Genomic DNA, 54965 nt, shown 5'->3' with positions numbered 1-54965 from the left:
GGTCCTCCCGGGTGACGGCACCGGGCCGGCGGCGTGGCCACGGCAGGCGCAGGGCGTTGATCCGGGGGCCGAGCACCGCCAGCACGGCGGGCAGCACCACGAGCGCGGCGAGGAGGTCGAACAGGACGACCGCGATGCCGCCGAAGCCGAACGAACGGGAGATCGGCTGCGGGAAGAACATCAGCCCGCACAGCCCGATGACGACGGTCAGGCCGGAGAACGCGACCGTGTGCCCGGCCGTGTTCATCGTCACCACCAGCGACTGCCGTACGTCGCCGCCCCGGCCCGCGAGTTCCTCGCGGAACCGGCTGACCATGAAGAGCCCGTAGTCGATGGCCAGGCCGAGACCGAGCAGTGTGGAGATCTCCATCGCGAAGATCGAGATGTCCGTGACGTACGTCAGGCCGCGCAGCACCACCAGCGAGCCGAGGATGGCCACGATCCCCAGGGCGAGAGGGATGGCGGCGGCCACCACGCCCCGGAAGACGACCAGTAGCAGGATCAGCAGGATCGGCAGCGAGATCATGTTGGCGGTGGCCAGGTTCTCGGTGGCGAGCCGCTGGAGGTGGAACACGCTGGTGGAGCCGCCGGCGATGTGGGTCTCCAGGCCCGCGGCGCGTACCTGCTGCTCGATCCCGCCGTACGACTCAAGGCGCTCCTGGTCGTCGGCGCCGCGCAGGATGATCGTCGCCAGCGTGGCGCGGCCGTCCTTCGAGACGTACCCGGCGCGCTGTTCCTCGGTGAGCCCCGGGCTCCAGTAGCTGGTCCAGGAGACGACCTCGGACTCCGGCAGGCCGCTGAGCGCCGCCGTCACCGCCTCCTCGAAGGCCGGGTCGTCCACCGACTGCCTGCCGGTGGGGTCGCTGTAGATCGCCACCGCGTCCGCCTGGGCCGGCCGGTGCCCGAAGTGGCGCTCCAGGAGCTCGTCGGCCCGGTACGACTCCGCCTGGGGAGACTCCAGCCCGCCGGTGTCCAGGGCGCTGAAGACCCCGCTGCCCCAGACGCCGGCGACCACTACGAACAGGGTGGCCGCGATCAGTGACGCGCGCCTGCGCACGTAGGTGAAATGCCCTAGCCACGAGAACATGGCGACGCCTCCCGAGCAGTCCCGAACCGGCCGTTCGCCCTGCTCAACCCAGGCCGCCGTCCACCCGCAGCACTGCCCCGGTCACGTAGGAGGAGCGGTCGCTGAGCAGCCAGGCGGCGGCCTCGGCGACCTCCTCGGGCTCGGCCGCGCGCCGCAGCGCGGTCCGCGCGTTGAGCTGCTCGACGATCCCGGGCGAGGCGGCCTCCCAGGCGTGGACCATGTCGGTCAGCGTGGTGCCGGGGGCGATCCCGTTGACCCGGATGCCCTCCGGGCCGTAGGTGGCGGCGGCCGACTCGGTGAGGCTGTTGAGCGCCCGCTTCATGGCGCCGTAGGCGGGCACAGCATGGGGTTCGGCCCCCAGCTGCCGACGGTGGAGGTGTTGACGATCGCCCCGGTCCCGGCGGTGGCGCGGATGGCGCTCACCTCGGCGGACATGGCGACCCACTGTCCCTTGAGGTTCACGGTGTACATCAGGTCGAAGTCGGCCTCCGGCATGCGGTCCATCGGTGCCGGCGGCACCGCCGTCGCGCCGTTGTTGAAGGCGACGTCGAGCCGGCCGTACAGGTCCACGGCCCGGCTCACCGCGGCGCGCACGCCACCCGCGTCGGCCAGGTCGCACACGACGTGGCCGGCGATGCCGCCCGCCGCCCGGATCTCCTCGGTCACCGCCTTGAGCTGGTCCTCGCTCCGGGCGGTGAGCAGGACCGTGGCGCCCTCCCGGGCGAACAGCCGCGCCGCGGCGGCGCCGATGCCGCGCCCGGCACCGGTGACGAAGGCGACCTTGCCGGCCAGCAGGCCCGTGTTCGTGTCGTGAGTCATGGCGTCGAGCCTGGTCCCGGGGTACGGAGCTCAGCCAGGCCCCGGCTGTACCTGGCTGGGCGCGGCGCGGGCCACGCATAGTGGAAGCGTGGACAGACAGGAACTGGCTGCCTTCCTGCGCAGCAGGCGGGAGCGGATCGACGCCGCCGACGTGGGTCTCCCGGCCGGGCGGCGGCGCCGTACCCCCGGGCTGCGCCGCGAGGAGGTGGCCCAGCTCGCGTACATCTCGACGGAGTACTACACGCGCCTCGAACAGGCCCGTGCCGCGCGCCCGTCCCGCGAGGTGCTGGCCGGGCTGACCCGGGCGCTGCGCCTGTCGGACGCCGAGCGCGACCACCTGCACCACCTGGCCGGCGCCCCGCCGGCCCCGCCGCCCGGCCCGTGCCGCGAGGTGCACCGCGGCATCCTGGACCTGCTGGACCGGCTGCCGCAGGCCGCCGCGTTCGTGCTGTCCGCGACGTTCGAGGTGATCGCCTGGAACGACCTGGCGGCCGCCCTGATGACGGACTTCTCCGCGCTGCCCCGGCGCGACCGCAACCTGATCCGGCACGCCTTCCTCGGGCCGCCCCCGGACAGCTCCCGCCTGCCCGTCCTGGCGGAGGCCGACCGGGTCGCGTTCGCCCACGACGCGGCCCGGCGGCTGCGGGCCGCCGCCGCCCGCTACCCCGACGCCGCCGAGGTGGCCGAGCTGGTGGCCGAGCTCCGGGCCGGCAGCGCGGAGTTCGCCCGGCTGTGGGCCTCGCACGACGTCTCCCCCGGGCCGAGCCTGCGCAAGACCCTGCACCACCCGCTGGTGGGCCCGATCACCCTCAACTGCAACGGGTTGGACGTCTCCGACCGGGACCAGCACGTGGTGATCTACACGGCCGACCCGGGCTCCCCGGCCGAGGAGGCGCTGCGGCTGCTCTCGGTGATCGGCACCCAGCGCATGAACGTGCCCGGCTGACCTGGTTACGACAACATGACCACGCCGAGCTCAGGTCCCTTCGCTTCAGGCGCGGCGTCGGATCGCCAGGTAGGCGACCCCGGTCAGGATCAGTGTGAGGACGAGGTAGGAGGCCGTTTCGATCCACTGTGCGGGCCAATAGGGCAGCTCAAGGTGGCCACGCAACGCCCGGCCGGCGAGCTGGCTGATGCCGGCCAGCAGGACGGACAGCGGCATGGCGACACGGGTGTGCCTGGTCACGGCGCCGAGCGCCACGCCGAGCGTCAGGGCGAACAGCACACGGGCGAACGGCACCGGGCCGTGGCTCTCGTAGTACGGCCAGGCCATCGGATCGCCCCCGGCGGAGGGCAGTGCCCAGGCCAGCAGCGCGGCGAGCACCGCCGCCGCGGCCAGAGCGCCGGTGGCCGCGGTGGCCAGGACCGCGGCCAGCCAGCGACCGCGCGTCAGGCTCTGGGTCCAGGCGAGCCTGTGCGTGCCCGTCTCGATCTCGCGGGCGATCAGTGGTGCGCCCCACACCAGGCAGATCGCCCCGGGCAGGAAGCCGGCCAGCTGCTGGGTGAGCCCGGACAGGTCGGGCTCCAAGCGCTCCACGGCAACGGTCGCGCCGTACATCAGCACCACGCCGGCGACGGCGGCGGCCTGGGCGCGCTGCCCGCGCCAGGCCGCCCACAGCGGCCCCGCGACAGGCCCGGTCATCGGGCCGGCTCGGGGTTGCGCAGGTGATCCAGGACGAGGTCCTCCATGGTGGTGGCCGGGTGGGCGGCCAGCAGATCGGTGAAGCCGCCGCACAGCCGGACCTGGCCGGCACCGAGCAGGATCAGGTGATCGCACACCCCGGCCAGGTCGGCCAGGATGTGCGACGACAGCAGGACGGTGATCTCCAGCTCCCGCACCGCGTCCATCGCCCGGACGCGGGCCAGCGGATCCAGCTCGGCCAGCGGCTCGTCCAGCACCAGCAGGTCGGCCCGCTTGCCGACCGCCAGGGCGAGGGCCACCAGGGTGCGTTGCCCACCGGACAGGCGGTCTGCCCGCTGCTGGACGGGGATGTCGTGGGCGAGCAGGAACGAGGTGGCGGCGTGCCGGTCCCAGCGGGGGTTGGTCGCGGCGCCGAAACGCAGCAGATCCGCCACGCTCCACCGCCGGTAGAGCGGCTTGTCCTGCGCCACGAAGGCCACCCTGGACACCTCCAGCGGCCTGCCGAAGACGCGCACCCGCCCGGTGGTGGGCGCCAGCAGCCCGGTCACCAGGTTCAGCAGCGTGGTCTTGCCCGCCCCGTTCGGCCCCACCAGCGCGCACCGGGCCCCGGCGGGCAGCTCGAAGGCGGCCTCCCGGAGCGCCCAGCGCTTGCCGTACCGTTTGCCCAGCCCGTCGGCCTCCAGCGCGTTCACGCCTGCTCCCCGCCGCTCAGCTCGCGCCTGCGGCGCAGCAGCTCGGCCCGGCGCGCGTGCGCCCGCACGACCAGCACCAGCGACGCCGCGACGAACCCGCCCCCCACCGCCAGCGCGACACCCAGGCCGGTGCCGCGCTGCACGGCGATGCCCGCCACACCCACGGTCGTGACCAGCGACGCGATCAGCGCGATCCAGGCGGCGATCACCCGGTCGGTGGCGAACAGCACCACCCTGCGCGTCAGCAGCCAGCCGCCGTAGCCGGCCCAGGCCAGGCAGAACACGGTGAACAGCGCGAACGCCAGATGGGTACGGCCCGGCAGCGGACCCGGCTCGCTCCACCACAGCGCGGCCACGAACACCACACCGGCCAGCCCGGCCAGCAGCGCCGCCACGGCGCGCACCCGCCGCCACGGTGACAGCGACGGCTCGAGCCGTTCGATCATCTCCTGCGCCGACAGGCGCGGCTCCTCCTCGATCATGCCCGGTATCCCCTTTCCTCCAGGTGCTCCCGCAGCATCCGGCGAGCCCGATTGAGCCTGGACTTGACCGTGCCGACCGGGACGAGGCAGATCTGCGCGCACTCCCCCACCGACAGGTCCTCCAGGTAGAACAGGACGAGAATCTCCCGCTCCAGAACCGGGAGCCCGGCCAGGGCGGCGATGAGCTCGGCGCGATCCACCATGGCCTCGACAGGGTCCTCGGTCGGCAGCTCGCCGGCCGCCACGTGCTCGTCGGCCCGGGCGTACTCGCCGCGCAGGCGGTCGGTCACCGAGCGGCGGGCGATCGTGAACAGCCAGGGCGCGAACCGGCCGGGCTCCCGCAGCCGGGGCAGGCCGCGGACCACGGACAACCAGATCTCCTGGGTCACGTCGTCGGCCCGCTCGGCATCCAGCATCCGCCGCACATAAGTCCACACCGGCACCCGCCATCGGGCGACCAGCTCCGCCCAGGCGGCCCGCTCACCCAGCTGGGCACGGACCACCAGCAGCTCATCGGTCATCTCATCCCTTCCGTCACCCTGCACAGTCGGGCGAGAGGCCACTCGGGTTCACGGGCACCCACATCATCGTGCGGGCCGGTCCTGGCGTCCGCCGCCTCGCGGCGTCCGGACCGGTCCCTGTGGCAGAAAGAGGTGCCGCTGTGCCGGTCGCTGTCCGATCCTGGGCGACGGCTCCGACGTCCCGGGAAAGTCGGGTATCCGGAAGGGAGCCACCGGCCATGGGCAAGGTCATCGCGAGCGCGACGGTCTCGTTGGACGGATTCATCGCCGACGAGTCGGACCGGGTAGGTCCGCTCTTCGACTGGTACGGCAACGGGGACGTCCCCTTCAACGGCGGCGACCCGGAGCGGGTCTTCCACGTCTCGGCCGCCAGCGCCGCCTACCTGGAGGCCACCTGGTCGCGGATCGGGGCGGCGGTGATCGGCCGTCGCCTGTTCGACCTCACCAACGGCTGGAACGGCCGCCCCGCCGCCGGCGACGCCGTCTTCGTGGTGACGCACGAACCGCCGACGGACTGGCCCTACCCCGACGCGCCGTTCACGTTCGTCACCGACGGCCTGGCCGGCGCGATCGCCCGGGCCGAGGCCGCCGCCGGGGACAAGGACGTGTCTCTGACCGGCGGTGACCTGCTGGGTCAGGCCCTGACCGCCGGCCTGGTGGACGAACTGCAGGTCGACCTGGTCCCGGTGGTGTTCGGCAAGGGCATCCGGTTCTTCGGCGGGTACGACGGCCCGCCCGCGCTCCTCGGCAACCCGGAGATCGTCCAGGGCGACCGCGTCACCCATCTGCGCTACCACGTCCACCGTGACGCCGATCGCGTCGCAGGTGGCTTCAACCACCGGCCTTCGACACCGCGAACGCGAGCAGGAACCCGGCCAGCGTGATGAGGCCGGTCATCTGGTGCGCGTCCTCGAACGCCTCGGGAATCATGGTGTCGGCGATCATGGCGAGGATCGCGCCGCCGGCCAGCGCGATGATGCCCGCCAGCACGGCCGCCGGCGCCTGCCCGAGGAGTGCGTACCCCGCCAGCGACGACAGACCGCTGATCACGGCGATCCCGCTCCACAGCCCGAACACGTACGCCTTGGACCGCCCGGCTCCGCGCATGCCGGCCGCGCTGGACAGGCCCTCGGGCACGTTGCTGATGAACACCGCCGCCACCGTCACCGTGCTCACCACGCCACCGCCGAGCAGGCTCGCCCCGATCACCAGCGACTCCGGCACTCCGTCCAGCACCGCGCCCAGCGCGATCGCCGAGCCGGACCCCTCCTGCTCCCGCTCCGACGGCTGCCGATCACCGGAGCGCTTGCGATGCCTGGCTCCATGGCGGGCCAGCAGGAGGTTGCAGACGGTGTAGAGGACCGCGCCGGACACGGCCCCGGCCACCGTAGGCACCAGTCCCGCCCGTTGGTGCGCCTCGTCGATCAGCTCGAAGGACACGGCGGACAGCAGCACCCCGGCACCGAACGCCATCACCGACGCGATCAGCCGCTGCGGCATCCGCACCGCGTACCCGGCCAGCGCGCCGAGCACCAGCGCGAACCCGGCCAGCAGCCCCCACCCACCCGCCTGCAACCATTCCGGCATGATCAAGCGGTTGCCCTCGCGCCACCCACTTCAAACCGGGTGATCTCTCGTCTCCTGGCGTCACCTATCTCCCTATTAACATTCATCTGTACGCCTGTATCGCTCCGTGAGGGTCGATGCCCAGATCTGCCGACCATCTGCACCTTTACGGAGACCCTCCGCATGGACCTCGCCACGCGCCGTCGCCGGCAGGCACTGTTCCTGTTCTTCTTCCTTCCGGGCATCGCGATGTCGTCGTGGGTGACCCGCACCCCCGACATCCGCGACCGCCTGGAGGCCTCCACCGGCCAGATGGGGTGGATCCTGTTCGGCCTGTCGCTCGGCTCCATGATCGGCATTCTCTGCTCCGGACGTCTCACCTCGCGGTACGGGACCAGACCCGTCATCGGCGGCGGCACCGCGCTGGTCGTGGCGAGCCTGGCCGTCATCAGCGCCGGCGCTCTCGTGTCGTCCGTGCCGCTGGTCATGGCGGGTCTGTGCGCGTTCGGCGCGGGCATGGGAGCCGGTGACGTCGCCGTCAACGTCGATGCCACCGACGTCGAGCGGATCACCGGCAGGACGACGCTGCCCACCTTGCACGGCTGCTTCAGCCTGGGCACCGTGGTGGGCGCCGGCACCGGCATCGCGGCCACCACCGCCGGCCTGCCGGTGCACTGGCATCTGGCCGCGATCACCCTGATCTCAGCCGGGATCTTCCTGTACGCCGTCCGCTTCGTCCCCGCGGGCACCGGCGCCCTCGCTCCCGGCCCGGCCGGGCCGGGCACCGGCCACTCGAGGCCGAAGGTCTGGAAGGACACCAGGCTCCTCCTGATCGGCGCGATCGTCCTGGCGATGGCCCTGGCCGAGGGGGCCGCCAACGACTGGCTGCCGCTGCTCATGGTGGACGGTCACGGCCTGACCACCGCGTCCGGTTCCCTCGTCTACACCGGCTTCGCCGCCGCCATGACCCTGGGTCGTTTCGGCGGGACGTTCTTCCTCGACCGCTTCGGCCGCACCCTCGTCGTACGCGCCAGCGCCGTGTCGGGGGCGCTCGGCCTGCTCCTGGTGATCTTCTCGGACAACGCCGTGCTGGCCGGGGCGGCCGTGCTGTTCTGGGGGCTCGGCGCGTCGCTGGGCTTCCCCGTCGCGCTGTCGGCCGCGGGAGAGACCGGACCGGACGAGACCGCCCGGGTCAGCCTGGTGGCCACGATCGGCTACGTCGCCTTCCTCGTCGGCCCGCCCGGCCTCGGCTTCCTCGGCGACCACTGGGGCCTGCGCCCGGCCATGCTCGTCGTGCTCGCCTTCGTCGCCTCCGCCGCCTTCCTGGCCTCCGCCGTCGACACCCGGAGCCGCGTCCAGGCCGCCGGTCAGCGTGCGTAGGCGCAGGCGGGCACGCGGCGGAGGCCGGGCGGGGCGGCCGGGCGGGGCGGCCGGGCGGGCCACGGCGCCCGGCCGCCGCGACGCGGGCGGCCCGATGCGCGTCAGCGCACGTAGACGTTGGGCCGGGGTGGCGTGCCCATGCCGTTGCCGATGAAGAAGCTCGGGTGCGGCGGCTGGTTGTAGGCGGTGTTCTGCCAGGCCAGGGCCACGCGGTACTGCGGGTCGTGCAGCAGGGTGTGGATCTTGGTGGTGGTCGCGTGGGGGGTGGCGTAGATGCGCAGGGCGCGGTTGTCGGTGGTGGGCCAGACGACCTCCTCGCGCCAGTCGCCCAGGAGGTCGCCCGACAGGGACGGGGTGGCCTTGGTGCCGTTGTTGCTGTGCACGCCGGAGGCCGTGAGCAGGCGGGTCTCGCCGCTCGTGCCGTACTTGTCGATCCGGGTCTGGTCCAGCAGTTCCCGTACGGGGTCGCCGTCCCACCAGGACAGGAAGTTGGCCGAGGAGGGCTGGCGGCCGACGACCGTGCCGGAGGTGTTGCGCAGGCCGTTCTGACCCGCGCCGGCGGCCCAGGACTCGGCGCCGGGGCTGCCGGCGTGGATGTCGGCGGACACGCCGCGGGCCGGGCCCTCGCCGTCGGAGCCCGAGCCGGTGCCGGTCTGCCACAGCACCTGGCCGGTGCGGGCGTCGACCATGTACAGGCCGGGCCGGTTGGCCGACTCGGAGATCTTCACGTACTCCTGGCCCGCGCGGCCCGGGTTGAGGTCGCCCAGGTGGGCGGCGTCGCCGTGGCCCCAGCCGACGTTCCACAGGCGGCCGCCGTCGTCGTCGACGGCGGCGGCGCCGTACAGGATCTCGTCGCGACCGTCGGCGTCCACGTCGCCGACGGTGAGGCTGTGGTTGCCCTGGCCGGCGTAGGAGCCGTTGCCCGATGCGTTGCTGTCGAACGTCCAGCGCTTGACCAGCCGGCCGTCGCGGAAGTCCCAGGCGGCGATCACGGCGCGGGTGTAGTAGCCGCGGGCCATGATCAGGCTGGGCCGCTGCCCGTCCAGGTAGGCGGTGCCGGCCAGGAAGCGGTCCACCCTGTTGCCGTAGCTGTCGCCCCAGGAGGAGACGTTGCCGCGGGGCGGGTCGTAGCTCACCGTGGACATCGCGGCGCCGGTCTGGCCGTTGAACATGGTCAGGTATTCCGGGCCGGTCAGGATGTAGCCGCCGGAGTTGCGGTGGTCGGCGCTCGCGTTCCCGATCGCGGTGCCGCGGCCGTCGATGGTGCCGTCGGCGGTCTTCATCGCGACCTCGGCCTTGCCGTCGCCGTCGTAGTCGTAGACCTGGAACTGGGTGTAGTGGGCGCCGGCGCGGATGTTGCGGCCCAGGTTGACCCGCCACAGGCGGGTGCCGTCCAGCTTGATGCCGTCGATGTACACCACGTCGGTGGTGCCGGACTGGGAGTTGTCCTTGGAGTTGTCGGCCTCCCACTTCAGCACCAGGTCCAGGGCGCCGTCGCCGTCCAGGTCGCCGGCGCTCGCGTCGTTGGCGTGGTGGCCTCCGCTGGGCGGGGAGATGGGCACGTCGAGGTAGCCGCCGCCGAAGCGCAGCGAGGTCTCCGAGGCGGGGCCCTCGGTGCCGCCGCTGACCGGGCGGACCGTGTAGGAGGCGTCCGGCGCCGCTCCGGAGTCCAGGTAGTTGGTGGAGTCGGTGACGGTCGCGATGCGCGTGCCGCCCCGGTAGAGGGTGAAGGACGTCTCCCGTGGCTCGGTGCCGAGCAGCCGCCAGGAGACCAGGTTGCCGCTGCCGGAGCGGACGCTGATCAGGCCGCGGTTCAGGTCTTCGGCCTGCTTGGCGTTGTCGGGGACGGAGGTCGGGGTGACCGTCGGCGTGACCGTGGGGGTCGGCTCGCCGGAGTCGCCGGTGCAGGTGACGCCGTTGAGCGCGAAGGAGGCGGGCGCCGGGTTGGCGGAGCCGTTCCAGGAGGCGTTGAAGCCGAACGTCGCGGTGCCGCCCTGCGGGATCGCGGCGTTGTGGCCCGCGTCCTCCGCCCTGACGGCGGGGCCGCTCTGCGTGGCCGTGGCGTTCCACGCCTGGGTGATCTGCTGCCCGGCGGTGAACGACCAGTCCAGGTGCCAGCCGTTGACCGCCTCCCCCACGTTCCTGATGGTCACGTTGCCGGTGAAGCCGCCGGGCCACTCGGTGGCGACGGTGTAGTCGACCTCGCAGGCCACCGCCGCCGCGGCGGGCGACTGCAGGCCGACGGCGCCCGCGAGCACCAGGCACACGGTGCTGCCGAGCGCCGTGAGGAGCAGCGTTGGACGGGATAAACGTTTCATTGATCGTCCAATCAACGTACGGGTATCGACGAGATGCCGAGCGCCCACACGGTAGAAATGTGCTGTTCAGAGTGTCAACGACACACCAATGACGACCTGGCCGTGGATTGTTACCTTTCAGGTCAGCGGCGGGAAGCGGGCACCACGGCTCTGAAACTTTCGGAGCCGAGCCCGGTCAGCGGCAGGGTGCCGCGGTGGACTCGCGGACGACCAGCCGCGGCCGGTAGACCAGCTTCTGATGGCGGTGACCCGGCCGGCTCTCGTCGAGGAGCAGCTCCGCCGCGACCCGGCCCAGCTCGCGTTTCGGCTGCCACACGGTGGTCAGCGGCGGGGCCAGCTGCGCGGCGAACGCCACGTCGTCGTACCCCACCACCGACATCTCCCCAGGCACCGAGATCCCCCGCTCCCGCAGCCCGCCGATCACCCCGAGCGCCGCCGTGTCGTTCAGGCAGAGGATCGCGGTGGGCGGATCGGCCGCCCCCAGCACGTCCTCCAGGGCCGCCGCGGCGGTCACCGTGATGTCGGGCGACGGCACCCGGACGTCCAGCACCCCCTCGTCGGGGTCCAGGCCGGCCTTCAGGAACGCCTTGCGCACCCCGGCGTGGCGCTCGGCGGTCTGCTGCACCTCGATGGCGGCGCCGAGCAGGGCGATCCGCCGATGCCCCAGCCCGAGCAGATGCGCCGCGACCTGCTCACCACCCCACTGGTTGTCCATCGACACCGAGCACAGCCGGCCGTCGGACCGGTGGTCCAGCAGCACCACCGGGACGCCGCGCCCGGCCAGGGCGACCAGCGGGTCCAGGGCGGCCTCGACCGGGGTGACGAGCACGCCGCGTACGCGCTGCTTCTCCAGCTCCTGGAGATAGTGCCGCTCCCGCCCCGGCTGCAGATCGGTGCTGCAGGTCATGAGCATGCAACCGTCCTGGAGCAGCCGGTCCTCCACCCCCCGGCACACCTCGGTGAAGAACGGGCCGGCGATGTCCAGCGTCACCGCGCCGACCAGCGGGCTGGGCATCCCGCGTAACCGCCGGGCGGCGTTGTCCGGCAGATACCCCAAACGCTCCATCGCCGCGTGCACGCGCCGGCGCGTCTCCTCGGCGACCAGCTCGGGACTGTTGAGGACGTTGCTGACGGTCGTCGGCGAGACCCCGGCCTCTCGCGCGACCTGGCGCATACCGGGACGGCGCGGCCCGATCGAAGCGTCCCCATTCACCGCAGCACCATATCCGGCCCGCAACCGATCGCGCCCCTGGTGAGATCGGGCCGCTGTCAGCCGCTGCGAGCCGCCGAGGTCGCCCCGCGAGCTGAGTGCCGCGCCGGACGCGTCGAGTCTCCAGGCGCGGCGGACCGCCCGGGAGCACCAGCCGGCCGAGGCAGCGGAGACGGAGACCGTGCCGATTAGTCGTTGACGCCACAGTTCGGCACAATTGCTCGCGTGCGAGTCGATTTGCTTGGTCCGTTCGAAGTCCGGAACCGCGACGGAGCCATGCTGGAGGTGCCTGGGATTCGGCTGCGCGCGCTGCTGGCCGCCCTCGCCCTCGACCCCGGCCGGATCGTCACGCGGGCCCGGCTGGTGGACTGGATCTGGGGGGAACGCCCGCCCGCGGACGAGGTGAACGCCCTCCAGGCCCTGGTGTCCAGGCTGCGCAGGGTGCTGCCCGACGGTGTGATCGAGGCGGATTCCGGCGGGTACCGGCTGGCCGTGGCTCCTGACGCCGTGGACGTGAGCCGGTTCGAACGCCTGGTCGGTCAGGCCCGTGCCGCCGACCCCGCGGAGCGGGCGGAGCTGCTGCACTCGGCCCTGGCCTTGTGGCGCGGCGCGGCCATGGCGGACATCGCCCTGCAGGACAGCGAGGCGTTCGACGCCGTGGTCGCGCGCCTGAACGACCTCTACGTCGCCGCGCTCGGGGATCGGGTGGACGCCGACATCCGCCTCGGCCGTGGCTCGGAGCTGATCTCCGAGCTGACCGAGCTGGTTGCCACATATCCGCTGCGAGAGGGCTTCGTGGCGGCCTTGATGCGCGCGCTCGCCGAGGCGGGGCGCGGCAACGAGGCGCTGACCGTGTACCAGCGGACGCGCGAGCGGCTCGCCGAGGAGCTGGGCGCCGATCCATCGGCCGAGCTGTCCGCGCTGCACACCGCGTTGCTGCGCGGCGAGCTGGGCGAGCGGGCGGAGAACCGCCGGACGAACCTGCGCGCCGGGCTGACGAGCTTCGTCGGCAAGGACGACGACGTCTCCACGGTCGCCGGCCTGGCCATCAAGCACCGGCTGGTCACCTTGACGGGAGCGGGCGGCTCCGGCAAGACGAGGCTGGCCACGGAGACCGCGCGGACGATGCTCGCCGAGCTGCCGGACGGGGCGTGGCTGGTCGAGCTGGCCTCGGTACGGGCCGGCGGCGAGCTGGCGCAGGCCGCCCTTACCACGATCGGCCTGCGTGACCAGGCGGTGCTCGGTGGCGCGCGGGGCGGGGAACCGATCGACCGGCTCATCGCCGCGCTCCGGGAGCGCACCATCCTGCTGATCCTGGACAACTGCGAGCACGTGATCGACGAGGCCGCGGCGTTCGTGGATCGGCTTCTGGGGGAATGCCAGCGGCTGCGGATCCTGGCCACGAGCAGGGAACCCCTCGGGATCACCGGGGAGGTGCTGTGGCAGGTCGAGCCGCTCGCGCTGCCCGCGACGGGAGCGGACCCCGCCGAGGCCGGGTCCTCGCCCGCGGTGCGGCTGCTGCGGGACCGCGCGGATCTGGTGCGCAAGGACATCGGCTCCGACGCGGACACCTTGGCGACCATGGCGCGGATCTGCCGGGCGCTCGACGGGATGCCGCTGGCGATCGAGCTGGCCGCGGCACGGCTGCGTACGATGTCCGTCGATCAGCTGGCCCATCGGCTCGACGACCGGTTCCGCCTGCTGACCGGCGGCAGCCGTACGGCGCTTCCCCGGCACAAGACGCTGCGCGCGGTCGTGGACTGGAGCTGGGATCTGCTGACCGAGGCCGAACGTGGCGTGCTGCGGCGGTTCTCGGTGTTCTCCGGCGGTGCGAGCCTCGAAGCGGCCGAACGGGTGTGCGGGGACGCGGCGTTCGGTGGGGAGCAGGTGCTCGACGTGCTGACCGCGTTGATCGAGAAGTCGCTGCTGCTCGCCGACGAGGAGGGCATGCCGCGCTACCGGATGCTCAACACCATCAGGGAGTACGCGGCCCACCGGCTCGACGAAGCCGGCGAGACCGAGCCGGTGCGCCGGGCACATCTCGCGTACTTCACCGAGCTGGCCGAGACGGCCGATCCGCACCTGCGTACGGCCGAGCAGCTGACCTGGCTGGCCACGCTCGAGGCCGAGCACGACAACATCAACGCGGCCCTGCGCGGGGCGATCGCCGAGGGATGGGCCCAGGAGGCGATGCGGCTGGTCGGGGCCGTGGGCTGGTACTACTTCCTCAGCGGGCACCGGGCCGAGGGCACCGAGCTGAGCATCGCGGCGACCTCGCTGCCCGGTGAGGTGGCCGATGAGGTGCGGGCGATGGCGTACGGCGTCGCGGCCGTGTTCGTGACCTCCGGACCCGGCCGCGATCAGTACCAGGCGCGAGAGTGGATCCACGAGGCGCACCGGCTCATCGAGCGCAGCGGGTATCGCCACCAGATGCTCGTGTTCGTCCGGCCGCTGGAGCGGATGCTGCAGGGGCCGGCGGAGTTCCTGCCCGCGTTCGAGCCGCTCATCGACGACGACGATCCCTGGGTGCGGGCGCAGGCCAGGCTCACCCGTGGCCGGTTGCGGCTCACGCTCGGCGCCGACGAGACCGACGTGGACGTCGACATCGAGACCGCACTCACCGAGTTCCGCACGCTGGGTGACCGGTGGGGGATCTCGACGGCGCTGACCTTCCTGGCCGATCGGGTCGCCATGCGCGGCGAGTTCGCACGCGCGTGCGAGCACTACGAGGAGGCGGCTACGGCGCTGACCGAGGTGGGCGCGACCGAGGACGTGGTCAGCGTGCGGTCGCGGCAGGCCCAGCTGTACTGGCTGCTCGGCGATGAGCGCTCCAGCACCGCCGCCATGGCCGAAGCGCAGCGGTGCGCGGGCTGGATCGCCTGGCCGGAGGTGCTCACCGACCTGGCGTTCTCGAAGGCGCAGCTGGCGCACTGGCGCGGCGAGCCGGACGAGGCACACCGGCAGCTGGCCACGGTGGAGGCGCTGATGGGCGACGAGGAACAGTGGCAGTTCTTCCGCGCCAAGTTCCACGACCTGAACGGCTACCTCAGCGAGGACCTCGAGAAGGCCGGCGTTCATCGGAGCGAGGCGTTGAGCGCGGCCACGGCGACGACGTACCCGCCGCTGATCGCCGAGGTGTTGATCGGGATCGCGGATCTCGCGGTGCGCCAAGGACAGTACGAGCAGGCCGTACGTTTGCTCGCGGCGAGCGACGGCGTGCGCGGCATGCCGGATCGTTCGCATCCGGACGCTTCCAGGATCGCCGCGGACGCGCGGAGCCGCCTCGGCGAAACCGGGTTCACCGAGGCGACCCGTGCCGGTCAGCAGCGGGATTGGCGCGAGCTGGCCGAGACCACCCTCGCTGGGTGAGCGTCGACGTGCGGTCCTCGCGCTGGTGATGCTCGCTCACCCCGGCCGCGTCACCGACCTGACCCTCGACGCCGTCCCCGCCACCGCCCCCTGATCCACCCGGGTCAGCCGGCGCCGGGCAGAGCGAACCGTTCGGCGAACGCCGACATCTCGTCACGCTGGTGTTCCGGTTCCGCCGACGTGGGGCTGACCACGATGCGGGTCACGCCCTGCGCGGCGAACCGCTCGGCCCGTTCGGCGGACATGTCGATCGACCCCCACCGGGTGTACTCCAGCCGGCCGGGGTCACGGCCCGCCTCCGCGGCGGCGGCTCGGGCCAGCTCCCATTGGCTCGCGCGTTCCTCCGGGGTGAGCGCGCCACCCGGGAAATAGCCGTCGCCGCGCCGCCCGGCGCGTCGTGCGGCCGCCCGGCTCGACCCGCCGATGTGGATCGGCAGGCGCGTGGCCGCGTACGGCTTCGGGTAGCTGGTCACGTCGTCGAAGCCGAAGAACTCGCCGTCGAAGCCGACGCCCTTCTCATCGCCTTCCCACAGCAGCCGGAGCACGTCGATGGCCTCGTCGGTGCGGCGTCCGCGGCTGCTGAAGTCGACCCCCATCGCCCTGGCCTCGCCGGGCAGCGTGCCCAGCCCCACGGTGAGCAGCCGCATCCGCCCCTTGGACAGCACGTCGATGGTCGCCAGGCGCTTGGCCAGGACCACGGGGTGGTGGTACGGCAGCAGCAGCACGGCCGTGCCGAGCAGGATGCGCCGGGTGGCGGCCGCGGCGAAGGCCAGGCAGTCGAGCGGATCGGGATAGGGCAGGGACGGCGGAAACTCGAAGGGGCCGAGCGTGGCGCCGGGATACAGCACGACGTGCTCGGGCAGGTACAGCCCGTCGAAGCCGCAGTCCTCAGCATGCCGGGCATAGGCCACGAACCGGTCGGGGTCGAGCCCGCCGGCTGTCGAGTAGCTGATGGCAAATTTCATCGTCATCCTCGGAGATCAGAGTTCGCGTCACGCTACATCCCTGACATCGGCGTCAAGGCAAACGCCGACCGCCCGTCACGGCCTTCGACCCCTCGATGCCTCCGCCCTGGCGCCGGCGTCAAGGGGTAGTGACGGGCGGGCGGGGCGCCGGCGTGCGAGCCGGCGGCGGGCTTGCGGTGCTGCGCCGCCGGCTCGCGGCCTTCGACCGCACCGTGAAGGATCACCAGCCCCGCGGGCGGTCCGACCCTGGTGCGGATGGCGGTGCCATTCGGATCGTCCTAGCCGAAGGCCTGTACCTCCTGCGCGACGGGATGGCCGAGGGTTATCAAAACCGCTCGGTTCCGCCCCCGTCGGCGTGTCCCGGCGAGGCGCCGGTGCCGGTGACGGTCACTTCCCGCCGCGTACGACCTGGATGGTCTTCGAGGTCGTGACCGGCGCGAGCGAGCTGTCGTCGGTGTAGGCGCGCATCGACTCGTTCGTCACCGATACGGTCACCGTGCCACGGTTCAGCGCGGTGAGCGTGCGGGTCCGGGGGTCGAGGATCGCGACCTTGCCCTTGCGGCGGGCCGCGTCGACGGCCGCCTTCCCGCTGCCGATCGCCAGGTTGGACGAGCCGCTCCAGTCGACCGACATCGGATACCGCAGCGGCACCACACGCGTGCCCGCCGACACGCCCTCCGGCTGCACGATGCTGCCCGAGAGCTGCGCCGTCCCGCTCACCTCGACCGAGTCCGGGGCGTTGAGCGTGATGGACTGCGCGAAGGCGCGCACCTCCGCCTCGAGCCACTGCTGGTCCGCGTTCCGCCGCGGGTCCACAGACCAGTCGACCCACCCGGTGAAACCGCCGCGGTCCGGCGTGCCGTACGGGTTCTTGCCGGACGACGGCAGCACCATGTACGGGACGCCCTCCAGGCGGTGGACGTCGGCGATCTGGGCGTGGGAGCCGACCATCGCGGCGCCCTTGCCCGAGGAGCCACGGAAGTCCGTGAGCAGGTTCTCGATGAGCGCGACCTCGTCGCGGTCGCCGAGCTGGCTGGACTTCGCCTCGGCGGGGTCGTCCACCGGGTGATGGGCGAACACCAGGACGTTGCGCACCGACCGGTCCTTCTTGGCGTCGGCAAGCGCTTGCTGGACCATCGGGAGCTGGTCCCACGCCGTCCCGCGCAGCGTCCCGAGGGAGCTGGCGAGCAGGATGAACCGGGTGCCCTTGTGGTCGAACGTCCGGTACGGCTGACCGAACTCGTTGCTGAAGTTCGTCAGGTCGGACTGGGTGTTGTTGAGACCGTAGGACTCGTGGTTGCCCGGCACGTAGTAGCACGGGATCGAGCCCGCCTTCGGGTCCGGCGTGCTGTCCTCCGGCGGCTCCTGGCCGACCGGGACGAGGCCGCACCCGGCGTCGGTGAGCACCTGGCGGGCAAGCGCGAGGTCCTGCGGCAGGCCACGGTCGGTGATGTCACCGTTGAGGACGATCAGGTCCGGCCTGGTCTGGCGGATCCGCTTGATGGCGGCCGTGGCGACCTGGGACAGCGCCGGGTTGTCGGCGGTGAACTGCACGTCCGACAGCGTGGCGAACTGCCAGGTGCCGTGGCCCTGGAGCAGCGTGCCGTCGTCGGAGACGAGCGGGTCGGGCCGCAGGTCGGGCTGGGCGGGCAAGTCGATCGGCGTCGGGACGTCGGCCTCGATGCGGTCCAGGACGAACGTGCCCGCCTTCTGCTGGGCGACGCTCGTGTTGATGCCCTGGAAGCCCGAGATCGAGATCGGGAACGCCGCGCTCGCCGGCAGCGTGAACGTCGCGTACTGCCAGTCGTCGCTCGCGGTCAGGGCGGTGCCGTAGACACCGGCGCTCTTGCCGTTCGCGTCGTAGTAGGCCAGGTACGTCAGGCCGTTCGGCACGCTGATGCTCGACCTGATCCGCGTCCGCAGGCGCAACGGCTGGCCGGGCACCGGGACGCGCCGGTCCGCCGACACCGCCGCGATGCCCACGTTGCGCATCGCGGTGAAGTCGACCCGCAGCCCGTCGGGGTCCGCCGAGAACGTCGTGGCCGCGGTGCTGTTGTTGCGCCAGCGGGCGAGCACGTCGTCGTCGAAGTCGTAGACCGTCGTGGTCTGGACGCCGACCGAGATCGGCAGCTGGACCGACCTGCCGCCGGCCGAGACCGTGAGGATCGTGCCCGCGGCGGCGAGCGGGGTGATCTTCAGCTTGCCGTCCACCGGCTGGATGTCGACGACGCCGCGGTCGTACTCGAGCGAGAGGTCCCGCGGGTCGATCGGGGCCGTGTAGCCCTGGTCGTCGCGGCCGGTCACGGAGACGGTGACCGCGTTGGCCGGGGTCGCGTCGGCGATCGACAGGCGCTGGGACGACAGCTCGACGCTGTCGACCGGGTTGAGGACGGTGACCTCCGCGCGCGCCTTCTGTTGGCCCACCCGCGCCTCGACCTTGATGGAGCCCTGCGGCTTGGCCGGGGCCTCGAGCGTGCCGCCGCTGACGGACGCTCCCCGAGCGGACCACCGCACGGACTTCGGGTCGACCTCCACCGGCGTCTGGTGGTCGTCGACGCCCTCCGCGACGAGCGTACGGTGCAGCCCCGGGAAGACCTTCACGCCACCGTCGGCCGACGCCGCACCCGGCGCGGGCTTGACGAGGAGCTCGTGCAGCCTGCCGTCGCCCTTCGCGACGAACACCCCCACGCCGTTGGGGTCGTTGCGCTCGCGGCCGTCGGACGGGACGTTGCGGACGGTCGCGCCGTCCTCGCCGAGCGCGCGGGCGACCATCGTGGTCGAGCCGCCGCCGTCGAGGTTGACCGCGGTCTCCACGCCCATCGCGACGAGGTCACGCGCTTCCTTGTCGATCCCGACGCCGCCCTTGCCGGTGCCGCCCGGGCCGTCCCAGGTGGCGAGCACGAGCGTGCGGCCGCCGTCCTTGAAGCCGAGCGCGGTGCGCGGGGCGATCGAGGGGTCGAGGCCGGCGACGGCCTGGCCGCCGGAGACGATGGTGCCGCCGTGGCCGAGCGCGAACTTCATCTGCTTGGCGACGTCGTCGGCGAGCTCGTAGTCGAGCGCCACCGGGTCGCCGGGCCGCAGCGCGCGGATCGCGACCGCCGCGGCGTCGCGCCCGACGAGCACGAAGCCGCCGTCCGGGATCGTGCCCGCGCCCGCGGGACCGTTCGGCGTGACCGACACGACGGAGCCGTTCTCGACCAGCACCTCGGCGATCCGGTCGGTGCCCACGCCCCCTAGGCCGCGGTTGCGGCTGTAGTCGCCCCACGCGGAGGTGAACGCGATCAGGCCGTCCGCGGGGACCCCGCCGCCGTTCGCCGCGTTGATTGACAGGACCCGGTGGTCCGCGCCCGCGAAGTTCGCGGTCGCGTCGACCGTGAGGTCCACGAGCCGGGCGATGCCGTCGCCGCCGACGCCGACGTGCTGGCGGCCGCCGATGTCGGCGGTCTTGCGGAGCTGCCCGTTCTGGACCTCGCCACCGAGCGCCGCGTTGGAGTTGCCGATGTCGAAGAACTCGCCGTTGACGCCCGCGACGGCGCCGGCCTTGTTGGCGGCCACGCTGAGCGGCCCGCCGAACGCGACCGGTCCGGCGGTCAGCAGGTCCGTGCCGACCGCGCTGTTGGACAGGTCCACGGTCAGGAAGTGCGCGTCGTACCAGCCCTTCTGGTCGAGCGCCTTCACGTGCTGCAGGTCGATCCCCGGACCGATCCGCTCGGCCGTGTCGATCAACGGAATTCCGCCGGTGACCGGCGCGGGCCGGCTGTCGTCCGCGTACGCGGCGGCAGGTAATGCCGCCAGCGTGGTCGCCGCGGCGAGCGCCACGATCAGTGGCGTCATATGACGATGGTTCAAGACCATCAATTTCATGGGAACCTCGGGTCAAAGGATGATGCGGAGGCAACGCCCCCGCCTGCCCCCCAGTTCGATCAAGGGCAGCACACGATTGAAGAGATCGTCCGAGACGCGCGGATGACGGCACCACGAGCACGCGATGAACCCTGCCGGAAGAGGCGGGGCGCTCCGCTGTGCGTCCTTTTACGTGGAACGCCGAGATCGGGAACGACGATCATCTGGTGTGCTCCTCAGCAACCGTGCTGTCTTCGCCAGCTCCGATCTCGACGAGGTCCGCGGCGAGGTCGCCAAGGTGTTCTGCCCGCACCGGCTCGACCTGGCCGGGGACGCGGACCTGCTGTCGGCCCGGTTCAACTCCGTCCAGCTCGGCTCGGTCCGCATCAGTTACCTCGACTACGGGGCCGACGTGCGCATCGAACCAGGCGACCTCGACACGTTCTTCCTGGCCATGTTCCCGCTCGCCGGGCGCAGCCTGATCCGCGCCGGTGACAAGGAGATCGTCTCCACCCCGTCGCTGGCCTCGCTGCCCTCGCCGACCCGCCACCTCGACATGCGCTGGGCCGCCGGCTGCCCCCAGCTGCTGGTCAAGTTCGAGCGCGCCTCGATCGAGCGCTCGCTGGAGCAGATGCTCGGCGAACAGCTCGACGACCCGATCGTCTTCGACCTCGGCATGGACCTGACGACGGGCTGGACCCGGTCCTGGCGGGACATGGCCGACCTGCTCGTCAGGGAGGCCGAGCGCGACGACGGGCTGGCCGGCCACCCGCTGGCCATCACGCACCTGGAGAACGCGCTGATCACCCTGCTGCTGACCATGCAGCCGTCCAACTATCAGGAGCGGCTGACGGCGTCCAGGCCGCCCGCGCTGCCGAAGGTCGTGCGGCGGGCGATGGAGTTCATCGAGGGGCACGCCCACCTGCCGCTCACCACCACCGACATCGCCGGCGCCGTCGCGGTCAGCAGCCGCTCCCTCCAGGAGGGTTTCCGCGCGCATCTCGGGCTGACCCCGATGGCCCACCTCAGGCAGGTACGGCTGGCGCGGGTGCACGACGAGCTCAGGACGGCCGACCCCGCCAGGGCCACGGTGACCACGGTGGCCGCCCGATGGGGCTTCCTGCACCAGGGACGTTTCGCCGCCCAGTACCGCGAGAGGTACGGGCAGCCGCCGTCGGAGACGTTGCGCAGGGGTTCCGCGTCAGGTGGATGAGATCCGCGCTCAGCGGATGGCTCGTGCGGGCGCGCCGACCGTACCTTTCTTGTCAGGCGCCGATCAGAACCTCCACTCCTGACACACAAGGGACACACCACCATGCGCGACATCCTCATCGTCGGTGCCGGCCAGGCCGGCCTGCACCTGGCCATCGGCCTGCTCCAGCACGGCTACGACGTCACCGTGATCTCCAATCGCACCCCCGAGTCCATCCGCGACGGCCGGGTGATGTCCGGCCAGGCCATGTTCGGCACCGCCCAGGCCCACGAGCGCGAGCTCGGCCTGGACCGGTGGGCCGGCGTCTGCCCGCCCATCGAGGGCATCGCGCTCACGGTGCCGAGCCCGGAGGGCGGCAAGGCCCTCGACTGGGCGGCGCGGCTGGACGTCCCGGCCCGCTCGGTCGACCAGCGGCTGAAGATGCCGGCCTGGCTGGGCGAGTTCGAGCGGCTCGGCGGCAAGCTCGTCCTGCACGACGCCACCCCCGAGGACCTGGAGAGCTACGCCGCCCGGTACGACCTGGTGCTGGTCGCCGCCGGGAAGGGACAGATCGCCTCCCTCTTCGAGCGGGACCCCGCACGCTCCCCGTACACCGCCCCGCAGCGCGCGCTCGCGGTCACCTACGTCAACGGCCTGGCCCCCCGCCCCGATCACTCGGCGGTCTGCTTCAACCTGCTCCCCGGCGTGGGCGAGTACTTCGTCTTCCCCGCGCTCACGCACACCGGCCCCTGCGAGATCATGGTGTTCGAGGGCGTGCCGGGCGGTCCCATGGACTGCTGGGCCGACGTGCGCGGCCCCGCCGAGCATCTCGCGCGCAGCCGCCGGATCCTGGAGACCTTCTTCCCGTGGGAGGCCGAGCGCTGCGCCCGGATCGAGCTCACCGACGCCAACGCGGTCCTGACCGGCCGCTTCGCCCCCACGGTCCGCCGCCCCGTCGCCGTTCTGCCCTCCGGCGCGCCGGTGCTCGGCGTCGCCGACGTCGTGGTGCTCAACGACCCGATCACCGGGCAGGGCAGCAACAACGCCGCCAAGTGCGCCGCCACCTACCTGCGGGCCATCGTGGAACGGGGCGGGCAGCCGTTCGACGCGGACTGGATGCGGCGCACCTTCGACCTCTTCTGGGCCCAGGCCCAGCACGTCACGAACTGGACCAACGCCCTGCTGGCCCCGGCCGAACCCCACCACCTGGCGCTCCTGGGCGCCGCCGGACAGCATCCGGAGATCGCCTCCCGATTCGTCAACGGCTTCGACGACCCGGCCGACTACGCCGACTGGTTCATGGACGCGGGCCGGGCCGAGACCTACCTGAGCAGGGTCGCGGCATGAGATCGCTCCGTGAGGCCTTCGGGCAGTTCGCGACCGGGGTGGCGGTGATCACGACGGTGACCGCCGACGGGGAGCGGGCCGGCGTGACCGTCAACTCCTTCACCTCGGTCTCGCTCGATCCGCCGCTGGTGCTGTTCTGCCTGTCGAACCGGGCGCCCAGCGCGCCGCTCTTCCTGCGGGCCGGGCGGTTCGCCGTCAACGTCCTCGCCGCCGACCAGGACCACCTGTCCCGGCGCTTCGCCACGCCCGCGGCCGACAAGTTCGCCGGGGTGGAACTGCTCGGCACGCCCCTGCCGATACTCGCCGGGACGCTGGCCAGTTTCGTCTGCCGTACGGAGCGCGTCCACGACGGCGGCGACCACCACATCGTCGTCGGGGCGGTGGAGCGCTACCAGCGGGCCGAAGGGGAGCCGCTCGTCTTCCACTCCGGCCGCTACCGGCAGTTCTGGTCCGAGCTGACCAGCGGCGGGAGCCGCGTGGCCAGCCGCGTCTGAAGACCTGGAGCCGTCCCGTGCCCGGACGTCCGCGGTCAGTACGCCCGGCCCCGTGACGTCGGCGGGATGTTGTGGTTGAGGTGGAAGACGTTGCCGGGGTCGTACCGGTCCTTGAGCGCCGTCAGCCGGGCCAGCTTCTCCTCGGGGTACGCGCGCCGCACGCCCGTCTCGCCCTCGTCGGTCAGGGCGTTGACGTAGGCACCGGCGGCGAAGGGCTCCAGCGACGCCGCGTACCGTCGCGCGGCGGCGATGCGTTCCGCATCCTCGGCGGGATCGGACCAGCGCGCCGCCGCGACGAACTCGACGAGCGTGCCGCGGTGGCTGAAGGCCGTCTCGTCGTCGGCCACGTCCGCGATCGCGCCGCCACTGCAGGCCGGCCGAGGGCAGACAGGGCGCGTCGGCGGCGCCGCGGGCCAGGAAGGCGCGGACGGCGTCGTCGGGGAACTCGCGGAAGTAGTGGCCCTTCCAGTACCGGCGCTGCGTGTGGCCCTCGGCGCTGTCGTCCATCGTCTGGAGGTCGAGATAGGACAGCTCCCGGACGCGTTCGGCGACCGGGGATCCCAGGTCACGCAGTGCCGGCAGCAGGCGGCGTCCCTCGTCCGGGTCGCCCACCCAGACGTACCCCACGCCGGCCAGCGGCCGGCCGTGCAGCGCGGGCGGTAAGTGCGGCCAGTCGTCCGCGGTGCCGACCCACGCGGTCAGGGTGGCGCGGCGCGGCGCGTCGCCGATCAGCTCGCGCCATCCGCTCAGCACCGCCGCCGCGTCCTCAGGCAGGAAGTACAGGTCCACCAGGAGCGACCGGGTACCGACCTGGTGCAGGCGGAACTCGAACTCCGTCACCACGCCGAAGTTGCCGCCGCCACCGCGCAGCCCCCAGTACAGGTCGGCGTTCTCCTTGGCGTCCGCGCGCACCACGTCGCCGTCGGCGGTCACCATCTCGAAGGACGTCACGTTGTCGCACGACAGGCCGTACGCCCTGGCCAGCCAGCCCATCCCGCCGCCGAGTGTCAGCCCGCCCACGCCGGTGTGGGACACGTTCCCCGCCGTGGTGGCCAGGCCGTACGGCTGGGTCGCGCGGTCCAGGGCGCCGAGCAGCGCCCCACCCTGCACCCATGCGCGGCGGCCCACCGGATCCACGCGTACGGCGTCCATGGGCGACAGGTCGACCAGCAGGCCGCCGTCGGTCACCGGAAGCCCGAGGATGCTGTGCCCGCCGCAGAGCACCCCGATCTCGAGGCCCCGGGCGCGCCCGAAGCGCACCGCGGTGGCGACGTCGCCGCGGCCGGTGCAGCGGGCGATGACCGCCGGACGCCGGTCGACCATCGCGTTCCACACGCTCCGGTGCCTGTCATAACCCTCGTCGCCGGGCAGCAGCACCTGCCCCGCGAAGCCTCTCTCGAGTTCCGCCACGTCCGTGCGACTCGTACCCATGGACCCTCCGGTCGTGCGTGGGGTGCGCACTCACTATCCACAGCCGGGGTCCGCCGCGCCAGGGCATCAAGCGGGCATTTCACCGGGCATCGGTCATCGGAGGACCCCGCGAGCGACCGGAGGCCGGCGGACGGGCGAGTTCCGTCCGGGGTCTCCTTGCGGCGTGGGCGTGTCAGGCGGTGTCCCGCTTCATGGATTCGGCGACGGCGGCGATGTCCTCGCGGCCGTGGCCCGATTCGACCGCCCGCCGCAGCGTGTCACGCAGGACGCCGGGCAGCCGAGGTTGCCGGTCGCGCTCGTCGGCGAGCAGCCCCAGGTCCTTGAGCGCGAGTTCGAGCGGGAATCCGGCCGGGTAGGCGCGGGCGCGGATCTCCTCGGCCTTCTGCATCGCGTACGGCATGCGGAGCGGGCCGTCGTCCAGCACCTGCAGCACCAGGGAGGGATCCACGCGCAACTGCTCGCAGGCGAGCAGGGTGTCGGCCATGGCCACCACCGACGCCGTCATCCAGCTGTTGACGATCAGCTTCACCCGGGAGGCCTGCGCCCCGGTGCCCACGTGGACGGTGTGCGAGCCGAGCACATCGAGCACCGGCCGGGCGTGGTCGAGCGCCTCCTTGTCACCGGAGACGATCAGTGTCAGGGTGCCGTGCGCGGCCGGTTCGCTGCTGCCGGACACGGGGCTGTCGATCATGCGCCGCCCGGCCTCGGTGGCCTGCCGGAGCAGCCGCTCGGCCCACGTGCCGCCCACCGTGCTCATCTGCAGCCAGACGGCCTCGGCGGGCATGGCGGGCAGGAACCGGGCCGCCAGCGAGGCGACCACGTCGCCGGTCGGCAGCGTGGTGAGGACGGCGTCGGCGTCGCGTACGGCCTCCTCCACGCTGTCCGCCACGGTCACGTCCCAGGGCGCGAGTGCCCGGACCTTGTCCGCGGACCTGTTCCAGGCGCGCACGTCCAGGCCCTGCCCGGCCATGCGCCGGGCCATCGCCGCCCCCATCAGCCCGGTGCCGAGCACTGCGACAGTGGTCATCACATTCCCTCCGGTACGGGTCCCTGCACGGCACGGCGGCGGCCATGATGCCGGGTCAAGCACAGCTCCGTACGACCCAGCCGTACCTTCTCCATGACGGCCTCCCCCTCAGGGACTTCCCCTCGGCGGCCTGCGCGCCGCGGTCATGGAGGCAAAGACCGATCATGCAAACGGCAACGGAGGCGCGCCCCCCTGCTCGTGCGGCCCCCACCACAGGTGCGGTGCGGCGCGTGAGATGCTGCATTTGTGACCACGACTGAGCATGCCGAACCGGCCCCACGCCGCCGGCGGGGCCGACCCGGCTATGACCAGTCCGCGATCCTGCGCGCCGCGATCGAGATGTTCAACCGCCGCGGCTACGACGCCACCAGCATGGGTGACCTGGCCAAGGAGCTGGGGCTGACCAAGCCGGCCATCTACCATCACGTCACCAGCAAGGAGCAACTGCTCGGCCAGGCGCTGGACGACGCGCTCGACGAGCTGACCGCCGTCGTGACCCAGGCGTCGCGCGACCAGGCCGGCGTCAGCGCCTACGAGCGGCTGCGCGAGGTGCTGCGGCGCAGCGTGGAGGTGCTGGTGGCGCACCAGCCGTCCGTCACGCTCCTGCTGCGGGTGCGCGGCAACAGCGAGGTCGAGCTGGCGGCGCTGGAGCGGCGGCGCTGGCTCGACGACCGGCTGGCCGCGCTCGTGGCGGACGCCGTCGCGGAGGGCGCGCTGCGCGACAGCGTGCCGCCGGCGCTGGTGAGCCGGCTGCTGTTCGGCATGGTGAACTCGCTGGTCGAGTGGTACCGGCCGGACGGCGCGTACGATCTGGCGATGGTCGCCGACGCGATCACCGCCATCGCCTTCGACGGCCTGGCCAAGCACGAGGCGTGAGCCGCGGCCGGCGGCCCCTGCCCCCGACCGTGGTGAGCGGGCGGGGTCACCAGGTGTAGAAGCCCTGCCCCGTCTTGCGCCCGAGGTGCCCGGCCGCGACCAGGTCGCGCAGGATGCGCGGCGGCTCGAAGCGGGGCCCGAGTTCGCGGGCCAGGTGCTCGGCGATGGCCAGGCGCACGTCGAGGCCCACGATGTCGGTGGTGCGCAGCGGCCCGGCCGGGTGCCGGTAGCCGAGGGTCATCGCGGTGTCGATGTCGGCCGCGCTCGCCACCCCCTCTTCGAGCATGCGCATCGCCTCCAGCGCCAGGCACACCCCGAGCCGGCTGCTGGCGAAGCCCGGCGAGTCGGTCACGGTGATGGGCGTCTTGCCGAGGGCGGTCACCCAGCTCCGGGCCTGGGTCAGGAGGGCGGGCTCGGTGGCGGGCGCGGCGACGATCTCGACGAGGTCGCTCACGGGGACGGGGTTGAAGAAGTGCAGGCCGAGGAAGCGGCCGGGCGCGGCCAGGCCGGCGGCGAGCCCGGCCAGGGACAGGCTGCTGGTGTTCGTGGCGAGCACCGCGCCGGGGGCCCGCTTCTCGGCGACGGCCAGCACCTCGGCCTTCAGCGCGGCGTCCTCCGGCACGGCCTCGATGACGAGCTCGCAGCCGGCCAGGCCGGCGGGATCGGTCGTGGTCCGCAGCCGGGACAGGGCCGTGCCGGGCGGTTCGCCGAGCGTGCCCTTCTCGGCGGCCTTGGCCAGGCTGCCGTCCACGCGGGCGCGCGCGGCGGCGGCCGTCTCGTCGTCGTTCTCGACGACGACCACGGAGCTGCCCGCGACGAGGAAGGCGTGCGCGATCCCGGCGCCCATCCGGCCGCCGCCGTAGACGCCCACGATGCGGGGCAGGTCAGCGTTCATGACGTGGGTCCTTTCCGGTTACGGCGGTCCAGGAACGCCGTCATGCGTGCGTGTTTGTCCTCGGTCTCGAACAGGACCGCCTGCGCCACGTCGTCGATGAACGGATGCGCGTCCCGTGGGGCGGGGAAGACGGCCTTCATCAGCCTCATGGGCGCTCCGCCGGCGTCCGGACGGCGGAGACGACGAAGGATCCGGGCACGTGGCAGCTCCTGTCTTCGAGGACGCGGTGGTTCAGGCGTCGTAGTCGACGGTGACGTTCTCGCCGGCCGGGTACGTCTGGCAGGTGAGCACGAACCCGGCGGCCACCTCGGACGGTTCGAGGGCGTAGTTGCGGCGCATGTCGACCTCGCCCGCGCGCACGACGGCCCGGCAGGTGCCGCAGACGCCGCCCTTGCAGGCGAACGGCAGGTCGGCGCGGGTGGCCTGGGCGCCGTCGAGGAGGGTCGACTCCCGGGAGACCGTCGAGGTCGTGCGCAGGCCGTCGAGGACGGTGGTCAGCTCGGTGGTGGCGCCGGGCGGGAGCCCGCCCTCGGTCCGCCTCGGCGGGGGCGGCGGGGCGTCGGCGTAGAACAGCTCGACGTGTACGCGTCCGGCGGCGACGCCGAGCTCGGCGAGCACAGGCCGCGCCTCCTCGATCATCTGCAGCGGCCCGCACAGCCAGACGTGGTCGAACACCTCGGCGGGGACGAGGCTGGTGAGCAGGCGGCGCAGCCGGTCGCCGTCGAGCCGGCCGGACAGCAGCTCGACGTCGCGCGGCTCGCGCGAGAGCGTGTGCACGACCTGGAACCGGGGGCCGTAGCGGTTCTTCAGGTCGCCGAGCTCCTCGGTGAACATGACGGTGCGGCTGGTGCGGTTGCCGTACAGGAGCGAGACCTGCGCGCCGGGGTGGGTGAGCACCGTCGAGGCGACCGACAGCATCGGGGTGATGCCCGAGCCGGCGGCGACGCACAGGTGCCGCTCCCCCGGCTCCGGGTCGGCCTGCCAGGAGCCGGTGGGCGGCTGGACCTCGATCCGGGTGCCCGGCGTCACCTCGCGGACCAGCCAGGAGGAGAACAGGCCGCCGGGGATCTCGCGGACGCCGATGCGCGGCGCGGCACCCACGGGGGCGCAGATCGAGTAGGAGCGGCGGTGCTCGCGCCCGTCGATGACGCGGCGCAGGGTGAGCGACTGCCCGGCCCGGAAGGCGTACGCGGCACGCAGCTCGCCGGGGACGGCGAACGTGATCGCGGCGGCGTCCTCGCACAGCCGGTCCACCGCCGCCACGGTCAGCGGATGGAAGACCGCGGCCCTGGACGGCGCGGGCGCGAGCGTGGTCATGGTCAGATCTCCTTGACGTGCTCGAACGGTTCGAGGCAGCCGGTGCAGCGGTAGAGGGCCTTGCAGGCGGTGGCGCCGAACTCGGAGGTGAGCCGGGTGGCGGCCGAGCCGCAGCGCGGGCAGGGCGGCGCGGGGCGGGCCGGGCCGAGCGTGAGCGGGACCGGTCCGGCGCGCCGGGGGGCCGGGCCGGGGGCCGACAGCCCGGCGGCGCGCAGGGCGGCCCGGCCGCGTTCGGAGATCCAGTCGGTGGACCACGGCGGGTCGAGCACGATCCGCACCTCCACGCGGTCGAACCCGGCGTCGTTGAGCCGGTGGACGAGGTCGTCGCGCATGGTGGCCATGGCCGGGCAGCCGGTGTAGGTGGGGGTGATCGAGGCGATGACGACCTCGGCGCCGCCGGCGTCCCGTGTCACCTCGACGCCGCGCAGCACGCCGAGGTCGGCGAGGGTGAGCATCGGCATCTCGGGGTCGCGCACCTGCCCGGCGACCTCGGCGGCCCGGCGCCCGGCGTCCGCCGTCCCCCGCTCGCGTGCCCGGCCGTCGGCCGGGTGGCGCCGGGCGTTCACCAGCGCCCGCTCGGGTGGGCGCGGGCGACCACCTGCATCTCGGCGAGCAGCCGGCTGAAGACCTCGGTGTGCACGCCGTCGCGGCCCGTCCGGCCGCCGACGCCCGCCAGCGGCCCCCGCTCGGGGCGGGTGACGCCGCTGACGGCGAACACCTGGTCGAGGACGGCGTCCACCTCCTCGCGCAGGGACGCGGGGTCCACGCCGACCCCGGCCCGGTCCAGGGAACGTTCGAGGGGGTGCGGGGCGACCAGCTCCGCCTGCAACGGCCACAGGGCGTCGAGGGCGGCCAGGAGCCTGCGGTGGGACTCCTCGGTGCCGAGCGCGAGCGTGCGGAACCAGCGCCCGGCCCAGTCACGGTGGTAGGCGACCTCCTTGACGCCCTTGGCGGCCACGGCGGCCAGCACGTGGTCACGGCTGGCGCGCAGCCGTTCCAGCAGCGCGAGCAGGGCCACCGAGAACCGCAGCAGGCGGACCACGACGTGCGCGAAGTCGCCGTTGGCCACCTCGGCCAGGCGCACGTTGCGGAAGTCGCGGTCGTCGCGGAAGAAGGCGAGCGCGTCCTCGGGCGGCACCGGGGAGCCCTCGGGCAGCGCGGGCACGACGCCCGGGTCGGCGGCGGCCGCCCGCGCCAGGAGCAGGCGCGCCTGCCCGAGCAGGTCGAGGGCCATGTTCGCGAGCGCGATGTCCTCTTCGAGGTCGGGGGCGCGGCTGCACCACTCCGACAGGCGCTGCGACATGATCAGGGCGTCGTCGCCGAGCATGAGGCAGTACGCGGCCAGCTCGGCGGGGTCCACGCCGTCGGGCGTCGTGGCGTCGACGCCGGCCAGCGGGTCCTCGAAGTCGGTGCCGAAGGCCCACTGGGACGAGTCACCGCCGAGCAGGCCGTCGAAGACGCTGCCGGATTCGTCGCTCATGATGGTGCCGGTTCCTCACATGTGCGGGACGTCGTCGGGGATCTCGTAGAACGTCGGGTGCCGGTAGACCTTGTCGCCGTTCGGCGCGAACAGCGGGTCCTTCTCGTCCGGGCTGGAGGCGGTGATGGCGTCGGCCCGCACGACCCAGATGCTGACGCCCTCGTTGCGCCGGGTGTAGACGTCGCGGGCGTGCCGCAGGGCCATCGCGTCGTCCGGGGCGTGCAGCGACCCGACGTGTACGTGGTTGAGGCCGCGCTTGCCCCGGACGAACACCTCGTACAGCGGCCATTCCCGCCGGTCGGCGCTCATCGGGAGCCCTCCTGCGCGGTGCGGTCGGCGAAGGCGGTGGCGGCCTCGCGTACCCAGGCGCCGTCGTCGTGCGCGGCCCGGCGGTGGGCCAGGCGCTGCGCGTTGCACGGCCCGTCGCCCCGGATGACGGCGGCGAGCTCCCGCCAGTCGGGCTCGCCGAAGTCGTAGTGGCCGCGCTCCTCGTTCCAGCGCAGGCCGGGGTCGGGCAGCCTCACGCCGAGCGCCTCGGCCTGCGGAACCGTCATGTCGACGAACTTCTGGCGCAGCTCGTCGTTGGAGTTGCGCTTGATGCCCCACGCCATGGACCGCTCGCTGTTGGGCGACTGCGAGTCCGGCGGGCCGAACATCATCAGCGAGGGCCACCAGAACCGGTCGACCGACTCCTGCACCATGGCGCGCTGGGCGTCGGTGCCGCGCATCATCGTCATCAGCAGCTCGTAGCCCTGCCGCTGGTGGAAGGACTCCTCCTTGCAGATGCGGATCATGGCCCGGCCGTAGGGGCCGTAGGAGGTGCGGCAGAGCGGCACCTGGTTGCAGATGGCGGCGCCGTCCACGAGCCAGCCGATGGTGCCGACGTCGGCGTAGGACAGCGTCGGGTAGTTGAAGATCGAGGAGTATTTCTGCCGGCCGCTGAGCAGCAGGTCGGTCAGCTCGGCTCGGGAGACGCCCAAGGTTTCGCACGCGGAGTACAGGTAGAGCCCGTGTCCTGCCTCGTCCTGCACCTTGGCCAGCAGGATCGCCTTGCGGCGCAGGGACGGCGCGCGGCCGATCCAGTTGCCCTCGGGCTGCATGCCGATGATCTCGGAGTGGGCGTGCTGGGCGATCTGGCGGACGAGCGTCCTGCGGTAGGCGTCCGGCATCCAGTCCCGGGGCTCGATGCGGTCGTGGCGGGCGATCGTCGCGTCGAACCCGGCCTGCAGCCGGGCCTCCAGGTCCGGTGCCGCTGGGGTGGTCGTCATCTTTCCTCCGACACCTCGAGCTCATTTACTTATCGCTCGGTCAGTAATAAGGTCGCACAGGGAGGGGTGCCCGCGCAACAGGTCACGCCCGCGGAGAGGAGACAGTGTGAGCACGCTGCTGGAGAGCTATGCCGCCGGACGATGGTTCCGCGCGTCCGACGACGGGGAACCGCTGCTCGACGCGGCCACGGGTGAGGAGGTCGCGCGCATCTCCAGCCGGGGGCTGGACGTCGCCGCGATGGTCCGCCACGCCCGCGACACCGGTGGACCGGCGCTGCGGTCCCTGACGTTCCACGAACGGGCCGCGCTGCTCAAGGCGCTGGCCAAGCACCTGTCCGAGCGCAAGGAGGAGCTGTACGCGCTGTCCGTACGCACCGGCGCCACCTCCCGCGACACCGCCATCGACGTGGACGGCGGCATCGGCACCCTGTTCAGCTACGCGAGCAAGGGCGTGCGCGAGCTGCCCAACGACACGATCGTCCTGGACGGCGGCCTGGAGCGGCTGGGCAAGGGCGGCACGTTCGTCGGCCAGCACGTCTACACGTCCCGGCCGGGCGTGGCGGTGCAGATCAACGCCTTCAACTTCCCCGTCTGGGGCATGCTGGAGAAGCTCGCCCCGGCCTTCCTCGCCGGGCTGCCCTCGATCGTCAAGCCCGGCAGCCAGACCGCCTACCTCACCGAGCTGGCCGTGCGGCTGATCGTGGAGTCCCAGATCCTGCCCGAGGGCACGCTCCAGCTCGTCGCGGGCGGCGCGGGCGGGCTGCTCGACGAGCTGACCGTGCAGGACTCCGTGGCCTTCACCGGCTCCGCGCACACCGCGGGGATCCTGCGCCGCCACCCGAACGTGCTGGACGGCGGCGTCGTCCTCGGGGTCGAGGCCGACTCCCTCAACTGCTCGATCCTCGGCCCCGACGTGCGGGCCGACGATCCGGAGTTCGACCTGTTCGTCAAGGACGTCGTCACCGAGATGACGGTCAAGGCCGGGCAGAAGTGCACGGCCATCCGCCGGGTGCTCGTACCCGGCGCGCTGGCCGGCCAGGTGGTGGAGGCGCTGGCCGAGCGCCTGGCGAACGTGAGCGTCGGCGACCCGCGCAACCCCGACGTGCGGATGGGCGCGCTGGCCGGCCTCGGGCAGCGCGAGGAGGTGCGCAAGGCCGTCGAGGCGCTGCGCGCGAGCGCAGACGTGGTGGTCGGCGACCCCGCGGGCGACGCCCTGCTGGACGGGGACGCCACGCGCGGCGCGTTCATGACCCCGCTCGTGCTCCTGGCGCGGCCCGGCGCCACCGAGCCGCACGACGTCGAGCCGTTCGGCCCGGTCAGCACCGTGCTCGCCTATGACGGCCTGGACGAGGCGGTCGCCCTGGCCGCGCGCGGCAGGGGCAGCCTGGTCGCCTCGGTCGCCACCCACGACCCGGACGTCGCCCGGTCCGTCGTGCTCGGGCTCGCGCCGTGGCACGGCCGGGTCCTCGTCCTGGACAGGGACGACGCCAAGGAGTCCACCGGGCACGGCTCGCCGCTGCCCGTCCTCGTGCACGGCGGCCCCGGGCGGGCCGGCGGCGGCGAGGAGCTGGGCGGGGTACGCGGCGTGCTGCACCACATGCAGCGCACCGCCGTGCAGGCCTCGCCCGACCTGCTGACCGCCGTCACCGGACGCTGGACGACCGGCGCCGCCCGCGCCGAGTCCGGCGTGCACCCCTTCCGCAAGTCGCTGGCCGACCTGCGGATCGGCGACACGATCGCCTCGGCGCCGCGCACGGTCTCGCTCGCCGACATCGAGCACTTCGCCGAGTTCACCGGTGACACCTTCTACGCCCACACCGACCCCGAAGCGGCCGCGCGCAACCCGCTGTTCGGCGGCATCGTGGCCCACGGCTACCTGGTCGTCTCGCTGGCCGCCGGGCTGTTCGTCGATCCGGCCCCGGGGCCCGTGCTGGCGAACTTCGGCGTGGACACCCTGCGTTTCCTCACCCCGGTCAAGGCGGGCGACGCCATCGCCGTGACGCTGACCGTCAAGCAGATCACGCCGCGCAGCGGGGCCGACTACGGCGAGGTCCGCTGGGACGCCGTCGTCACCAACCAGGAGGGCAAGGCGGTCGCCACCTACGACGTCCTGACCCTGGTGGCCAAGACCTGGGACGCCCCGTGAACGGGGCCGCGGTCCTCGTCGAGCGCGACGGCGCCGTGGCCGTCGTGACGCTGAACCGTCCCGAGCGCCGCGACGCGCTGGACGGCAAGACCAAAACGGCGCTGCGCGGCGCGCTGGAGGACGTCGCCGTCGACGGATCCGTCCGGGCGGTGCTGCTGACCGGTGCGAATGGCGCGTTCTGCGCCGGTCAGGATCTGGCCGAGCACGCGGCGGCGCTGCGTGCCGACCCGGCACACGCGTTCGACACCGTCGAGGGGGACTACGCGCCGGTGGTCCGGCTGCTGGCCATGATGGACAAGCCGGTCGTGGCGGCGGTCAACGGCACCTGCGTGGGCGCCGGGCTGGCCCTGGCGCTGGCCTGCGACCTGCGGGTGCTCGCCGCGCGGCAGGCGGTGGAGTGGGGGATCTCGGGGCGCGTGGTGCCGCCGGATGACGTGGGCGAGGTGGCGCGGGCGCTGGCGACCCGGCTCACGGTGAGCGACACATGGATCCCCGTAGCGGCATGAGGTAGACCGGATGTCAACGGACAGGAGCACGAGCGAGGACTGGCCGGGGCCCTCCGCCGCCGCGCTGGACGAGGTGGACCGCGCGATCATCGCCGAGCTGCGGCGCGACGGCCGCATGTCCGTGCGGACCCTGGCCGAGCACGTGCACATCTCACGCGCCAGCGCCTACGCCCGCCTGACCCGGCTCATGGACGACGGCGTGATCACCGGTTTCACCGCCGAGATCGCGCCGGCGAAGGCGGGCCTGGGCACCAGCGCGTACGTCTCCATCACCATCGAGCAGAACTCCTGGCGGCAGGTGTCGGCGCGGCTGCGCGAGGTCGCCTACGTCGAGCACTTCGCCATGGTCGGCGGCGACTACGACGTGCTGGCCCTGGTCAGGACGCCGGACAACGCGGCGCTGCGGCACGTGGTCCTGGAGCGCATCCAGGACATCCCCGGTGTGCGCGCCACGCGGACGTGGCTGGTGTTCGACGAGGCCCGCGGCCCCGGCGCGAACTGGGGCAGGGGACGGGAGTGAGCCGGAGCCGCAGCGGCAGGCTGGGCAAAACGTCCGGCACGCCCCGACCGAGCGCCGCGTTGTATCAACGTTTGGCCGCCGTAGAGGCTGTTTGCGGCCATCTGTCGCCTATCAAGCCTGATGTCTTGAACAGATGGTTCATGACGCGGACGCTTCTCTTGTCGCACGTCCAGAGAAAGCGAGCGTCGCCATGTCCCATCGTCAGGTGGTCGACGGTCTTCTCCCCGCCCCCGTCCCGGTGCGCTTCGTCGCCGAGGACGGCACCGCCGCCGGCCCGCCCGCCGGTTACCGGGCACCCGCGGACGAGCAACTGACCGAGGCCTACCGCCGGATGGTCCTGGGCCGCCGCTTCGACCGCCAGGCGACCGCGCTGACCAGGCAGGGCAGGCTCGCCGTCTACCCTTCCAGCCGGGGGCAGGAGGCCTGCCAGATCGCCGGCGTGCTCGCACTGCGCGCGGACGACTGGCTGTTCCCCACCTACCGCGACTGCGTGGCCCTGGTCGCCCGCGGTCTCGACCCGGTCGAGGTGCTCACCCTGCTGCGCGGCGACTGGCACTGCGGCTACGACCCCGCGGCCACCCGCGTCGCGCCCCAGTGCACGCCGCTGGCCACCCAGACCATTCACGCGGTCGGCATGGCCGAGGCGCTGCGCCGCAAGGGCGAGGACGCGGTCGTGATGGCCTTCGTCGGCGACGGCGGCACCAGCGAGGGCGACTTCCACGAGGCGCTCCACTACGCGGCCGTCCTGCACTCCCCCGTCGTGTTCTTCGTGCAGAACAACAAGTACGCGATCTCGGTGCCGCTGGCCAGGCAGACCGCCGCGCCCGCGCTCGCCTACAAGGGCATCGGGTACGGCGTGCGCTCCGAGCAGGTGGACGGCAACGACCTCGTCGCGGTGCTGTCCGTGCTGACCGAGGCCGTACGGCACGCCCGCGAGGGAGGCGGCCCGTTCCTGGTCGAGGCGCACACCTACCGCATGGAACCGCACACCAACGCCGACGACGCCACCCGCTACCGCGACGCCGAGGAGGTCGAGCGGTGGGAGGGCGCCGACCCGCTGGCCCGGCTGGAGACCTACCTGCGCGGCCGGGGGCTGCTCGACGCGGCGGGCGTCGCCGCGGCGCACGAGGCCGCCGAGGAGTTCGCCGCCCGCGTCCGCGACGGCATGAACGCCGACCCGGAGACGGACCCGTTCGAGCTGTTCGACCACGTCTTCGCCGACCTCACGCCGCAGTTGCGCGAGCAGCGCGAACTGCTGGCGGCCGAACTGACCGCCACGGAGGAGTGACATGAGCGCGATGTCGAAGTCGAAGTCGAAGTCGAGGTCGGTGTCCGCGCCCGCCTCCGCGTCCATGTCGATGTCGATGTCGATGTCGATGTCGATGTCGATGGCGCAGGCGCTGAACGCCGCCCTGCGCGACGCGCTGCGCGAGGACGAGAAGGTGCTCGTCTTCGGCGAGGACGTCGGCCCCCTGGGCGGGGTGTTCCGCATCACCGACGGGCTGACCAAGGAGTTCGGCGAGGAGCGGTGCTTCGACACCCCGCTGGCGGAGTCCGGGATCGTGGGCCTGGCGGTGGGCATGGCGATGGGCGGCTTCCGCCCGGTGGTGGAGATGCAGTTCGACGCCTTCGCCTATCCGGCCTTCGAGCAGATCGCCTCGCACGTGGCCAAGACGCGCAACCGTACCCGGGGCCGGGTGTCGCTGCCGATGGTGATCCGCATCCCGTACGCGGGCGGGATCGGCGGGGTCGAGCATCACTGCGACTCCAGCGAGGCGTACTACGCGCACACGCCGGGCCTGAAGGTCGTCACGCCCGCCACCGTCGAGGACGCGTACTGGCTGCTGCGCGACGCCATCGCCGACCCCGACCCGGTCGTCTTCATGGAGCCCAAGCGGCTGTACTGGGCCAAGGACGGCTTCTCCCCCGGGGAACGGCGCGCCCCCGGGTTCGGGCGGGCGGCGGTGCGGCGCGCGGGCCGCGACGCGACGCTCGTCGCCTACGGCCCCGGCGTGCCGGTGGCGCTCCAGGCCGCCGGGACGGCCGCCGCCGACGGCGTCTCCCTGGAGGTGGTGGACCTGCGGACGATCGTGCCGTTCGACGACGAGACCGTCGTGTCCTCCGTGCGCAGGACGGGACGGTGCGTGGTGATCCAGGAGGCCCAGGGGTTCGCCGGGGTGGGCGCCGAGATCGCGGCCCGCGTCCAGGAGCGCTGCTTCCACTCGCTGGCCGCGCCCGTGCTGCGCGTGACGGGGTTCGACATCCCCTACCCGCCGCCGAAACTCGAGCACTCGCACCTGCCGGACGCCGACCGGGTCCTCGACGCGGTCGACCGGCTGCAGTTCGACGACCGGCCCGACGTGCTGCACCTGAGCGGGGAGGCGTCATGACGGCCACGGCCGCGCGGCAGGTGTTCCGCCTGCCCGACCTCGGCGAGGGACTGGCCGAGGCCGAGATCGTCGACTGGAAGGTCGCCGTCGGCGACACGGTCGAGATCGACCAGATCGTGGTGGAGGTCGAGACCGCCAAGGCGGCGGTGGAGGTGCCGGTCCCGTACGCGGGCACCGTGCTGGCGCTGCACGCCCCGGCCGGCGCCGTCCTGTCGGTGGGCGAGCCCCTCATCGAGGTCGGCCCACCGGACCCGAACGCAGCGGACCCGAACGCCGTGGACCCGAACGGTGACGGCACCGACGCCGAGGACCCGGCGGCGGCCCGGTACCGGGAGGAGGAGCAGGCCGGCTCCGGGAACGTCCTCATCGGTTACGGAACCGGCCACGCTCCGGGCACCCGGCGCCGCCGCCGCGGCCCCCGTCCCGCCGACGACCGCACGGCGGACTCGCGGCCGCTCAAGAAGAGCGCGCCTGCGAGCGCGCCGCAGGCACCGCGGGTGATCTCCCCGCTGGTCCGCAGGCTCGCCCGCGAACACGGGATCGACCTCGCCGACATCACCCCCACCGGCCCCCACGCCGTGATCCTGCGCCGCGACGTCGAACAGGCCATCGCCACCCTGACCCCAGCCACCTCTCCCCCTGTGGTGAAGGAGAGGGAGAAGGGGCTGGTGGCGGAGCGCATCCCGCTGCGCGGCCTGCGCCGGGCCGTGGCCGAGAAGCTGAGCCGCAGCCGCGCCGAGATCCCCGACGCCACGACCTGGGTGGACGTGGACGCCACCGACCTGCTCGCGGCCAAGGACGCCCTGCGCAGGTCCCGCCCCGAGCTCGGCATCGGGCTGCTCGCCCTGCTGGCCCGCATCTGCGTGGACGGCCTGCGCCGCTTCCCGGAGCTGAACTCCACGGTGGACACCGACCGGTCCGAGATCGTCCGGTACGGGCACATCAACCTCGGCTTCGCCGCCCAGACCGGCCGCGGGCTCGTCGTCCCGGTGGTCCGCGACGCGCACCTGATGACGACCGCCCGGCTCGCCGCCGAGCTGACCCGGCTCACCGGCCTGGCCCGGGCGGGCAAGCTGCCGCCCGAGGCGCTGACCGGGGGCACGTTCACGCTCAACAACTACGGCGTCTTCGGCGTGGACGGCTCCACCCCGATCATCAACCACCCCGAGGCCGCGCTCCTGGGCATCGGCCGCATCATCGACCGGCCCTGGGTGAGCGGCGGCGCCGTCACCGCCCGCAAGATCACCCAACTCTCCTTCACCTTCGACCACCGGGTCTGCGACGGCGCCGCCGCCGGCGGATTCCTGCGCCACGTGGCCGACTGCGTGGAGAACCCCGCGATCCTGCTCGCCGACGCCTGACCCCGGTGGCCGCCGTCGCCGCGCGCAGTCGATCGCCGCGGCCGACGACTCCCGACCCGGTCAGCGGCCACAAAAGGTGGCGGAGATACGGTGAGGCGCATCGATTCGCGACCGCCTCGTTCGTCGTATGGGTAGTCGGGCCGACCGGGCCCACAGCGATGGGATGTCTGAGATGGCGAAATACCTGCTCCTCATCTACGGAGACGAGCAGCTCTGGCAGGCGCGGACCCCGGAGGAGATCAAGGACCTGAACGCGGGTCACGCCGCCTTCGTCGCGGCGGCCGGCGACGCGGTCCTCGGCGGCCACGAGCTGGAGCCGTCCACCACCGCGACCTCCCTGCGCGGGACCGTCAGCGGCCGGCCGACTCCGACCGACGGGACGTTCCTGGAGACCAAGGAGGTGCTGGGCGGCTACTACCTGGTGGAGGCGCCGGACCTGGACGCCGCTATCGCGCTGGCGGAGCGGTTGCCGGAGGTGTCCGCAGCGCACAGCGGGGTCGAGATCCGGCCCGTCCGAGAGGCGAGCTGACCGCGTGACCGGACACGAGCGCGGCCCCGCCGCTGACCTTGACGTCAACGAGGCGGTCGCGCAGGCGCACCGTCGCGAGTGGGCCAGGGTGCTCGCCGCGACGGTGCGCGTCGTGCGCGATCTCGACCTGGCCGAGGAGTGCGCGCAGGACGCGTACGCGCGGGCGCTGCGCACCTGGTCCACCACCGGTGTTCCGGACCGGCCGGGCGCCTGGCTGACCACGGTCGCGCGCAACCGCGCGAAGGACCTCCTGCGCCGGGAGTCGGTGCTCCGGTCGGCGCTGCCCTCGCTCGTCGTGGACGACGTCGTGGCCGGCCCGGACGACCATGCAGACCCGCCGGTGGTCGACGACGACCGGCTGCGGCTCATCTTCACCTGCTGCCACCCGGCGTTGTCCCGCGACGCGCAGGTGGCGCTGACCTTGAGGTTGGTCTGCGGGCTGTCCACGGCCGAGGTGGCCCGGGCGTTCCTGGTCCAGGAGTCCGCCATGGCCGCGCGCATCACGCGGGCCAAGAAGAAGATCAGCGCCGCCCGGATCCCGTACCGGGTGCCCGCGCGGACCGATCTGCCCGAGCGGGTCAGCGCGGTGCTGGACGTGGTGCATCTGGTGTTCACCACCGGCTACACCGCACCGGCCGGCGCCCAGCTCGTACGCCAGGACCTGGTGGACGGCGCCATCCACCTCGCCCGCACCTTGTACCAGCTGTTGCCGGGCGACGGCCAGGTCGCCGGTCTGCTCGCGCTGATGCTGCTCACCGACGCGCGCCGGAACACCCGGCTGTCCGGCACCGGGGACCTCGTCCTGCTCGCCGACCAGGACCGGACGCGGTGGGACACCCGGCTGATCGCCGAGGGGACCGCGCTGGTGGCGCGATCACTGGGGCAGGCGCAGACGGGGTACGGCGTGCAGGCCGCCATCGCCGCCGTCCACGCCGAGGCCGCGACCTGGGAAGACACCGACTGGACGGAGATCGTCGGGCTGTACGACGTGCTGCGGCGCCTGTGGCCGTCCCCGGTGGTCGAGCTGAACCGGGCCGTCGCGATCGGTTTCCGCGACGGCCCGCAGGCCGGCCTCGCCGCCCTCGCCCCGCTGCTCGACGAACCGGCGCTGGCCACCTACGGCTACCTCAGCGCCACCCGCGCCGACTTCCTGCGCCGGCTGCGGCGCCGGCAGGAGGCGGCCGCGGCCTACGAAGAGGCCCTGGCCATGACCGACAACCAGGTGGAACGCGCCTTCCTGGCGAGGCGGCTGGAGGAGGTCCGCACGCACTGGACCTGAGCCCCGCGCCTTCAGGCCGCCGACCAGCCGCCGTCCACGGGCACGAGCGCGCCGTTGATGAAGGAGGCGGCGTCGGAGGCGAGGAAGAGTGCGGCGTCGGCCATCTGCTCGGGCTGGGCCAGGCGCTCGCCGAGGGCGAGGACGGGGCCGAGGCGGGCGGCGCCGGTCGGGTCGAAGGAGGCGCCGGTGGCGATGTTGGTCATGGTGGGGCCGGGCAGGATGGCGTTGCAGCGGATGCCGTCCTTGGCGTACGCCCAGGCCACGCTGCGGGTCAGGCCGACCACGCCGTGCTTGGAGGCGGTGTAGGCGGCGCCGGCGGCCCCGCCCCGGATGCCGGCCTCGGAGGCGGTGTTGACGATCGCGCCCCGGCCCTGGGCCAGCATGTGCGGCAGCACCGCGTGGGTGACCAGGAAGGTGCCGGTCAGGTTGACCCGCAGGACCCGCTCCCACTGCTCGACCGGGATGTCGGCGGGCAGGGCCATGGTGTCCATGATGCCGGCGTTGTTGCACAGCACGTCGATCCGCCCGTACGCGCTGATCGCCGCCTCCACCAGGGCCGACACCGAGGCCTCGTCGCTGATGTCGGCGGCCAGGGGCAGGGCCGCGTCCCCGATGGCCGCGGCGGTCTCCCGGGCACTGGCCTCGTTGACGTCGCAGGTCACGACGCGGGCGCCGGCCTTGGCGAAGGCGACGGCCATCGCCCTGCCGATCCCGGAGCCCGCACCCGTGATGAGGACGACGGAGTCGTCGAAGGTCGTGGTCAAGAGTTCGTCCTTTCGGTCGGAACGATCGCCCCGCCGATCTGGAGGAGACGACGGAGGGCGGTGGTGGTGTCATGAGTGGCCCGGCCCAGGTCGGGGATCCTTCCGGCCGTCATCGCGATGCGGCGTGCCGGGCGGCGCGGTAGCCGAAGACGACGGCGGGGCCGATGGTGGAGCCGGGGCCCGGGTAGGTCCGGCCCATGACCGAGGCGGTGGTGTTGCCCGCGGCGTACAGGCCGGGGATGGCCGTGCCGTCCTCCCGCAGCACGCGGGCGTGCTCGTCGGTGAGCAGGCCGCCCTTGGTGCCCAGGTCACCCGGATAGACGCGGACCGCGCGGAAGGGGCCCTTCTCCAGCGGGGCGAGGTTGGGGTTGGGCTTGACCCGGGGGTCGCCGTAGTAGTTGTCGTAGACGGTCCGGCCCCGCCCGAAGTCCTCGTCGACGCCGGTGCGGGCGAAGCCGTTGAAGCGCTTGACGGCCGCGCCGAGCCGTACGGCGTCGACGCCGATCTTCGCCGCGAGCGACTCCAGGGTGGGAGCCTGGACGAGGAGCCCGGCCCTGCTCCACTTCCTGGCCTGCCCGAGCAGGGCGGTGTTCAGGTAGCGCCGCGTGTGCCGAACGTCGCTGATCAGCCACATCGGGCCCGGCACGTGGTGGGCCAGCATGTCGTGCCCGACGTCGATGTAGGACGCCGACTCGTTGGTGAAGCGCTCGCCGTTCGCGTCCACCATGATCGAGAAGGGGAAGGACCGCTCCGAGACGAGGAAGCGGGCCTTGCCGTCGGGGCCGACCAGGGACGCGCCCCACCAGGCGTCGTCCATGAGCGCCAGGGCGCCGCCCGCCCGGACGCCCACCTCGATGGCCGTGCCCAGGTCGCCCTCGGGGGCCGAGGAGTAGCCGGGGATGCCGTGGTGCTTGCTGCGCCACTCGGCGTTGCCGGCGAACCCGCCGGCGGCCAGGACGACCCCGCGCCGGGCGCGGACCCTGCGCGGCCGGCCGTCCCGCTCGACCACCGCTCCCACCACGGCGCCGTCCTCGATGACCAGGTCGACGATCGGCGCCGACAGCCAGACCGGGGTCTGCTGGTTGCGCACGATGTGCATGAGCGAAGCGGCGAGCGCCCCGCCGATGCCCGCCGGGCGCTTGCCGCCGGCGAGCTGGCCGAGCGAGCGGAAGACGAAGCGTGCGCCGCGGACGAAGCCGCTCGGGGTGGACCAGGCGCGCGACAGCAGCCACACGTCGTCGGTCATGAGCGGCAGCGGGATGCCGCTCTCCTTGGAGCGGGCCTTGTCATACCAGTCGCCGAGGAGCCTGGTGTCGAACGGGGCGGCCTCGATCGCGCGGCCCACCTTGCCGCCCGGCCGGTCGGGATAGTAGTCGGGATAGTCGGGGGATCGGCGCCACCGGACACCGTGGCGGCCGAGGAAGGCCACGACCTCGGGGGCGGTACGCGCGAAAGCCTTCCTGCGCTCGGGCGAGGAGGCGGGCCCGGCTTCGGCTATGACCTCGTCCATGTACCGCAGGGCCTCCTCGGCCGAGTCGGGGACGCCGTCCCGCAGCATGAGGGGGTTGGCCGGCATCCAGAGCCCGCCTCCGGAGACGGAGGTGGTGCCGCCCCATTTCGAGGTGCTCTCCACCACCAGGACGTCCAGCCCGCCGTCGGCGGCGGCGATGGCGGCGCTCAGTCCCGCCGCGCCGGACCCCGCGACGAGCACGTCGACGGTGCTGTCCCATGGATCGGTCATCGCAGTCCCCTTCGGCCCGGACCTCTTCCGCAACCGGACAAGTATGTCCGGTTGCGCTGTAGTCTGTGCGATGACCGGGCACCAGGTCAATAAGGACGGGTTGCCCGAAGCCCCCGAGCCGGAGGGCATTGCGCGACGCCAGATTCATCTATTATCGTCGATTGTCGATGGACATCTCAGCTACCCCGCTGGACCGGGCCGAGGCCGAGGAGTACGCGAGCTGGTTCAAGGCGCTCGCCGACGCCACCCGGATCCAGATCGTGTCGTTACTGGCCAGGCAGCGCTCCCCGATGACCGTCGGCGAGATCGTCGCCGCCTCGGGCGTGGGCCAGTCAACCGTGTCACACCACTTGAAGATCCTCGCCGAGGTGCGGTTCGTCCTGGTGGAACGGCAGGGCACCTCCAGCCTGTACCGGATCAACGACAACTGCGTGAGCTGCTTCCCCACCGCGGCCGACGTGGTCATGGGCAAGCCCGTACCCGCACCGAAATGTGACTGAGGAGACCCGCCATGGCACACGACGAGATCATCGATCTGTACTCCGGCCTGGCACGGGCCGCCGCCGGCGGCGAACGCATCACGGACTGCGGAGCCGACGCCTTCGAGCAGGGAGGCTTCGGCGCGGCGGGGTACGACGACACCTCCGCGCTGCCCGAGGGGGCGGTCCGGGCCAGCCTGGGCTGCGGGAACCCGGTCGCCGTGGCGGAGCTGCGGCCCGGCGAGACGGTGCTCGATCTGGGCTCGGGCGGCGGCATCGACGTGCTGCTGTCGGCCCGCCGGGTGGGTCCGTACGGCACCGCGTACGGGCTGGACGCCAGTGACGACATGCTGCGCCTCGCGCGACGCAACGCCCGGGAGGCCGGCGTCACCAACGTCCGGTTCCTGCACGGCAGCATCGAGCGCATCCCCCTGCCCGCGCACGCGGTGGACGCGGTCATCTCCAACTGCGTGATCAACCTGTCGGACGACAAGGCCGCAGCGCTGGCGGAGGCGTTCCGGGTGCTGCGGCCGGGCGGCCGGTTCGGCGTCAGCGACGTCGTCACGGACGGCGAGGTCGCGCCCGAGCGGCGGGCGGCGGTCGAGCAGCGCGTGGGGTGCGCGGCCGGAGCCCTGTCCGTGGCCGACTACCGCTCGCTGCTGCGGGCGGCCGGGTTCACCGGCCTGCGCATCACGCTCACCGCCGACCACGGAGACGGGGTGCACTCCGCCATCGTCCGGGCCACCAAGCCCGCCGTCGGCCCGGGCCTGGAGATCCGCCCCATGCGCGACGCCGACGCCGCCCAGGTGCTGGCCATCTACCAGGCCGGCCTCGACACCGGCCAGGCCAGCTTCGAGACCACCGCACCGAGCTGGGAGGGCTTCGCCGCGGGCAAGCTGCCGCACCTGCGCTACGTGGCCGTCGACAGCGAGACCGGCGAGGTCGTCGGCTGGATCGCCGCCTCGGCCGTGTCCACCCGGCCCGTCTACGCCGGGGTCGTGGAGCACAGCGTCTACGTCCACCCCGGCTGCCAGGCCCACGGCATCGGACGGGCCCTGCTGGCCGCGTTCATCGCCGCCGCCGACGACGCCGGCGTCTGGACCATCCAGTCCGGCGTCTTCCCGGAGAACACCGCCAGCCTCTCCCTGCACCAGGCGCTGGGCTTCCGCGTGGTCGGCACCCGCGAGCGCATCGGCCGCCACCACGGCACCTGGCGCGACGTGGTCCTCATCGAACGGCGGAGCCGCGCCAGCGGAGTCTGAGGCACCGAATCACGCCCCACCCGCCTCCTCCCAGATTAGGCGGACATCTAATTTGACAAACCTCTAATCAGTCGGGCATGCTTCCAACTACTTCGAAAAGCGTCTAAACAAGAGGGGTCGCGATGCGCGCTCTACTGCGCCGGTTGCGCCGGGACGACACCGTCACCTTCGACGAGATCCACGGCGAGGTCTGCGACTCCGCCTGCCGGGCGAGCGTGCGCATCGACCGCGCCCGCACCACGTACCTGATGTTCCGCTGACCACCGACCGACCACTGACGACCCGAATACGAGCGAGGTAATCATGAGTGACGGATGCTGCGGCACCACCACTTCCCTTGAGGCCACCTCCCTTCAGGTGGAGCAGCCCGCGATCGAAGCCGGCGCTCTGCCGGTCGTCGTGATCGGCGCCGGCCCGGCCGGGCTGGCCGCCGCCGCCCACCTGGCCGAGCGGGGCCTGGACTTCCTGGTCCTGGAGGCCGGAGCGCAGGCCGGCGCGTCGGTCGCGCAGTGGGGCCACGTGCGGGTGTTCAGCCCGTGGAAGTACAACATCGACGCCACCGCCCGCCGCCTGCTGGAGGCCGGCGGCTGGAGTGCCCCGGACCCCGAGTGGCTGCCCACCGGTGCCGAGCTCATCGACGACTACCTGGCCCCGCTGGCCAAGCTGTTCGCCGACAAGGTGCGCCTCGGTGCCCGCGTCAGCGCGATCAGCCGGCTCGGCTACGACCGGGTCCGCACCGGCGGTCGCGAGCACGCCCCGTTCCTGATCCGTCTCGACGACGGCACCGAGCTGCGGGCCCGCGCGGTCATCGACGCCTCCGGCAGCTACACCAGCCCGAACGTGCTGGGTGCCGGCGGTCTGCCCGCCCACGGCGAGAACGAGGTGGTCGTCGACCACGCGCTGCCCGACGTGTTCGGCGCCGACCGCGACCGCTACGAGGGCAAGCACGTCCTGGTGGTCGGCGCGGGCCACTCGGCCGCCACCACCCTGCTCGCCCTGGCCCAGCTGGAGAACACCCCGATCACGTGGGCGATCCGCGCCGGCAACGCCACCCGCACCTATGGCGGCGGGGCGGCGGACGCGCTCCCGGCCCGCGGCGCGCTCGGCACCCGGCTGCGCGCCCACGTCGATTCCGGCCGGATCCGGCTGCTGACCGGCTTCTTCACCCACCGGGTGAACGCCACCGGCCAGGGCGTCGAGGTGGTCAGCCGTGACCCGTCCGGCCACGAGCAGGCGGTCACGGTGGATCAGATCGTGTCGGCGACCGGCTACCGGCCCGACCACTCCATCGCTTCCGAGCTGCGCCTGGATCTGGACCCCGTGCTCGGCTCCACCCGCGCGCTCGCCCCCCTGATCGACCCCAACCAGCACTCCTGCGGGACCGTCCCCGCGCACGGCGTGGACGAGCTGGCCCACCCCGAACCCGGCTACTACGCGGTCGGCGTCAAGAGCTACGGCCGCGCCCCCACGTTCCTCATGGCCACCGGCTACGAGCAGGTCCGCTCGGTCGTGGCGGCGCTGGCCGGGGACTGGGATGCGGCCCGGGACGTGCAGCTCGACCTGCCCGAGACCGGCGTGTGCTCCTCCAACCTCGCCGAGGCCCAGGAGCAGCGCGTCGGCCTGGCCACCGGCATCAGCGGCGGCCTGCTGTCCACCCCGCTCCCCCTCGCCACCGTCGGTGCCACCACCGGGACCGGCGGCTGCTGCGGCTGAAAGGAACGCCCCTGATGTCCGACGGCCACCCCACCGCCGCGCAGAAGGAGGCGCCGCGCCTCATCCGCGACCATGAGCCGATGCCCGCCCTCCGGCCGGCCGACGAGCTGGTCGCGGCCCGCAGGCCCGGCACCAACCCCGGCCACGCGCGTGCGATCGCCCGGATGGCGGGAACGCTCGCCCGGCGGCTGCGGGCCCAGGGCTTCATCGCCGAGACCCGTGCGGGCGGATGGGCGACCACGGCTGAGGGCCGTGCACTCATCGCGTGTCCGGCATGAGTTCCAGCACCGAGACCGCCGCCCCCGAACTCGAGGGTGGCGGTTCGCCGCATTCCGTCCGTGGCTGGCGGATCGTGGCCGCGCTGGCCGTCACCCAGACCATCGGCTACGGCGTGCTCTACTACGCCTTCTCCGTCTTCCTCGCCCCCATGGCCCGCGACCTGCACGCCACCGACGCGCAGATCGCCGCCGCGCTCACGTTGTCCGTCCTGATCGCCGCGGTGTGCGCGCCGCTGGTCGGCCGCCGGCTGGACGCCCATGGCGGGCGCGCTCTGATGACGGCCGGGTCCCTGCTGGGCACCGCGGCGGTGCTGGCCTGGTCGCGGGTGGAGAGCCTGCCGCAGCTGTACGCGGTGTTCGCCGCCATCGGCATCGCCTGCTCGATGGTGCTGTACGAGGCCGCCTTCGCCGTCATCGTCGCGATCTACACCGGCAACGAGCGCGGCCGGGCGAACGGGCTGCTGGCGCTCACCATCGTGGCCGGGTTCGCCTCCTCGATCTTCCTGCCTCTCACCGGTCTGCTCGTCGACCACCACGGCTGGCGCACGGCGCTGGTGGTCCTCGCGCTGATCTACGGGGTGGCGGCGATCCCGCTGCACGTCCTCGCCGTACGGCGCCACCCGGCCAAGGGCAGGGCGCGGGCGTCCGCCGCGGCCGAGGAGCGGGCCGGGATCGTCAAGGCGGCCACCCGCAGGCGGCCGTTCTGGCTGCTGGTGGTCGCCTTCACCGCCAACGGCGGCGCGGTCGCGGTGATGGCGGTGCTGCTCATCACCTACCTCGTTCACCTCGGCCACTCGCCCGTCCTGGCCGCCACCCTGGCCGGGCTGCTGGGGGTGTTGTCGGTGACCGGAAGGCTGATCACCACCGGCCTGCAGGCCCGGTTGCCCGCCGCCCTCATCGCCGCCGCGATCTTCGCCCTGCAAGGGGTGGCCGTGCTGCTGCTGCCGCTGACCGGTCGCAGCGTGGCGGGCGCGATCGGCGCGGTGCTGCTGTTCGGGCTCGGCTTCGGCATCGCCTCCATCACCCTGCCGCACCTGCTGGTCGAACGCTACGGCACCGCCGCCTACGCCAGCCTGGCCGGCCGCGTCGCCGTCTTCTCCGTCGCCGACAAGGCTCTGGCCCCGCTCGGCGCGGTCGCGCTCGCGCAGGCGGCCGGCTACGGCTGGGTGATGGGCGCGGTGGCCGCCGCCTGCGTGATCGCGGCGTGCGCGCTGGTGGCCTACCACCGCGTATAATTTAGACCCTTGTCGAAGTAGGGGGTTTCGGATGACCGCCGTCACCATCCAGTGTTGCGCGCCGATCGCGCGTGAGCCGCTGACCGAAGGCGCCGCCACCGAGCTCGCCAGCATGCTCAAGGCGGTCGCCGACCCGGTCCGGTTGCGGCTGCTGTCGATGATCGGCTCCCATGCCGGCGGCGAGGCGTGCGTGTGCGACCTGACCGACGCCTTCGACCTGACCGCGCCCACGATCTCCCACCACCTCAAGGTGCTGCGCACCGCCGGGCTGATCGACGGCGAGCGGCGCGGCACCTGGGTCTACTACCGCATCATCCCCGAGGCGGTGAACAAGCTGGGCACCCTGTTCGCTCCGCTCACCGACCCCGCGCCCGCCCAGCCGGTGGACGTCGAGCTCATCGGCGTATGACCGAAGGTCCACGTGCTGTCGATGTCCTGGTGATCGGGGGCGGCCAGGCGGGCCTGGCCGCCGGCTACCACCTGCGCCGCGCCCGCGCCGACTTCGCCATCCTCGACGCCCAGGATGAGCCCGGTGGGGCGTGGCGGCACGCCTGGCCGTCGCTACGGCTGTTCTCCCCCGCCCAGTACAGCTCCCTGCCCGGCCGGATGATGCCCGTGCCGCCCGGCGGCGGCTACCCCGGCGCCGCCGACACGGTGGCCTACCTCGCCGACTACGAACAGCGCTACCAGCTGCCGATCGTCCGGCCGGCGACCGCGCGTGCCGTACGCCGCGGCGAGGAGCGGCTGCTGGTCGACACCGACGCCGGCACCTGGCAGGCCCGCCACGTGATCAGCGCCACCGGCACCTGGTCGCGCCCCTACGTCCCGCACTACCCCGGCCTCGCGGACTTCCGCGGACAGCAGCTGCACACCGTGAACTACCGCGGCCCCGAGCCCTTCCACGGCCGGCGGGTCGTGGTCGTCGGCGGTGCGAACTCCGCGGCGCAGATCCTGGCCGAGGTCTCCACCGTCGCCGACACCACCTGGGTCACCCTGCGCCCGCCCCGCCTGCTGCCCGACGAGATCGACGGGCGGGCCCTGTTCGCCCTGGCCCGGACCGCCGGCGGCGTCGGCTCCCTGGGGGACATCGTGGCCGTCCCGTCCGTGCGCGAGGCCCGCGACCGCGGCGTCCTCAAGGCCCAGCCGATGTTCGACCACATCACCACCACCGGCGTCACCTGGGCGGACGGCACCAGCCTCGACTGCGACGCGATCATCTGGTGCACCGGCTTCCGCCCCGCCCTGGGCCACCTGGCGCCACTACGGCTGCGCGGCCCGGGCGGGCTCATCCCGGTCGAGGGCACCCGCGCCGCCGGCGAACCCCGCCTGCACCTGCTCGGCTACGGCGACTGGACCGGCCCGGCCTCCGCCACCCTGATCGGCGCGAGCCGTACCGCCAGGAACGCCGTCACCGAGATCCTGGCGGCAACCCCGTAGCCGATCCGCCACGTTGATTAGATCAGCCTCTATCTTGACGAACTTCAAAGCAGCATGGGAACATGACCGCTGTTTAGATATTCATCTAATCATCGAGGTGGAGGATCACGATGACGAACGAGACGCCCGGCGGATTCATCGGCAGCCCTGACGAGGCGTTCGCCCCGGCCGCCGCCGGAGGCTGTTGCGGCGCTCCTGCCACGCAGGCTGCCACATCCGCAGGAGCCGGTGCCACCACGGTGGCCACGGCCTGCTGCGGCAGCAGCCCGGCACCCGCCGCGCCGACGAGCCAGGGCGGCTGCTGCGGCGAGGCGCCGAGCTCCGGCCAGGAGCCGGTGACCGCCGGTGCCGGGGGATGCTGCGGATGACGTCCACCGACCCGGCACCGGCGCGCACCGCGCCGGTGCCGGCGGCGGCCCTGGAGCAGCTGTCCACCGGGCGCATGCTGGCCATCGTGCGGGAGCTCGCCGCCGATCGCTACAGCGGGCGGCGGGTGGGCACGCCCGGCGGCCGAGCCGCCGCCACCTGGCTCGCCGGCGAGCTGCGCGAGCTGGGCGCCGAAGTCGAGCTGACCGGCTTTCCCGTCTCCGGCGTGCGTGAGCTGTACGGGACACCGGTCATGCGATGGAACGCCGACGGGAAGGTGCGCCCCCTGGAGCATCGCCGCGACTTCGTCGAGCACCTCGCTTCGGCCGAGCTGTCCGTGGCACGCACCGCGCCTGTGGCTGCGGCCGGAGATGCGGACCTGCGCGGCCGGTGGGTGCTGGCCACGGCCGGGGACCTGACGCAGGCATGTGAACGAGCCGCAGCCCGCCAGGCGGCCGGGGTCATCACCGCGCGCGACACGGACGCCGACGGCTGGATGCCCAAGATGATCGCCGGGCCACCCGTTCGACCCGTGCCGATCCTGGCGTTGCGCACCGAGCTGCACCAGCACCTCGCCGAGGCGCTCGGCCGGGGCCCGGCGCACGTGACGGCGTCCACGCCCATGCGGGTGGTCGCCGCCGACGGCGTCAACGTCGAGGGGCGCCTGCCGGCCGCCCGTCCCCGCGCCGACACCGGCGCAGCGCTGACGCGAGTGTTGCTGACCGCGCACTTCGACGGCGTCGGCGACGATCCGGAGCGCCGCCTGCCGGCGGCCGCCGACAACGCCTCGGGCGTGGCCGTCGTCCTGGAGGTGGCCCGCGTGCTGGTGGCGGCCGGCATCCCGGACCCGCTCGAGGTGCGCGTCGCCCTGCTGGACGGCGAGGAGGCCGGCGCATGGGGATCTGCGCACCACGCCGCGACCGTGCCGGCGGACACGCTGGTGATCAACATGGACGGGGCGGCGCAACTGCACCAGGCCGCCTCGGTCGAGGCGGGCGGTCCCGCCCATGCCCTTCTCGCATCCCTGGACCAGGCGGCCCGCCTGACCGGCGTGCCCCTACGGGCGGGCGCGATGGCCTCGGACAACCGCCGTTACGCCGCCGCCGGCCTTGCCGCGATCGGCATCGGCATGGGCATGCCCGGCTACCAGACCCCGGCCGAGACCCCCGACCGCGTCGAAGCAGGCACGCTCATGACAGCGGCCCGCCTGCTCCTCGCCACCGTCAGCCGGCTGGCTCGCCCGGCCACCCAGGACGGTACAGCCGCGTGACGGCCAGGTGGCAGGCACTGCCGGCGTGGATCAGCTACAGGAGGCGCCGGGTGCGCAGTCGTCGGGCGGGCAGCAGGCCTGGAGGGTCGCCTGCAGGTCGGACAGCGCCTTGCCGATCCGCGCGGAGTCGGCGCGGTAGTAGACGGTCTTCCACTCGCGCCGCGAGCTCAGCACGCCGCCGTCGCGCAGCGTGGCCAGATGAGTCGAGGTGGCGGACTGGGCGAGGGACATGCGCTCGGCCACCTCGTTGACGGTCAGCTCGATCCCGCCGGCGAACAGCTCCATGATCCGCTGGCGGGTCTCGCTGGCCATCGCCTTGAGGAAGCCGCGCGCCTCGTCGCTCAGCTCGATGGAAGTGGACGTCATGGTCATAGCATCACCCCACCACCATCATATTGTGTTTTCTGGATGTGACGATATGATCTGGCGGCATGGACACCATCGTCATCGGCGGCGGCCAGTCCGGCCTCGCCGCCGCACACTGCCTGCGCACCGCCGGACTCCGCCCCGTCGTCCTCGAAGCCGGCGAGCACCCCACCGGCTCCTGGGCCGACTACTACGACAGCCTCACCCTCTTCTCCCCCGCCCGCCACAGCACCCTCGGCGGCCAGCAGTTCCCTGGCGACCCCGACCACTACCCCACCCGTGACGAGGTCGTGGCATACCTGCGGCGCTACGCCGACAGCCTCGACGTCGACATCCGCACCCGCACCCGGGTGAGCGCCGTCGAGGGCGACGGCGCGGGCGGCTTCCTCGTCCACACCGCCGACGGCGACACCCTGCGCACGAAGGGGGTGGTGGCGGCCAGCGGCTCGTTCGGCAAGCCGTACCTCCCGCAGCTGCCCGGCCAGGACACCTTCGCCGGCCAGCTGCTGCACGTGGCCGACTACCGCAACCCCAAGCACTACGCGGGCCGGCGCGTCGTCGTCGTCGGCGGCGGCAACTCCGCCGTCCAGGTCGGCTACGAGCTCGCCGAGGTGGCCACGGTCACCCTGGCCACCCGCCACCCGATCGCCTTCATGCCCCAGTTCATCGCCGGCCAGGACGTCCACCACTGGCACACCACCACCGGCTTCGACGACCTGCCGCCGTACTGGCTGGCCCAGATCGCCGCCCGCGCGGGCGGCGGCACCCTGGTCCTGGACACCGGCGACCACGCCGCCGCCCTGGCCGACGGCCGGATGGACCGCCGCCCCCTGTTCACCGCCTTCGAGGGCGACCGGATCCTGTGGTCAGACGGCGAGCGCGAGCATGTCGACACCGTCATCTTCGCCACCGGCTACCGCCCCGACCTGGGCTACCTCCATCCGCTCGGCGCGCTCGGCGAGGACGGCCTGCCGCTGCACGACGGCGGCGTCTCCACCACCCACCTCGGGCTCGGTTACGTCGGGGTGGAGTTCCAGCGTTCGTTCGCCTCCAACACCCTGCGCGGCGTCCACCGCGACGCCCGGCACGTCACCGCGCCGATCGCCGCGTACGCCGGCGGCGCCCTGGCGAACTACGGCCTGTGACCCCGGCTCCGCACCGCTCCGGCCGGGCGCGTGCGCGCCGTCCGGCACGACGCTGAGCTACAGGGGACTCCACCGACCTACTGGAAGCCTCCACGGACGTCCGCGCCACGGCAGCCGGTGACCGTGGGGAACCCCTGACGCCGCTTCAGCCGCGGGTGGTCCCGCTTCTCCGGGAGCGGTAGTTCGCCACCTTGACGCGGTTACCGCATTCCTCCATGCCGCACCACTGGCGATTGCCGCCCCGGGAGCGGTCGATGAAGATCCGCGTGCATTCCTCCAGCGCGCATTCACGGATGCGCAGCCCGCCGGGCTGCTCGGTGAGCTCTCCGAGCAGCTCGGCCGCGGATCGGGCCACGCTGGACGCGATCGCGCCCGCGCCTCCGGAGCGTACGAGCCCGCCAGGGGTCAGCCGCACCCGCGGCGGCGCCTCCGCCGCGGCCTCGTTGACGGCGCGCAGATCGCCCTCCGGCCAGGGCCGGCCGTCCATGGCGCACGTCACCAGCCGGTAGACGGCCTCCCGCAGCATGCACAGCCACCGCAGGTCGGCGGCGCCGACGGCCGGCTCCGCGCTCGTCACCCCGGCCGCCACGGCCCATCGGCCGAGGTCCGCGGGGGTGGCCAGGAGCTCCTCCGGACGGGTGCGCCGCCACTTGAGCGTGCCCGCGAAGTCGAGGGCGAGGTTGCCGCTGACGAAGACGAAACTCACGACACCATCTTGACAGGTTACATACGGCTGCCGCAATCTTCTGTACACCTGCTCAGCCGGTTACATCGGGAGCCATGTGTGATCACCGAAGACGACTACCTCTACTACGTCGACCGCGCCCTCAACGGGATGGCCGGCATCGTCGCCGGCCTCGGCGACCAGCTCGCCAACGCCAGGCCGCCCTTTCCCGGCGCCAACTCGCCGTACGCGCTGCTCGCGCACTGCCTGGGAGTGGTGTCGTACTGGGCTGGGCAGCTCGTGGCCGGACGCGAGGTCACCCGCGACCGCGACGCCGAGTTCGCCGGCGCCGGCCCGGTCGGCCCGCTGCTGGACGAGGTCGCGACGGTACGGGGCCGGCTGGCCGACGACGTACGCGCGGCCGTACCCGGAGCCCGGCTGCGCGATGCGCCGCCCGCGGCCTTCCTCGGACCCGACCGCGAGCTGACCCAGGGATCGGCGCTGCTGCACGTCTACGAGGAGCTCGCGCAGCACCACGGCCAGATGGAGATCCTGCGCGACGCCATCCTCGCCGGCCGGCCCGCAGGGCAGCGCCCGTGAACCGCCCGCCCGCCGGCCCGTTCGAGACCATCGACGTCGAACGGCTGCGCTCGGGACACGGCGTCAAATGGGGTTCCCTGCCTCGGGACACCATCGGGGCCTGGGTCGCCGACATGGACTTCGGCATCCCGCCCGCCGTGCAGGAGAGCATCCTGCGCACCACGCGGCAGGCGGACTTCGGCTACCCGTACTGGCGGGGAGAGGACCCGGTGGTCGAGGCGTTCGAGGAGCGCATGCTCGCCCGTCACGGATGGCGTCCGCGGCGCGAGCGGACCCGGGTGTTCAGCGACCTGCTGCAGATCCTCCAGGTCGTCATCGAGTACGCCACTGAGCCGGGTGACGGTGTCGCCGTCCACGTCCCCGCGTACCCGCCGTTCCTGGCCAGCATCGTCCGGGCGGGGCGCCGGATCGTACCGCTGCCCGTGACCCGCGACGAGACAGGATGGCAGGTCCCGGCCGACGGGCTCACTGAGCACCTGCGAGCTCAGCGCTGCCGCCTGCTCGTGGTCGTCAACCCGCACAACCCGACCGGCCGCGTGCTCACGCCCGCGGAGCTGCTCCCCCTCGCCACGGCGGCCGAGGAGCTGGACCTGCCGGTGCTGGCCGACGAGATCCACGCCGATCTCGTGTTCGCCCCGCACCGGCACGTGCCGTTCGCCTCGATCGCCACGGCCGCCGCACGCACGGTCACGGCGACCTCGGCGACGAAGGCGTTCAACCTGGCCGGGCTCCGCTGCGCCGTCGCGCACATCGGCCCGGACCGGCTGCACGACGCGCTCGACAAGGCTCCGCTCGACTTCTTCGGTACGCCGAGCATCCTCAGCCGGGTCGCCACCGTGGCCGCCTGGCACCGGTCCGACGCCTGGCTGGCGGACCTGTCGGACGCTCTCGTGCGCAACCGGCGCCTGATCGAGGAATGGGCGGCGGCACTGCCATGGGACCTGGGTTACCACTCGCCGCAGGGGACGTACCTGAGCTGGCTCGACTTCAGCCGGAGCCCGATCGGGGGCGGGTCGCCCGCCGGCCACCTGGAACGGCTGGCGAGGGTCAAACTCAGCGAAGGAGCCGAGTTCTCGCAGCACACGGAGGTGGACACCGCGGCGTTCGCCCGGCTCAACTTCGCCACCAGCCCGGCCAACCTCGCGGAGATCCTCGACCGCGTCGCGACCGCCCTGAAGTGATCCGCGAGACCGGCATACGCAGCCGGCTTCCGCACGTCCGGCAAGGGCCCTGGATGAGGAGGTTCACCCCCAAGCTGTCCTGTCGTACGGATCGACGTTCGTAAAGGCCATCCCGATGATCTCGTCAAGGTCGTCGTTGCCGTTGTCCTCGGGTCCTTGCGCGCCTCTGCCGGCGCCCGGTTGAATTCCTCACCCTTCAGCAGCCTGGCGGCCGACTGCTCCTGAAGCAGGGAGGGCACAGGGCAGGTCGCAGCCGAGATGCGGTGCGCATCGCTCCGATCGTGACCTGGTCGAGGCCGTCGAGTCCGGCCCGGCGGCTCGACCCGCGCACGCTCTCCCCGGGAAATTCCGGATTCCGTAAGGATCCCGGCTGCCCTTCACCCACGCGCGCGTGCCGGTCGCCCCGCCGGGTAGGCCACGCCCGTACCCGAAGGAGGGCATCCATGACCAGAACAGCCCCGGAGACCATGGGCGAAACCGACGTCATCGACCTGCTCCTGGCCCAGCACGCC

At 72.8% G+C, this 54965-nt stretch carries 54 protein-coding genes and 1 pseudogene (1 of these 55 running past the window's edge); 29 read left to right on the top strand and 26 right to left on the bottom strand.

Going from position 1 to position 54965, the window contains the following annotated elements; genetic code table 11:
- The 3 genes in view from ACTWPW_RS35850 to ACTWPW_RS35840 are tightly spaced (at most 43 nt apart) and all read right to left on the bottom strand, a layout consistent with a single transcriptional unit that may run on beyond the window.
- Positions 1–1087, bottom strand: the 5' portion of a protein-coding gene (locus ACTWPW_RS35850; protein ID WP_443171243.1) for an MMPL family transporter. 1118 nt of this gene lie to the left of the window's left edge; only the first 1087 of its 2205 coding nucleotides appear in the window; the start codon lies at positions 1085–1087; its stop codon lies beyond the left edge, outside the window.
- 43 nt (positions 1088–1130) lie between these two features.
- On the bottom strand, positions 1131–1427 hold the full coding sequence (locus ACTWPW_RS35845; RefSeq protein ID WP_443171242.1) for an SDR family NAD(P)-dependent oxidoreductase: 297 nt from the start codon (positions 1425–1427) through the stop codon (positions 1131–1133).
- A complete protein-coding gene (locus tag ACTWPW_RS35840; protein WP_443171241.1) occupies positions 1406–1906 on the bottom strand; it encodes an SDR family NAD(P)-dependent oxidoreductase in 501 nt (166 codons plus the stop codon). Before ACTWPW_RS35840 ends, ACTWPW_RS35845 begins: the two co-directional genes overlap by 22 nt.
- Before the next feature lie 88 nt (positions 1907–1994).
- Between ACTWPW_RS35840 and ACTWPW_RS35835 the strand changes: the two genes are divergently transcribed.
- Positions 1995–2852 (top strand): helix-turn-helix transcriptional regulator, encoded by an 858-nt coding sequence (locus ACTWPW_RS35835; protein ID WP_375117516.1) that lies wholly within the window; start codon positions 1995–1997, stop codon positions 2850–2852.
- A gap of 45 nt (positions 2853–2897) precedes the next feature.
- Here the strand turns inward: ACTWPW_RS35835 and ACTWPW_RS35830 are convergent, their stop codons facing one another.
- The 4 genes from ACTWPW_RS35830 to ACTWPW_RS35815 are packed head-to-tail and all read right to left on the bottom strand — an operon-like array spanning position 2898 to position 5243.
- The gene (locus ACTWPW_RS35830; protein WP_443171240.1) at positions 2898–3548 is read right to left on the bottom strand and encodes an ABC transporter permease subunit; all 651 of its coding nucleotides are present in this window, start codon (positions 3546–3548) and stop codon (positions 2898–2900) included.
- Entirely contained in the window at positions 3545–4240 is a 696-nt protein-coding gene (locus tag ACTWPW_RS35825; RefSeq protein WP_443171239.1) for an ABC transporter ATP-binding protein, read from the bottom strand. The genes ACTWPW_RS35830 and ACTWPW_RS35825 overlap by 4 nt, the downstream gene beginning before the upstream one ends.
- Positions 4237–4722 (bottom strand): hypothetical protein, encoded by a 486-nt coding sequence (locus tag ACTWPW_RS35820; RefSeq protein WP_443171238.1) that lies wholly within the window; start codon positions 4720–4722, stop codon positions 4237–4239. The genes ACTWPW_RS35825 and ACTWPW_RS35820 overlap by 4 nt, the downstream gene beginning before the upstream one ends.
- Positions 4719–5243: an RNA polymerase sigma factor gene (locus tag ACTWPW_RS35815; protein ID WP_375117520.1), complete on the bottom strand. Its 525-nt coding sequence runs from the start codon at positions 5241–5243 to the stop codon at positions 4719–4721. Before ACTWPW_RS35815 ends, ACTWPW_RS35820 begins: the two co-directional genes overlap by 4 nt.
- Before the next feature lie 218 nt (positions 5244–5461).
- Between ACTWPW_RS35815 and ACTWPW_RS35810 the strand changes: the two genes are divergently transcribed.
- Positions 5462–6127: a dihydrofolate reductase family protein gene (locus ACTWPW_RS35810; protein WP_443171237.1), complete on the top strand. Its 666-nt coding sequence runs from the start codon at positions 5462–5464 to the stop codon at positions 6125–6127.
- Here ACTWPW_RS35810 and ACTWPW_RS35805 read toward each other — a convergent pair.
- Entirely contained in the window at positions 6075–6830 is a 756-nt protein-coding gene (locus ACTWPW_RS35805; protein ID WP_443171236.1) for a ZIP family metal transporter, read from the bottom strand. The genes ACTWPW_RS35810 and ACTWPW_RS35805 overlap by 53 nt on opposite strands.
- A gap of 162 nt (positions 6831–6992) precedes the next feature.
- Between ACTWPW_RS35805 and ACTWPW_RS35800 the strand changes: the two genes are divergently transcribed.
- On the top strand, positions 6993–8189 hold the full coding sequence (locus tag ACTWPW_RS35800; RefSeq protein ID WP_443171235.1) for an MFS transporter: 1197 nt from the start codon (positions 6993–6995) through the stop codon (positions 8187–8189).
- 101 nt (positions 8190–8290) lie between these two features.
- Here the strand turns inward: ACTWPW_RS35800 and ACTWPW_RS35795 are convergent, their stop codons facing one another.
- Positions 8291–10507 (bottom strand): rhamnogalacturonan lyase family protein, encoded by a 2217-nt coding sequence (locus ACTWPW_RS35795; RefSeq protein ID WP_443171234.1) that lies wholly within the window; start codon positions 10505–10507, stop codon positions 8291–8293.
- Positions 10508–10682: 175 nt separating this feature from the next.
- Positions 10683–11720 (bottom strand): LacI family DNA-binding transcriptional regulator, encoded by a 1038-nt coding sequence (locus ACTWPW_RS35790; RefSeq protein WP_375117525.1) that lies wholly within the window; start codon positions 11718–11720, stop codon positions 10683–10685.
- A gap of 273 nt (positions 11721–11993) precedes the next feature.
- On the opposite strand from ACTWPW_RS35790, the gene ACTWPW_RS35785 reads away from it, so the two are divergent.
- On the top strand, positions 11994–15086 hold the full coding sequence (locus ACTWPW_RS35785; protein WP_375117526.1) for a BTAD domain-containing putative transcriptional regulator: 3093 nt from the start codon (positions 11994–11996) through the stop codon (positions 15084–15086).
- A gap of 104 nt (positions 15087–15190) precedes the next feature.
- On the opposite strand, the gene ACTWPW_RS35780 is transcribed toward ACTWPW_RS35785, so the two are convergent.
- Together ACTWPW_RS35780 and ACTWPW_RS35775 are read right to left on the bottom strand one after the other, a co-directional pair.
- Positions 15191–16051, bottom strand: coding sequence for a TIGR03619 family F420-dependent LLM class oxidoreductase (locus ACTWPW_RS35780; protein WP_443171233.1), 861 nt, complete (start codon positions 16049–16051; stop codon positions 15191–15193).
- A gap of 387 nt (positions 16052–16438) precedes the next feature.
- The gene (locus ACTWPW_RS35775) at positions 16439–19885 is read right to left on the bottom strand and encodes a phosphodiester glycosidase family protein (protein ID WP_443171232.1); all 3447 of its coding nucleotides are present in this window, start codon (positions 19883–19885) and stop codon (positions 16439–16441) included.
- A 238-nt stretch (positions 19886–20123) separates the two neighbouring features.
- On the opposite strand from ACTWPW_RS35775, the gene ACTWPW_RS35770 reads away from it, so the two are divergent.
- The 3 genes from ACTWPW_RS35770 (at position 20124) to ACTWPW_RS35760 (ending at position 22927) form a co-directional block, all read left to right on the top strand.
- Complete coding sequence (locus ACTWPW_RS35770; RefSeq protein WP_443171231.1) at positions 20124–21107, top strand: AraC family transcriptional regulator; 984 nt, start codon at positions 20124–20126, stop codon at positions 21105–21107.
- A 102-nt stretch (positions 21108–21209) separates the two neighbouring features.
- Positions 21210–22433, top strand: coding sequence for a styrene monooxygenase/indole monooxygenase family protein (locus tag ACTWPW_RS35765; protein ID WP_443171230.1), 1224 nt, complete (start codon positions 21210–21212; stop codon positions 22431–22433).
- On the top strand, positions 22430–22927 hold the full coding sequence (locus ACTWPW_RS35760) for a flavin reductase family protein (protein ID WP_375117531.1): 498 nt from the start codon (positions 22430–22432) through the stop codon (positions 22925–22927). The genes ACTWPW_RS35765 and ACTWPW_RS35760 overlap by 4 nt, the downstream gene beginning before the upstream one ends.
- 35 nt (positions 22928–22962) lie before the next feature.
- Here ACTWPW_RS35760 and ACTWPW_RS35755 read toward each other — a convergent pair whose 3' ends face one another.
- The 3 genes and pseudogenes from ACTWPW_RS35755 to ACTWPW_RS35745 form a co-directional block, all read right to left on the bottom strand.
- Positions 22963–23274, bottom strand: coding sequence for a BBE domain-containing protein (locus ACTWPW_RS35755; RefSeq protein ID WP_443171229.1), 312 nt, complete (start codon positions 23272–23274; stop codon positions 22963–22965).
- 616 nt (positions 23275–23890) lie between these two features.
- Positions 23891–24250: pseudogene (locus tag ACTWPW_RS35750) on the bottom strand (FAD-binding oxidoreductase); the annotation flags it as partial.
- A gap of 280 nt (positions 24251–24530) precedes the next feature.
- On the bottom strand, positions 24531–25385 hold the full coding sequence (locus ACTWPW_RS35745; protein ID WP_443171228.1) for an NAD(P)-dependent oxidoreductase: 855 nt from the start codon (positions 25383–25385) through the stop codon (positions 24531–24533).
- 246 nt (positions 25386–25631) lie between these two features.
- Here ACTWPW_RS35745 and ACTWPW_RS35740 point away from each other — a divergent pair, with 246 nt between their 5' ends.
- Positions 25632–26261: a TetR/AcrR family transcriptional regulator gene (locus tag ACTWPW_RS35740; RefSeq protein WP_364133131.1), complete on the top strand. Its 630-nt coding sequence runs from the start codon at positions 25632–25634 to the stop codon at positions 26259–26261.
- A gap of 46 nt (positions 26262–26307) precedes the next feature.
- Here the strand turns inward: ACTWPW_RS35740 and ACTWPW_RS35735 are convergent, their stop codons facing one another.
- The 7 genes from ACTWPW_RS35735 to paaA all read right to left on the bottom strand — a co-directional run bounded on the left by ACTWPW_RS35735 (position 26308) and on the right by paaA (position 31221).
- The gene (locus tag ACTWPW_RS35735) at positions 26308–27156 is read right to left on the bottom strand and encodes a 3-hydroxyacyl-CoA dehydrogenase family protein (RefSeq protein ID WP_375117534.1); all 849 of its coding nucleotides are present in this window, start codon (positions 27154–27156) and stop codon (positions 26308–26310) included.
- Positions 27153–27305: a hypothetical protein gene (locus tag ACTWPW_RS35730; protein WP_375117535.1), complete on the bottom strand. Its 153-nt coding sequence runs from the start codon at positions 27303–27305 to the stop codon at positions 27153–27155. The genes ACTWPW_RS35735 and ACTWPW_RS35730 overlap by 4 nt, the downstream gene beginning before the upstream one ends.
- Before the next feature lie 82 nt (positions 27306–27387).
- Positions 27388–28473: a 1,2-phenylacetyl-CoA epoxidase subunit PaaE gene (gene paaE / locus ACTWPW_RS35725; protein ID WP_375117536.1), complete on the bottom strand. Its 1086-nt coding sequence runs from the start codon at positions 28471–28473 to the stop codon at positions 27388–27390.
- A 2-nt stretch (positions 28474–28475) separates the two neighbouring features.
- Positions 28476–29039, bottom strand: coding sequence for a 1,2-phenylacetyl-CoA epoxidase subunit PaaD (gene paaD, locus ACTWPW_RS35720; protein ID WP_375117537.1), 564 nt, complete (start codon positions 29037–29039; stop codon positions 28476–28478).
- Positions 29036–29953 carry a 1,2-phenylacetyl-CoA epoxidase subunit PaaC gene (gene paaC, locus ACTWPW_RS35715; RefSeq protein WP_443171227.1) on the bottom strand — a complete coding sequence of 306 codons (918 nt, stop codon included), beginning with the start codon at positions 29951–29953 and terminating at the stop codon, positions 29036–29038. The genes paaD and paaC overlap by 4 nt, the downstream gene beginning before the upstream one ends.
- 15 nt (positions 29954–29968) lie before the next feature.
- The gene (gene paaB, locus ACTWPW_RS35710) at positions 29969–30262 is read right to left on the bottom strand and encodes a 1,2-phenylacetyl-CoA epoxidase subunit PaaB (RefSeq protein WP_364133144.1); all 294 of its coding nucleotides are present in this window, start codon (positions 30260–30262) and stop codon (positions 29969–29971) included.
- Positions 30259–31221, bottom strand: coding sequence for a 1,2-phenylacetyl-CoA epoxidase subunit PaaA (gene paaA, locus ACTWPW_RS35705; RefSeq protein ID WP_375117539.1), 963 nt, complete (start codon positions 31219–31221; stop codon positions 30259–30261). The genes paaB and paaA overlap by 4 nt, the downstream gene beginning before the upstream one ends.
- 106 nt (positions 31222–31327) lie before the next feature.
- Here paaA and paaZ point away from each other — a divergent pair, with 106 nt between their 5' ends.
- From paaZ to ACTWPW_RS35665, 8 genes are all read left to right on the top strand, one after another.
- Complete coding sequence (gene paaZ / locus ACTWPW_RS35700; protein ID WP_443171226.1) at positions 31328–33367, top strand: phenylacetic acid degradation bifunctional protein PaaZ; 2040 nt, start codon at positions 31328–31330, stop codon at positions 33365–33367.
- A complete protein-coding gene (locus ACTWPW_RS35695) occupies positions 33364–33873 on the top strand; it encodes an enoyl-CoA hydratase/isomerase family protein (protein WP_443171225.1) in 510 nt (169 codons plus the stop codon). Before paaZ ends, ACTWPW_RS35695 begins: the two co-directional genes overlap by 4 nt.
- 10 nt (positions 33874–33883) lie before the next feature.
- Entirely contained in the window at positions 33884–34393 is a 510-nt protein-coding gene (locus ACTWPW_RS35690) for an Lrp/AsnC family transcriptional regulator (RefSeq protein ID WP_375117542.1), read from the top strand.
- 190 nt (positions 34394–34583) lie between these two features.
- Positions 34584–35681: a pyruvate dehydrogenase (acetyl-transferring) E1 component subunit alpha gene (gene pdhA, locus ACTWPW_RS35685; protein ID WP_443171224.1), complete on the top strand. Its 1098-nt coding sequence runs from the start codon at positions 34584–34586 to the stop codon at positions 35679–35681.
- Between the two features lie 82 nt (positions 35682–35763).
- The gene (locus tag ACTWPW_RS35680) at positions 35764–36783 is read left to right on the top strand and encodes an alpha-ketoacid dehydrogenase subunit beta (RefSeq protein WP_375117643.1); all 1020 of its coding nucleotides are present in this window, start codon (positions 35764–35766) and stop codon (positions 36781–36783) included.
- Positions 36780–38144 (top strand): dihydrolipoamide acetyltransferase family protein, encoded by a 1365-nt coding sequence (locus ACTWPW_RS35675; protein ID WP_443171223.1) that lies wholly within the window; start codon positions 36780–36782, stop codon positions 38142–38144. The genes ACTWPW_RS35680 and ACTWPW_RS35675 overlap by 4 nt, the downstream gene beginning before the upstream one ends.
- A 163-nt stretch (positions 38145–38307) precedes the next feature.
- Positions 38308–38673 (top strand): YciI family protein, encoded by a 366-nt coding sequence (locus ACTWPW_RS35670; RefSeq protein ID WP_364133165.1) that lies wholly within the window; start codon positions 38308–38310, stop codon positions 38671–38673.
- 4 nt (positions 38674–38677) lie between these two features.
- Positions 38678–39952: an RNA polymerase sigma factor gene (locus ACTWPW_RS35665; RefSeq protein WP_443171222.1), complete on the top strand. Its 1275-nt coding sequence runs from the start codon at positions 38678–38680 to the stop codon at positions 39950–39952.
- 11 nt (positions 39953–39963) lie between these two features.
- Here ACTWPW_RS35665 and ACTWPW_RS35660 read toward each other — a convergent pair whose 3' ends face one another.
- Positions 39964–40716, bottom strand: a complete 753-nt coding sequence (locus tag ACTWPW_RS35660; protein ID WP_443171221.1) for an SDR family NAD(P)-dependent oxidoreductase — start codon at positions 40714–40716, stop codon at positions 39964–39966.
- 109 nt (positions 40717–40825) lie between these two features.
- A complete protein-coding gene (locus tag ACTWPW_RS35655; protein ID WP_443171220.1) occupies positions 40826–42457 on the bottom strand; it encodes an FAD-dependent oxidoreductase in 1632 nt (543 codons plus the stop codon).
- Positions 42458–42624: 167 nt separating this feature from the next.
- Here ACTWPW_RS35655 and ACTWPW_RS35650 point away from each other — a divergent pair, with 167 nt between their 5' ends.
- The 10 genes from ACTWPW_RS35650 (at position 42625) to ACTWPW_RS35605 (ending at position 50497) form a co-directional block, all read left to right on the top strand.
- Entirely contained in the window at positions 42625–42957 is a 333-nt protein-coding gene (locus ACTWPW_RS35650) for an ArsR/SmtB family transcription factor (protein WP_443171219.1), read from the top strand.
- 11 nt (positions 42958–42968) lie between these two features.
- Positions 42969–44198: a GNAT family N-acetyltransferase gene (locus ACTWPW_RS35645; protein ID WP_443171218.1), complete on the top strand. Its 1230-nt coding sequence runs from the start codon at positions 42969–42971 to the stop codon at positions 44196–44198.
- A 122-nt stretch (positions 44199–44320) separates the two neighbouring features.
- On the top strand, positions 44321–44458 hold the full coding sequence (locus tag ACTWPW_RS35640; RefSeq protein ID WP_375117550.1) for a hypothetical protein: 138 nt from the start codon (positions 44321–44323) through the stop codon (positions 44456–44458).
- A gap of 43 nt (positions 44459–44501) precedes the next feature.
- Entirely contained in the window at positions 44502–45911 is a 1410-nt protein-coding gene (locus tag ACTWPW_RS35635; RefSeq protein ID WP_443171217.1) for an FAD-dependent oxidoreductase, read from the top strand.
- 14 nt (positions 45912–45925) lie between these two features.
- Positions 45926–46189 carry a hypothetical protein gene (locus ACTWPW_RS35630; protein ID WP_443171216.1) on the top strand — a complete coding sequence of 88 codons (264 nt, stop codon included), beginning with the start codon at positions 45926–45928 and terminating at the stop codon, positions 46187–46189.
- The gene (locus ACTWPW_RS35625; RefSeq protein WP_443171215.1) at positions 46186–47424 is read left to right on the top strand and encodes an MFS transporter; all 1239 of its coding nucleotides are present in this window, start codon (positions 46186–46188) and stop codon (positions 47422–47424) included. The genes ACTWPW_RS35630 and ACTWPW_RS35625 overlap by 4 nt, the downstream gene beginning before the upstream one ends.
- A gap of 31 nt (positions 47425–47455) precedes the next feature.
- Positions 47456–47833 (top strand): metalloregulator ArsR/SmtB family transcription factor, encoded by a 378-nt coding sequence (locus tag ACTWPW_RS35620; RefSeq protein ID WP_443171214.1) that lies wholly within the window; start codon positions 47456–47458, stop codon positions 47831–47833.
- Complete coding sequence (locus ACTWPW_RS35615; RefSeq protein ID WP_443171213.1) at positions 47830–48861, top strand: ArsO family NAD(P)H-dependent flavin-containing monooxygenase; 1032 nt, start codon at positions 47830–47832, stop codon at positions 48859–48861. Before ACTWPW_RS35620 ends, ACTWPW_RS35615 begins: the two co-directional genes overlap by 4 nt.
- 110 nt (positions 48862–48971) lie before the next feature.
- Positions 48972–49229 carry a hypothetical protein gene (locus ACTWPW_RS35610; RefSeq protein ID WP_443171212.1) on the top strand — a complete coding sequence of 86 codons (258 nt, stop codon included), beginning with the start codon at positions 48972–48974 and terminating at the stop codon, positions 49227–49229.
- Positions 49226–50497, top strand: coding sequence for a M28 family metallopeptidase (locus tag ACTWPW_RS35605; RefSeq protein WP_443171211.1), 1272 nt, complete (start codon positions 49226–49228; stop codon positions 50495–50497). Before ACTWPW_RS35610 ends, ACTWPW_RS35605 begins: the two co-directional genes overlap by 4 nt.
- Positions 50498–50527: 30 nt before the next feature.
- Here ACTWPW_RS35605 and ACTWPW_RS35600 read toward each other — a convergent pair whose 3' ends face one another.
- The gene (locus ACTWPW_RS35600; RefSeq protein ID WP_375117558.1) at positions 50528–50863 is read right to left on the bottom strand and encodes an ArsR/SmtB family transcription factor; all 336 of its coding nucleotides are present in this window, start codon (positions 50861–50863) and stop codon (positions 50528–50530) included.
- 65 nt (positions 50864–50928) lie between these two features.
- Here ACTWPW_RS35600 and ACTWPW_RS35595 point away from each other — a divergent pair, with 65 nt between their 5' ends.
- Complete coding sequence (locus ACTWPW_RS35595; RefSeq protein WP_443171210.1) at positions 50929–52008, top strand: flavin-containing monooxygenase; 1080 nt, start codon at positions 50929–50931, stop codon at positions 52006–52008.
- Positions 52009–52153: 145 nt separating this feature from the next.
- Here ACTWPW_RS35595 and ACTWPW_RS35590 read toward each other — a convergent pair whose 3' ends face one another.
- Positions 52154–52714, bottom strand: coding sequence for a CGNR zinc finger domain-containing protein (locus ACTWPW_RS35590; RefSeq protein WP_375117560.1), 561 nt, complete (start codon positions 52712–52714; stop codon positions 52154–52156).
- 78 nt (positions 52715–52792) lie between these two features.
- Between ACTWPW_RS35590 and ACTWPW_RS35585 the strand changes: the two genes are divergently transcribed.
- On the top strand, positions 52793–53272 hold the full coding sequence (locus ACTWPW_RS35585; protein ID WP_375117561.1) for a mycothiol transferase: 480 nt from the start codon (positions 52793–52795) through the stop codon (positions 53270–53272).
- Positions 53269–54453 (top strand): MalY/PatB family protein, encoded by a 1185-nt coding sequence (locus ACTWPW_RS35580; protein ID WP_443171209.1) that lies wholly within the window; start codon positions 53269–53271, stop codon positions 54451–54453. Before ACTWPW_RS35585 ends, ACTWPW_RS35580 begins: the two co-directional genes overlap by 4 nt.
- Positions 54454–54965: the final 512 nt, after the last annotated feature.

Source organism: Nonomuraea sp. KM90, from assembly GCF_052246675.1.
Classification (GTDB): Bacteria; Actinomycetota; Actinomycetes; order Streptosporangiales; family Streptosporangiaceae; genus Nonomuraea.
This window is presented reverse-complemented; position numbering and strand designations above follow the sequence as displayed.

What these genes read in the sequence shown, in the direction of transcription:
- ACTWPW_RS35795 (WP_443171234.1), bottom strand. Translation starts at nt 10,507, where the DNA reads ATGAAACGTTTATCCCGTCCAACGCTGCTCCTCACGGCGCTCGGCAGC.
- ACTWPW_RS35595 (WP_443171210.1), top strand. Translation starts at nt 50,929, where the DNA reads ATGGACACCATCGTCATCGGCGGCGGCCAGTCCGGCCTCGCCGCCGCA.
- pdhA (WP_443171224.1), top strand. Translation starts at nt 34,584, where the DNA reads ATGTCCCATCGTCAGGTGGTCGACGGTCTTCTCCCCGCCCCCGTCCCG.
- ACTWPW_RS35610 (WP_443171212.1), top strand. Translation starts at nt 48,972, where the DNA reads ATGACGAACGAGACGCCCGGCGGATTCATCGGCAGCCCTGACGAGGCG.
- ACTWPW_RS35775 (WP_443171232.1), bottom strand. Translation starts at nt 19,885, where the DNA reads ATGACGCCACTGATCGTGGCGCTCGCCGCGGCGACCACGCTGGCGGCA.
- ACTWPW_RS35625 (WP_443171215.1), top strand. Translation starts at nt 46,186, where the DNA reads ATGAGTTCCAGCACCGAGACCGCCGCCCCCGAACTCGAGGGTGGCGGT.
- ACTWPW_RS35805 (WP_443171236.1), bottom strand. Translation starts at nt 6,830, where the DNA reads ATGCCGGAATGGTTGCAGGCGGGTGGGTGGGGGCTGCTGGCCGGGTTC.
- ACTWPW_RS35615 (WP_443171213.1), top strand. Translation starts at nt 47,830, where the DNA reads ATGACCGAAGGTCCACGTGCTGTCGATGTCCTGGTGATCGGGGGCGGC.
- ACTWPW_RS35620 (WP_443171214.1), top strand. Translation starts at nt 47,456, where the DNA reads ATGACCGCCGTCACCATCCAGTGTTGCGCGCCGATCGCGCGTGAGCCG.
- paaB (WP_364133144.1), bottom strand. Translation starts at nt 30,262, where the DNA reads ATGAGCGCCGACCGGCGGGAATGGCCGCTGTACGAGGTGTTCGTCCGG.
- ACTWPW_RS35810 (WP_443171237.1), top strand. Translation starts at nt 5,462, where the DNA reads ATGGGCAAGGTCATCGCGAGCGCGACGGTCTCGTTGGACGGATTCATC.
- ACTWPW_RS35670 (WP_364133165.1), top strand. Translation starts at nt 38,308, where the DNA reads ATGTCTGAGATGGCGAAATACCTGCTCCTCATCTACGGAGACGAGCAG.
- paaA (WP_375117539.1), bottom strand. Translation starts at nt 31,221, where the DNA reads ATGACGACCACCCCAGCGGCACCGGACCTGGAGGCCCGGCTGCAGGCC.
- ACTWPW_RS35600 (WP_375117558.1), bottom strand. Translation starts at nt 50,863, where the DNA reads ATGACGTCCACTTCCATCGAGCTGAGCGACGAGGCGCGCGGCTTCCTC.
- ACTWPW_RS35675 (WP_443171223.1), top strand. Translation starts at nt 36,780, where the DNA reads ATGACGGCCACGGCCGCGCGGCAGGTGTTCCGCCTGCCCGACCTCGGC.
- ACTWPW_RS35635 (WP_443171217.1), top strand. Translation starts at nt 44,502, where the DNA reads ATGAGTGACGGATGCTGCGGCACCACCACTTCCCTTGAGGCCACCTCC.
- ACTWPW_RS35650 (WP_443171219.1), top strand. Translation starts at nt 42,625, where the DNA reads ATGGACATCTCAGCTACCCCGCTGGACCGGGCCGAGGCCGAGGAGTAC.
- ACTWPW_RS35780 (WP_443171233.1), bottom strand. Translation starts at nt 16,051, where the DNA reads ATGAAATTTGCCATCAGCTACTCGACAGCCGGCGGGCTCGACCCCGAC.
- ACTWPW_RS35815 (WP_375117520.1), bottom strand. Translation starts at nt 5,243, where the DNA reads ATGACCGATGAGCTGCTGGTGGTCCGTGCCCAGCTGGGTGAGCGGGCC.
- ACTWPW_RS35820 (WP_443171238.1), bottom strand. Translation starts at nt 4,722, where the DNA reads ATGATCGAGGAGGAGCCGCGCCTGTCGGCGCAGGAGATGATCGAACGG.
- ACTWPW_RS35680 (WP_375117643.1), top strand. Translation starts at nt 35,764, where the DNA reads ATGTCGATGTCGATGTCGATGGCGCAGGCGCTGAACGCCGCCCTGCGC.
- ACTWPW_RS35840 (WP_443171241.1), bottom strand. Translation starts at nt 1,906, where the DNA reads ATGACTCACGACACGAACACGGGCCTGCTGGCCGGCAAGGTCGCCTTC.
- ACTWPW_RS35690 (WP_375117542.1), top strand. Translation starts at nt 33,884, where the DNA reads ATGTCAACGGACAGGAGCACGAGCGAGGACTGGCCGGGGCCCTCCGCC.
- ACTWPW_RS35645 (WP_443171218.1), top strand. Translation starts at nt 42,969, where the DNA reads ATGGCACACGACGAGATCATCGATCTGTACTCCGGCCTGGCACGGGCC.
- ACTWPW_RS35655 (WP_443171220.1), bottom strand. Translation starts at nt 42,457, where the DNA reads ATGACCGATCCATGGGACAGCACCGTCGACGTGCTCGTCGCGGGGTCC.
- ACTWPW_RS35735 (WP_375117534.1), bottom strand. Translation starts at nt 27,156, where the DNA reads ATGAACGCTGACCTGCCCCGCATCGTGGGCGTCTACGGCGGCGGCCGG.
- paaC (WP_443171227.1), bottom strand. Translation starts at nt 29,953, where the DNA reads ATGAGCGACGAATCCGGCAGCGTCTTCGACGGCCTGCTCGGCGGTGAC.
- ACTWPW_RS35830 (WP_443171240.1), bottom strand. Translation starts at nt 3,548, where the DNA reads ATGACCGGGCCTGTCGCGGGGCCGCTGTGGGCGGCCTGGCGCGGGCAG.
- ACTWPW_RS35630 (WP_443171216.1), top strand. Translation starts at nt 45,926, where the DNA reads ATGTCCGACGGCCACCCCACCGCCGCGCAGAAGGAGGCGCCGCGCCTC.
- ACTWPW_RS35730 (WP_375117535.1), bottom strand. Translation starts at nt 27,305, where the DNA reads ATGAGGCTGATGAAGGCCGTCTTCCCCGCCCCACGGGACGCGCATCCG.
- ACTWPW_RS35765 (WP_443171230.1), top strand. Translation starts at nt 21,210, where the DNA reads ATGCGCGACATCCTCATCGTCGGTGCCGGCCAGGCCGGCCTGCACCTG.
- paaE (WP_375117536.1), bottom strand. Translation starts at nt 28,473, where the DNA reads ATGACCACGCTCGCGCCCGCGCCGTCCAGGGCCGCGGTCTTCCATCCG.
- ACTWPW_RS35745 (WP_443171228.1), bottom strand. Translation starts at nt 25,385, where the DNA reads ATGACCACTGTCGCAGTGCTCGGCACCGGGCTGATGGGGGCGGCGATG.
- ACTWPW_RS35605 (WP_443171211.1), top strand. Translation starts at nt 49,226, where the DNA reads ATGACGTCCACCGACCCGGCACCGGCGCGCACCGCGCCGGTGCCGGCG.
- ACTWPW_RS35760 (WP_375117531.1), top strand. Translation starts at nt 22,430, where the DNA reads ATGAGATCGCTCCGTGAGGCCTTCGGGCAGTTCGCGACCGGGGTGGCG.
- ACTWPW_RS35640 (WP_375117550.1), top strand. Translation starts at nt 44,321, where the DNA reads ATGCGCGCTCTACTGCGCCGGTTGCGCCGGGACGACACCGTCACCTTC.
- ACTWPW_RS35785 (WP_375117526.1), top strand. Translation starts at nt 11,994, where the DNA reads ATGCTGGAGGTGCCTGGGATTCGGCTGCGCGCGCTGCTGGCCGCCCTC.
- ACTWPW_RS35800 (WP_443171235.1), top strand. Translation starts at nt 6,993, where the DNA reads ATGGACCTCGCCACGCGCCGTCGCCGGCAGGCACTGTTCCTGTTCTTC.